Origin of the sequence: Verrucomicrobium sp. BvORR034 (assembly GCF_000739635.1) — a bacterium.
Taxonomy (GTDB): domain Bacteria; phylum Verrucomicrobiota; class Verrucomicrobiia; order Verrucomicrobiales; family Verrucomicrobiaceae; genus Verrucomicrobium.
In genome coordinates this window covers 1-57,671 of record NZ_BATQ01000175.1, presented here as the reverse complement: position 1 = coordinate 57,671, position 57,671 = coordinate 1, and the positions used below count along the sequence as shown (strand labels likewise).

40 protein-coding genes (1 of these 40 running past the window's edge) are annotated in these 57,671 nt (G+C 60.8%); 24 read left to right on the top strand and 16 right to left on the bottom strand.

Annotated elements, in window-relative coordinates; genetic code table 11:
- Positions 1-2,218, top strand: the end of a protein-coding gene (locus BV034_RS30625) for a PVC-type heme-binding CxxCH protein (protein WP_050030747.1). 2,435 nt of this gene lie to the left of the window's left edge; 2,218 of the gene's 4,653 nt are visible here — the last part of the coding sequence; its start codon lies off the left edge, out of view; it ends in the stop codon at positions 2,216-2,218.
- A gap of 689 nt (positions 2,219-2,907) precedes the next feature.
- Here the strand turns inward: BV034_RS30625 and BV034_RS30620 are convergent.
- From BV034_RS30620 to BV034_RS30610, 3 genes are all read right to left on the bottom strand, one after another.
- Entirely contained in the window at positions 2,908-3,567 is a 660-nt protein-coding gene (locus BV034_RS30620) for a GTPase domain-containing protein (protein ID WP_050030746.1), read from the bottom strand.
- A gap of 34 nt (positions 3,568-3,601) precedes the next feature.
- On the bottom strand, positions 3,602-6,661 hold the full coding sequence (locus tag BV034_RS30615) for a hypothetical protein (protein WP_050030745.1): 3,060 nt from the start codon (positions 6,659-6,661) through the stop codon (positions 3,602-3,604).
- Positions 6,662-6,812: 151 nt separating this feature from the next.
- Positions 6,813-7,712 carry a prenyltransferase/squalene oxidase repeat-containing protein gene (locus BV034_RS30610; protein ID WP_265593653.1) on the bottom strand — a complete coding sequence of 300 codons (900 nt, stop codon included), beginning with the start codon at positions 7,710-7,712 and terminating at the stop codon, positions 6,813-6,815.
- A 118-nt stretch (positions 7,713-7,830) separates the two neighbouring features.
- Here BV034_RS30610 and BV034_RS30605 point away from each other — a divergent pair, with 118 nt between their 5' ends.
- The 3 genes from BV034_RS30605 (at position 7,831) to BV034_RS30595 (ending at position 14,570) form a co-directional block, all read left to right on the top strand.
- Positions 7,831-9,423, top strand: a complete 1,593-nt coding sequence (locus BV034_RS30605) for an arylsulfatase (protein WP_050030743.1) — start codon at positions 7,831-7,833, stop codon at positions 9,421-9,423.
- A gap of 240 nt (positions 9,424-9,663) precedes the next feature.
- Positions 9,664-10,413 (top strand): AraC family transcriptional regulator, encoded by a 750-nt coding sequence (locus tag BV034_RS30600; protein ID WP_050030742.1) that lies wholly within the window; start codon positions 9,664-9,666, stop codon positions 10,411-10,413.
- A 104-nt stretch (positions 10,414-10,517) separates the two neighbouring features.
- Positions 10,518-14,570, top strand: coding sequence for a DUF6797 domain-containing protein (locus BV034_RS30595; protein ID WP_050030741.1), 4,053 nt, complete (start codon positions 10,518-10,520; stop codon positions 14,568-14,570).
- A gap of 524 nt (positions 14,571-15,094) precedes the next feature.
- Here the strand turns inward: BV034_RS30595 and BV034_RS30590 are convergent.
- Positions 15,095-16,372, bottom strand: a complete 1,278-nt coding sequence (locus BV034_RS30590) for an MFS transporter (protein WP_050030740.1) — start codon at positions 16,370-16,372, stop codon at positions 15,095-15,097.
- Positions 16,373-16,533: 161 nt separating this feature from the next.
- Here BV034_RS30590 and BV034_RS30585 point away from each other — a divergent pair, with 161 nt between their 5' ends.
- Both BV034_RS30585 and BV034_RS30580 read left to right on the top strand, forming a co-directional pair.
- Positions 16,534-17,559: a Gfo/Idh/MocA family oxidoreductase gene (locus BV034_RS30585; protein ID WP_050030739.1), complete on the top strand. Its 1,026-nt coding sequence runs from the start codon at positions 16,534-16,536 to the stop codon at positions 17,557-17,559.
- A gap of 90 nt (positions 17,560-17,649) precedes the next feature.
- On the top strand, positions 17,650-19,035 hold the full coding sequence (locus BV034_RS30580) for an amino acid permease (RefSeq protein ID WP_050030738.1): 1,386 nt from the start codon (positions 17,650-17,652) through the stop codon (positions 19,033-19,035).
- 577 nt (positions 19,036-19,612) lie between these two features.
- Here BV034_RS30580 and BV034_RS30575 read toward each other — a convergent pair.
- From BV034_RS30575 to BV034_RS30565, 3 genes are all read right to left on the bottom strand, one after another.
- Positions 19,613-20,932 (bottom strand): GTP-binding protein, encoded by a 1,320-nt coding sequence (locus tag BV034_RS30575; RefSeq protein ID WP_050030737.1) that lies wholly within the window; start codon positions 20,930-20,932, stop codon positions 19,613-19,615.
- 67 nt (positions 20,933-20,999) lie between these two features.
- Positions 21,000-21,944, bottom strand: a complete 945-nt coding sequence (cysD, locus tag BV034_RS30570) for a sulfate adenylyltransferase subunit CysD (protein WP_081888241.1) — start codon at positions 21,942-21,944, stop codon at positions 21,000-21,002.
- A 31-nt stretch (positions 21,945-21,975) separates the two neighbouring features.
- Positions 21,976-22,638 carry a phosphoadenosine phosphosulfate reductase family protein gene (locus tag BV034_RS30565; protein WP_050030735.1) on the bottom strand — a complete coding sequence of 221 codons (663 nt, stop codon included), beginning with the start codon at positions 22,636-22,638 and terminating at the stop codon, positions 21,976-21,978.
- Between the two features lie 174 nt (positions 22,639-22,812).
- Here BV034_RS30565 and clpS point away from each other — a divergent pair, with 174 nt between their 5' ends.
- The 6 genes from clpS to BV034_RS30535 all read left to right on the top strand — a co-directional run bounded on the left by clpS (position 22,813) and on the right by BV034_RS30535 (position 29,630).
- Positions 22,813-23,109 (top strand): ATP-dependent Clp protease adapter ClpS, encoded by a 297-nt coding sequence (gene clpS / locus BV034_RS30560; RefSeq protein ID WP_050030734.1) that lies wholly within the window; start codon positions 22,813-22,815, stop codon positions 23,107-23,109.
- A gap of 15 nt (positions 23,110-23,124) precedes the next feature.
- A complete protein-coding gene (locus tag BV034_RS30555; RefSeq protein ID WP_265593652.1) occupies positions 23,125-23,667 on the top strand; it encodes a DUF2017 family protein in 543 nt (180 codons plus the stop codon).
- A gap of 78 nt (positions 23,668-23,745) precedes the next feature.
- Entirely contained in the window at positions 23,746-24,477 is a 732-nt protein-coding gene (locus tag BV034_RS30550; RefSeq protein WP_050030732.1) for a polyphosphate polymerase domain-containing protein, read from the top strand.
- The gene (locus tag BV034_RS30545) at positions 24,474-25,190 is read left to right on the top strand and encodes a DUF4956 domain-containing protein (RefSeq protein ID WP_050030731.1); all 717 of its coding nucleotides are present in this window, start codon (positions 24,474-24,476) and stop codon (positions 25,188-25,190) included. Before BV034_RS30550 ends, BV034_RS30545 begins: the two co-directional genes overlap by 4 nt.
- Positions 25,183-26,709, top strand: a complete 1,527-nt coding sequence (locus BV034_RS30540; RefSeq protein ID WP_050030730.1) for a CotH kinase family protein — start codon at positions 25,183-25,185, stop codon at positions 26,707-26,709. Before BV034_RS30545 ends, BV034_RS30540 begins: the two co-directional genes overlap by 8 nt.
- Before the next feature lie 44 nt (positions 26,710-26,753).
- Positions 26,754-29,630, top strand: coding sequence for a PVC-type heme-binding CxxCH protein (locus BV034_RS30535; protein WP_081888238.1), 2,877 nt, complete (start codon positions 26,754-26,756; stop codon positions 29,628-29,630).
- 12 nt (positions 29,631-29,642) lie between these two features.
- Here the strand turns inward: BV034_RS30535 and BV034_RS30530 are convergent, their stop codons facing one another.
- Positions 29,643-30,398 carry a hypothetical protein gene (locus BV034_RS30530; protein ID WP_050030728.1) on the bottom strand — a complete coding sequence of 252 codons (756 nt, stop codon included), beginning with the start codon at positions 30,396-30,398 and terminating at the stop codon, positions 29,643-29,645.
- A gap of 374 nt (positions 30,399-30,772) precedes the next feature.
- Here BV034_RS30530 and BV034_RS30525 point away from each other — a divergent pair, with 374 nt between their 5' ends.
- Positions 30,773-31,195: a hypothetical protein gene (locus BV034_RS30525; protein ID WP_265593651.1), complete on the top strand. Its 423-nt coding sequence runs from the start codon at positions 30,773-30,775 to the stop codon at positions 31,193-31,195.
- On the opposite strand, the gene folP is transcribed toward BV034_RS30525, so the two are convergent.
- Positions 31,179-32,075, bottom strand: a complete 897-nt coding sequence (folP, locus tag BV034_RS30520) for a dihydropteroate synthase (protein WP_265593650.1) — start codon at positions 32,073-32,075, stop codon at positions 31,179-31,181. The two genes, BV034_RS30525 and folP, sit on opposite strands and share 17 nt — an antisense overlap.
- Positions 32,076-32,093: 18 nt before the next feature.
- The gene (locus tag BV034_RS30515) at positions 32,094-32,885 is read right to left on the bottom strand and encodes a histidinol-phosphatase HisJ family protein (RefSeq protein ID WP_050030725.1); all 792 of its coding nucleotides are present in this window, start codon (positions 32,883-32,885) and stop codon (positions 32,094-32,096) included.
- 82 nt (positions 32,886-32,967) lie between these two features.
- On the opposite strand from BV034_RS30515, the gene BV034_RS30510 reads away from it, so the two are divergent.
- The 5 genes from BV034_RS30510 (at position 32,968) to tsf (ending at position 38,077) form a co-directional block, all read left to right on the top strand.
- Positions 32,968-33,786 (top strand): hypothetical protein, encoded by an 819-nt coding sequence (locus BV034_RS30510; protein WP_050030724.1) that lies wholly within the window; start codon positions 32,968-32,970, stop codon positions 33,784-33,786.
- 82 nt (positions 33,787-33,868) lie between these two features.
- On the top strand, positions 33,869-34,396 hold the full coding sequence (locus BV034_RS30505) for a type II secretion system protein (protein ID WP_050030723.1): 528 nt from the start codon (positions 33,869-33,871) through the stop codon (positions 34,394-34,396).
- A 210-nt stretch (positions 34,397-34,606) separates the two neighbouring features.
- A complete protein-coding gene (proS, locus tag BV034_RS30500) occupies positions 34,607-36,139 on the top strand; it encodes a proline--tRNA ligase (protein WP_050030722.1) in 1,533 nt (510 codons plus the stop codon).
- A 561-nt stretch (positions 36,140-36,700) separates the two neighbouring features.
- Positions 36,701-37,393 carry a 30S ribosomal protein S2 gene (gene rpsB, locus BV034_RS30495; protein WP_029190155.1) on the top strand — a complete coding sequence of 231 codons (693 nt, stop codon included), beginning with the start codon at positions 36,701-36,703 and terminating at the stop codon, positions 37,391-37,393.
- A 93-nt stretch (positions 37,394-37,486) separates the two neighbouring features.
- Positions 37,487-38,077: a translation elongation factor Ts gene (tsf, locus tag BV034_RS30490; protein WP_050030721.1), complete on the top strand. Its 591-nt coding sequence runs from the start codon at positions 37,487-37,489 to the stop codon at positions 38,075-38,077.
- 114 nt (positions 38,078-38,191) lie between these two features.
- Here tsf and BV034_RS30485 read toward each other — a convergent pair whose 3' ends face one another.
- Positions 38,192-39,067, bottom strand: coding sequence for a DUF6263 family protein (locus tag BV034_RS30485; protein ID WP_050030720.1), 876 nt, complete (start codon positions 39,065-39,067; stop codon positions 38,192-38,194).
- A gap of 230 nt (positions 39,068-39,297) precedes the next feature.
- Between BV034_RS30485 and BV034_RS30480 the strand changes: the two genes are divergently transcribed.
- The gene (locus BV034_RS30480; RefSeq protein WP_009958904.1) at positions 39,298-39,645 is read left to right on the top strand and encodes a P-II family nitrogen regulator; all 348 of its coding nucleotides are present in this window, start codon (positions 39,298-39,300) and stop codon (positions 39,643-39,645) included.
- A 317-nt stretch (positions 39,646-39,962) separates the two neighbouring features.
- On the opposite strand, the gene BV034_RS30475 is transcribed toward BV034_RS30480, so the two are convergent.
- The 3 genes from BV034_RS30475 to BV034_RS30465 all read right to left on the bottom strand — a co-directional run bounded on the left by BV034_RS30475 (position 39,963) and on the right by BV034_RS30465 (position 42,506).
- Positions 39,963-40,424 (bottom strand): bifunctional nuclease family protein, encoded by a 462-nt coding sequence (locus tag BV034_RS30475; protein ID WP_050030719.1) that lies wholly within the window; start codon positions 40,422-40,424, stop codon positions 39,963-39,965.
- Positions 40,425-40,586: 162 nt separating this feature from the next.
- Positions 40,587-42,140, bottom strand: a complete 1,554-nt coding sequence (gpmI, locus tag BV034_RS30470) for a 2,3-bisphosphoglycerate-independent phosphoglycerate mutase (RefSeq protein ID WP_050030718.1) — start codon at positions 42,138-42,140, stop codon at positions 40,587-40,589.
- A 120-nt stretch (positions 42,141-42,260) separates the two neighbouring features.
- A complete protein-coding gene (locus BV034_RS30465) occupies positions 42,261-42,506 on the bottom strand; it encodes a hypothetical protein (protein ID WP_050030717.1) in 246 nt (81 codons plus the stop codon).
- Between the two features lie 159 nt (positions 42,507-42,665).
- Between BV034_RS30465 and BV034_RS30460 the strand changes: the two genes are divergently transcribed.
- Together BV034_RS30460 and BV034_RS30455 are read left to right on the top strand one after the other, a co-directional pair.
- The gene (locus tag BV034_RS30460; RefSeq protein ID WP_081888232.1) at positions 42,666-43,985 is read left to right on the top strand and encodes a homoserine dehydrogenase; all 1,320 of its coding nucleotides are present in this window, start codon (positions 42,666-42,668) and stop codon (positions 43,983-43,985) included.
- 75 nt (positions 43,986-44,060) lie between these two features.
- A complete protein-coding gene (locus tag BV034_RS30455; protein ID WP_265593649.1) occupies positions 44,061-46,217 on the top strand; it encodes a hypothetical protein in 2,157 nt (718 codons plus the stop codon).
- 46 nt (positions 46,218-46,263) lie between these two features.
- On the opposite strand, the gene BV034_RS30450 is transcribed toward BV034_RS30455, so the two are convergent.
- Together BV034_RS30450 and ilvD are read right to left on the bottom strand one after the other, a co-directional pair.
- Complete coding sequence (locus tag BV034_RS30450) at positions 46,264-46,719, bottom strand: hypothetical protein (protein ID WP_265593648.1); 456 nt, start codon at positions 46,717-46,719, stop codon at positions 46,264-46,266.
- Between the two features lie 132 nt (positions 46,720-46,851).
- Positions 46,852-48,594: a dihydroxy-acid dehydratase gene (ilvD, locus tag BV034_RS30445; RefSeq protein WP_050030714.1), complete on the bottom strand. Its 1,743-nt coding sequence runs from the start codon at positions 48,592-48,594 to the stop codon at positions 46,852-46,854.
- Between the two features lie 184 nt (positions 48,595-48,778).
- Between ilvD and BV034_RS30440 the strand changes: the two genes are divergently transcribed.
- The 3 genes from BV034_RS30440 to BV034_RS30435 all read left to right on the top strand — a co-directional run.
- Positions 48,779-49,609 carry an alpha/beta fold hydrolase gene (locus BV034_RS30440; RefSeq protein WP_050030713.1) on the top strand — a complete coding sequence of 277 codons (831 nt, stop codon included), beginning with the start codon at positions 48,779-48,781 and terminating at the stop codon, positions 49,607-49,609.
- A gap of 2,775 nt (positions 49,610-52,384) precedes the next feature.
- Positions 52,385-52,576 carry a hypothetical protein gene (locus BV034_RS36580; protein WP_265593647.1) on the top strand — a complete coding sequence of 64 codons (192 nt, stop codon included), beginning with the start codon at positions 52,385-52,387 and terminating at the stop codon, positions 52,574-52,576.
- 305 nt (positions 52,577-52,881) lie between these two features.
- Positions 52,882-57,671: sugar-binding protein (locus BV034_RS30435; RefSeq protein ID WP_265593646.1), on the top strand; the 4,790-nt coding region annotated here is incomplete at its 3' end.

Sequence of the window (57,671 nt, the reverse complement as noted above, 5' to 3'; positions counted from 1 at the left end):
GGTGTATGACCAGCTCAATACAGCATGGACGAAGGACCTGCCAGCGGGCAAAAGCGACACGGCGCTGGTCGGAATGCTCCTGGACTCCTCGAACTCCTGGCAGGTCCGCATGGCGCAGCGCCTGTTGATGGAGAAGGCGGCAGACGGGCGGGTGGATGACTCGGCCAAGGACGCGCTGCGGTCGGCCCTGAAAGGACCTGGTCCGGTGGAGCGCCAGTTGAAGGCCTTGTGGGGGCTCGTGGTCATCAAATCCGTTGACCAAACCCTGTTGACCAGCCTGCTGGACCGGCCCGAGCCGGAGTTGCGTGCCTGGGCGGTGCGCCTGATGGGCCAGGGGCCCATCACGTACCGGCCGGCCCTTCCCGACGCCTTGGAGCGCCTCGCGCAGCAGGAGAAGTCGCCCTTGGTGCGTCGTGAGCTGGCTTCGTTGCTGCAGCGTCTGCCGTTGGAAGATCGATCCAAGATCGCTCTTGGTTTGATCGCCCGTGAGGAAGACAAGCAGGATCCGAACATCCCGCTCCTCCTCTGGTATGGCATCGAGCCTCTTGTCGGGGCGGATGGCGAAGCCGGGCTGAACCTTGCGGCCTCCAGCAAGCTCGAACAGGTGACCGGATACATCTACCGCCGCATGGCGGGCAGTGATGAAGGACGGCAGGCCATTCTGGCGGCCATCGCGGTGAAGGATGATGCTGGCGAAAGGGAAAAGCTGCTCAACCTGCTGGTGGCCTCCGCCCGGGGTTCAGGGAAACTTGCGGCGCCCAGAGAGTGGGCGGGCATCTCCGGGAAACTCCGGGCCGGAGCCTCGGAGCCGGTGAAGGCGCTGGTGGATGAACTGGCTGCGTACTTTGGTGATCAGTCCGCGGTGCAGAAGCACCGTGAGCTGTTGATGGACAAGTCTGCCGCCGGTCCACGTCGGGACCGTGCTCTTCAAGTGTTGTTGCAGGTGCGGGATGAGCAAAGTGCGCCACTCATGCAACAGCTGGTGGCGGCCAGAGATGCCGCGCTCACCAGCAGTGCGGTGCAGGCGCTGGCCTCCCTTTCACATCCAGAGACGCCGGTCGTTCTGACCAAGGTGTATGCCTCGCTTGCACCGGCCGAGAAGGCGGATGCCGTGGCCACGCTGGCGTCTTCTGCTGCGGGGGCCCAGGCCCTTCTCAGAGGGGTGGAAGACAAGTCCATTTCGCGGGATGCCTTGTCGCCCTTCCTCGTACGGCAGTTGCAGGCGCTCAAGAATCCCGAGGTGGACGGCCTGATTGAAAAGGTCTGGGGCACGGTGAACGCCAGCAAGGCCGACCTCCCGCAGCGCAAGGCGAAGTACAAGGCCTTGTTGACTCCTGAACGCCTCAAGAAGGCGGATCTGGTCCAGGGTAAGCTTATGTACGGAGGCACCTGCGGCGCCTGCCACCGCATGCTGGGTGAAGGTGCCAACGTGGGACCAGATCTGACCGGCTCGAACCGGGGCAATCTGGACTATCTTCTGGAGAACGTGCTGGATCCCAATGCGGTTATTGGCAAGGCGTATCAACTGAACCTCTTCTCCATGAATGATGGGCGCGTGCTCAGCGGCATCGTGAAGGAGGAGTCAGACAGCGGCTACAAGGTGGTGATGCCTGGCGGGGTGGAATTCAGCCTGACCAAGGCAGAGGTGAAGAGCCGCGAGATCTCCAAGTTCTCCACCATGCCCGAAGGCCAGTTCGATGCGCTGCCGCCAGAGCAGGTGGTGAATCTGGTGGCGTACCTTCAGCAGCAGGCAGCCGGAGGTGGAGCCACTGCGGCGGCCAAAGTGGAAGGGGCAATCGAAGGGGAAACATTGCAGGGAGTGACGGTGAGCAAGGGGCAGGTGAAGGCCCAGAACATGGGCGGATTTGGCGGCCAATGGAGCCAGGCGCGCCAGCTCTGGTGGACCGGCGGGAAGCCCGGCGACACGATGAGGGTCATGCTTCCGGTGACCAAAGCCGGCAAGTATGCGCTCAAAGCTGCGCTTACAAAAGCGCGTGATTACGCATCCATCGAGGTGAGCCTGGATGGCGAAGTCATCCCAGCGGCCGGGCTGGATCTCTACAGCGTCTCGGTAATCTCCACCGGAGAGCTGGACTGGGGCACGCATGTGTTGCAACCGGGTGATCACAAGCTGGTGGTGAAGATTACCGGTGCGAATCCCGCTGCGGCCCAGGCCTTCATGGTGGGGCTGGATTACCTGAAGCTGGAAGCGAAGTGAGTTGAGGTGAGGTGAACCAGTGCGTCAGTAGTCAAGGTGTTGGGGCTGGCGTGGTACGGGTACGGGCGTCAGCTTGCGGAAGTGTTGTGGTTGGTGAGGAGAAGCTGAGCGCACGCATCCTGCGTGTTGTTCCCGGCATTTTGCCGGGAACGTCAGGGTGGCGGGAGTGCCCCTGCCAGGTGCGAATGTCGCGAAGCGTCTTGGAGTGCTGCGGCTTGATGCCGCTTTCGCAGATCTTGTAATTTCCTGAAAGCCGGAGGCTGGAGCAGCGTAGAGAGTCGAGGGAGAGTCGGAGACATGGCGGCCGCTCCGGCGTCCTTTCAGGACGCGATGCTTGAATTGAATCCCTTTCCGGTGGTTGTCACCGCCGGCTAATTTCCGTGGTCCCTCCGGGACCGGCGGGCATGGCACGATAGGGCGACATCTTGGGTTCGCGGAATCTATGGTGGCCGCTCCGGAAGAATTGTTCGGGGTGCAGACTTCAGTCTGCTCAGGGCGTCTGGGGCATACTGAAGCAAGCTAAAGTTTGAACTACAAATAAAACGTCAGCGTCGCGGCAGTTGGAAGCGGTTTGTAGTTCAAACTTTAGTTTGCTGCATGGATTCAAGCGCGGACTGAGCAGGCTGAAGTCTGTACTCCGTGCAGCTTCTCGTTTCGCATGTGACGGTCTGCGCCCCTGATCGTTCCCCTCACACTCCCGCCATGGCGGCGGCACTGGAAGATCGACTGGCCATGGACTGGGGCACCTGGCCCTGCTGCATCTTGGCCATGAAGCGGCCGAGCACCTCGTGGGAGATGGCGTTGAGCGTGGTCAGGACATTATGTCCTCGTGCCGCGCTGGCCTCGAAGCTCTGGCAACGGTGTGTGCCCTGGTTGATGAGGTACTCCAGATACTCCACTGGCGCTGCGTTGGGCAGGTCGCGCTTGTTGTACTGGATGACCAGGGGCAGTTCGTCGAGGGACTGCCCGTTGAGGCGCAGGTTGTTCCGGAAGTTGTCCCAGGCCTGGACGTTCTCCCGCATGCGGTCCATCTGGGAGTCTGCCACAAACACCAACCCGTCGGCCTGCTGGAGCACCAGCTGGTAGGTGGCATTGTACACCGCCTGGCCGGGCACCGTGTAGAGCTGGAACTTGGCGGTGTAGCCGTTCAGAATGGGGGCTTCCACTGCGAGGAAGTCAAAGAACAGGGTGCGGTCCGCGGTGGTGGAAAGACTCACGAGTTCCCCGCGTGATTTCGGGTCCAGGCACGCGTGGATGTGTTGCAGGTTGGTGGTCTTGCCGCCGATGGGGGTGCCGCAATAGACGATCTTGAAGTTGACCGTCCTGCGGTCGGCGTGAATCACAGCCATGGGAAGGGATGGATGAAGACGGGTTTGAGGAAATTCAGGAGGCGGCACCCACGACAGCCTTGAGCTCGCGGGCGATGAGGGTGATGCGCTCGCGGAGGGTCGGCTCGTTTTTGCCCGGGTCGTGGAGCACGCCCAGCACGAGTTCACCCTGCAGGGAGAAGGAGGCCATGAGCTGGTCGCTTTTCATGCTCAGCGTCTCTGTGTCCATGATGCCGGTCAGCTGGATCAAGGGCTGCAGGTGCCCGTAGATCTGGGTGGCTTGACGGATGAAGTTCTCCGCCTCGCTGGTACCGTTGCTGGCATACCCCATGATCGTGCCTTCCTGCAGGCAGACGGCGGCAGACACACCTGGGAGCGCGCCGGTAAGACGGATGACGTCTTCCAGTTCCAGATCGTCCTCGGTGCTCAGCAGCACGCGAAGCAAGAGCTGTTTGTTGCGGTCGCGGCTGGCGCGGAGGTGAGCGGGTGGATTGGCGGTAAACTCCGCCTTGACCCCGGGTCCGAAGGAGATGGCCTCAGAGCGGATGGAACGGCTGCTGGCCGGGGGATCCACGGGCAGACCCAGCAGGGAACTCGTGGCCTGGAAAAGGGGGGCAGGCGGTTCAGGAGCCAAAACGGGCTCTGCCTTGGGCTGCTGGTGGTAGGACGGCGGAACGGCGGGCGGATCCTCCGTCGCGATCGGATTCCCAAAAAACAAGGCCTGAGACGCGGCGGCGGGAGCATCAGTCTCCGGCAGGGAGGGGGCGGCCTCGAACGGCCAGGGTACGCCGGAGGGCAGTTGAGAAGTGGTCTCCTTTTCCTCTGGCTTGACCGAATTGAAGAGGGAGGGCAGGGCGGCCTGGCTTTCAGGTGAATCAGCAGCTGAGGCGGGCTTGAAAGCGGCCATCGCCGCCAGTGCCTCGCTGCCCAGCACGTCTGCGGACTTGGTGATCGGCGGGGCGGATGCCTCGGCCGGAATGACCGGCATCGACTCGGGCGACGTCTGGGCAAGCGGCAGACCTGCAGGCGTCGCCGTCGAGGGCAGGGCATGGAAGACGTCATTGATGGGCAGTTCCACCACGATGTCTGGCCGGGAGGGGGTGATGATGCTGCGGAACTCGGGTTCGAGACCACGCATGATTTCCGCCAGCTTCACGGTGACTCTCCCGCTGGCAAGCTGGTCCACCAACGTCGTGATGGGAAAGCCCACGGTGATCCAGGAGGGGATCTGCTCGGGCTTCACGCCGATCTCCTGCTCCGAGCATCGGGACAGCACTGTCGCCAGACTGAAGATCGCCTTCTCCTTAGCCGGAGCTGGCGAAGGAATCGAGGCGGGAGTTGCCTCAGCAAGGGGACTGGGAACCCCTGGGAAAACAGGAGGGGGTGTCGGAGGAACCGGTGCGGTGGGCTGGGGATTGGCGGGGACAGGAGCTGGAGCGGGGCCAAACAACCCTTGAGGCGCAGCAGGCATCGCATTCGCGGACGGGTCCGGCAGCGAGCTCAGGGCCTTGATGCGATCAAAAGGATTGGCACTGACTGGGGCCGGAGGGGCCTCAGGAAAAGCACTCGGGCTTGGGCTGAAGGCGTTGCCGAAGGGGGCAGACGGCACTTCTGGCGCGGAAGGTGGTGCCGGTGAGGGGGTAGGAGAAAATGCCTGCCAGGGGGCCATCCCGTTGGGCGGAGCGGATTCCGCTGCCATCGGCTGAACCGGGGGTGCAGGCACTGGTTCCGGCGGGAGACCGAAAGAGGCAAAAGGATTCATGGTCGGCCCGGGAGCGGAAGCTGGGGACGGTGTCAGAGCCGGAGCAACCCCGGCGCTGTCGCTCGTGGACGAGGGCGGCTGGAAGAAGGGATTGGGTGCCGCTGGTGGAAACTGGGGTTGGGCCTGCGACTGGGGAGCGCTCGCCGGAGGCGAAAGGAAGGCGTCTTGGGCGACGGGCGGATTTCCTGGGAGGAAATTGCCAAATGGGCTCGCAGAAGTGGGAGCGGGCTGAGGCGCGGCGGCTGGGGAAGTCGGCGCAGAATGGCTGAAGGTGAACAGCGGGGAAACTGGCGGCGAGATCGTCGCTGGTGGGGCCTGTTCTGGTTGATCCGGCGGGGTGCCGAAAAACGCCGGTACGGGAGGCATGGGCTCCGGGTTCGAGGTACCAAAAGGAGAGGTGGCGGGTGCCGGCTGTCCGAACGGTGCAAAAGGCTGGCCTGCTCCTCCCGGCATCGGTGGGAAGGGGCTGGTGGAGCTGGAACTGGTGACTGCGGGAGACGGAGCGAACGGGTTCCCGGCCACAGCGTTCGGCAGAGGCGCGCCACTCCTCTCACCTGCGTCCTGTGGGGAGGCGGGGGCTTCGGCAGGTGCCGGGGCACCAAACTGACTGAAAGCATTAAAGGGCGTCTGCACCGTGGACGGCGGCATCGGCTGCGCTGTCTGCGGGGGCACCAGAGGTGGCTGCGCCGGTCCGTTCACGCCCTCCACATGAAACGGGGACGGATGAAACAAGGTGGTTTCTCCGGAGGCTCCGCCAGCAGGAGGCTCTGCCGCCTGCTGAAAGGGGTTGCCACCCATGAAGAGCGGCTGTCCAGCATGCGGCGTCGGGGCAGGGGCCTGCGGGGGCAGTTGCTTGTGCATGAGCGCCGCCAGACCGCCCAGCTTGTGAGGAGGTAGGGACACAAAACGGGCATCTTGCGGGGCAATCGGCGTACGGAACAGTGCCGGACACACGCGATAGATCTCGAACAACGGCAGGGCCGCCTGGCCGCTGCGCAGAGCCCGCTCCAGCAGCTCATTGGGAATCTGCAGCGGCTGGCCCGGAGACACGCCACCGGGCTTCACCACATCTGGCGGCAGGGAGGGCAGGATGTCTTCCACCGTCAGACCCGTGCTAGGCACGGAGGTGGCGGGCGAAAACGGGCTGGACCCGTGGTAGTTGGCCCCGTTGCCATTCGCTGGGGTGGATGCGCCCAGGAAGACGTCCTTGGTGGAGTAGGTGCCAGTCTGGTTCCCCTTCTGAAAGGGATAACCACCCTGATGCGACTGCGGGGAGGATGTCATCGCGGAGCTTCCTGCCGAACCGTCGTCGGGTTTGTCTTTGCCGAAGAAGCTGCGGAAGGAGAACGCCATGACGCTGGGAGTGACCGCACACAACGTGCACGGGTGAAGGAACGCGAACTGACAGGGACCGAGGTTGAGGTGAGCGACTATGAAGCCAAGTGCGACTTCTAATGTACCTTAAATTTCGCGCGAAAGGAAGGCAAGATAAAAGTCCGCCCGTCTAGCTGCTCAGGTGACCCAGGGCCAGGAGGCCGTAGGAGGTGTATTCCACATCCAGGTCGTCGTCTGCCCAGTGGCCGTGGAATCCACCTTCGGCATTCCACAGGCTGTCCACAAAATCCAGGCTGGGTTCACGGAGGATTTGCCAGTTGGTTTGCAGGCTCTCCAGTGCGTGGAGCGCCGTGGCCGTGCTCAGCAGATCCGGCAGGGGCGCTCCAGGCACCGCCAGGAAGCCGCCCCCGGCATGCGCCTGCTTCATGAGCCACTCTCCGGTGAGGGGACTTAGCTTGTAGCCCAGGTGGCTGCACAGGATGACGGCGGCTGCGGTCGTAGGCGTGGTGCCTTGGGGCATGTCCGGTTCGTTGGCAAAGGAGCCATCGGGGAGCTGCAGCGTCAGCAGGGATTGCAGCAGGCAATGTTCCTCCGGCATGGGCAGGGCGAGATCCGAGTACGCACCCCACGCCAGGAGGTCGCCGTAGGCTGAGCCATCGCTCTTGCCGGGAGAGCCATGGTACCCGCCATCCGGAGTGCGGTAGGCTTCAATGCGGGAGGCCAGGCCTGTCTTCACATCGTCCTTCAGCACGTTCCGACCCAGATTGGCTGCGCAGCGGGCCAGGGAGCACAGGTGCACAAAGTCGAGGCCTGCGCCATCGCCAAAAGACTGCACATAGGCCCGTGTGGCCTCCAGCGGTGCTTCCTTGCGCAGTGCCAGCAGCGACTCCAGACCAAAGACGGTGTAGTACAAATCTGGACGTCCGGCCCGGTCGGCAAAGCCGCCCTCGGGTGTGAGCTGGCGCTGCAGGAACTCTGCCACCAGCTCCGCCGAGTCCCCCAGCACCTTGGGAGCAAGGCGGGCGACTTGGAGCATTTCGAGGCGGAAGCTGCGGGTGCTGGTGATCACGCGGTTCCAGTAACCCACAGGCGGATAAGCCGTCAATCCTGGGCGAATGGATTGAGGCCAGAAAGAAGCCAGGTCTCTGGTCGTTCTCCCACGCAGCTTTCCGCTCCCTGCTCCGCTCATGAGACTGCGCGCCCTCATCCTGTTTCCCCTCCTGGCTGCCGTTGGCAGCATGGCCGCCCATGCTGCGGCGCGGCCCAATGTGGTCTTTATTCTCTGCGATGATCTCGGCTATGGCGATGTGAAGTGCTTCAACCCCGAGGGCAAGATCGCCACACCGCAGATGGACGCCATCGCCGCGCGCGGAATGAAGTTCACCGATGCCCACACCAGCTCATCCGTCTGCACGCCGACGCGCTACGGCGTGATGACGGGACGCTACAACTGGCGGTCGCGATTGCAGAACGGAGTGCTGGGCGGATTGAGTCCCCGGTTGATTGAGCCCGGCCGCCTGACGGTCGCGTCGTTTCTCAAGTCCGAGGGCTATGCTACGGCCTGCATCGGTAAATGGCACCTCGGCATGGACTGGGTGAAGCTCCCGGGCAAGGAAGTCACTACGCTGGGCATTGAGTCACCGGACCAGGTGGGGAATGTGGACTATGACCAGCCCATCACCAACGGGCCCAACAGTGTGGGCTTCGACTACTACTACGGCATCAGTGCGTCGCTCGACATGGTGCCGTATTGTTTCATCGAGAACGACCGCGTCACCCAGTCGCCCTCCGCCATGATCAAGCTGCCCATGAATAAAGGCGGCAAGGAAAGCTGGACGCGCGAAGGTCCGGGCGCACCGGGCTTTGATGGTGCCGGAGTGCTGCCCGAACTGACGCGCCGCGCCGTGCAGTATGTGGAGACCCAGGCGGAGTCGAAGAAGCCGTTTTTCCTCTATCTCCCGCTGGCTTCGCCTCACACCCCGATCATGCCCTCCAAGGAATGGCAGGGCCGCAGCGGGCTCAACCTGTACGCCGACTTCGTCATGGAGACGGACGACGCCATCGGCCGGGTGGTGGCGGCGCTGAAGGAGAAGGGGATCGAGGAAAACACCCTGCTCATTGTCACCAGTGACAATGGCTGCTCCCCCAGCGCGGACTACCCCACCCTCACGGCGAAGGGTCACAATCCCAGCGCGGCATGGCGTGGCACCAAGGCAGACATCTATGAAGGCGGGCACCGCGTGCCCTTCCTGGTCCAGTGGCCGACGGTGGTGAAGCCCGGCACGAGCTATGCCCACCCGGTGTGTCTGGTGGATCTCACCGCCACCTGTGCGGATGCCCTGGGGGTGAAGCTGCCGGCGGATGCCGCGGAGGACAGCGTCAGCCTGCTGCCCGCTCTGAAGGGGCAGGACAGCGCCGTGCGCGAGGCGGTGGTGCACCACTCCATCACGGGTGCCTTCTCCATCCGGCAGGGTTCGTGGAAACTGGAACTCTGCCCCGGCTCCGGCGGGTGGAGTGACCCGAGGCCGGGCAAGGAGGACAAGTCAGCTCCGCGGCAGCAACTCTTCGATCTGGCGGCAGATCCCGCGGAGACAAAGAATGTGCAGGCAGAGCATCCGGAGGTGGTGGAGCGGCTTTCGATCTTGTTGCAGAAGTATGTGTCAGAGGGGCGCAGTACGCCGGGGGTGAAGCAGCCCAACACCGTGGAGCCAGACATCCTGAGGGGGACGAAGGCGTTGTCGGCGGCGAGCAAGAAGCAGCAAAGGAATGCCGGGGCTTGATGCTTGGATGCACCTCGTGGCCTCCGCTCCTGGGCTGGGCTCTTCAGGCTCATGGCGCGGGTGTGTTGAGACGAAGTGTGCGTCTGGCGCACTGCTGGGTTTTGAAGTTAACAGGGCGGAGCATCGCCGAGCTTTTAAGAAGGTTCGTGCCGTGGTTGGAGTACCGACTTTAGGCGGGTCAGAAGTATTTCTTCAAAAATTCCCACTCTTGCTTTCCACACACGGGTAATAGAGCTTGCCATGCCATCACCTCCCTCCACCTCTTTCTCCAGCCTCCCCGCCACGGGCGTGCTGAGTCTGTTGGAGATGCTTGGGTCCACCACGCAGGCCTGGATCAAGGACCGACAGGGGCGGTACCAGTGGGTGAATCGTGCCTTCCTGCTGAACTACTCCCTGGAGCAGTTGGATGAGGTGGTGGGGAAGACGGATGCGGATCTCTCCCCGGCGCATCTTGCCGACCAGTTCCGTACCGATGATGAGCTGGTGCTGGCCGGAGAGCGGATCGTCAACCGGGTGGAATTGGTGGGGCGTTTTGATCACACCGCCACCTGGTCCATCACCAACAAGGTGCCGCTGCATGATGCGCGGGGGCGGCTCTATGGTACGGCCGGGACCACGCGCGCCGTGGGGGAGTCCGAAGCCGTCCTGGCAGTGGAAGACGCTCGCTTGTCTGTCGTGGTGTCCGGCATCCGGGCGCATGTGGCGCAACCGCTGGAGACGGCCGCCCTGGCGCGCATGGCGGGGCTCTCCGTCCGGGCCTTCGAGCGCCGCTTTCGCCAGCTCTTTCATGTGGCACCTCAACAGTATGTCCGCAGACTGCGGGTCCGGCTGGCCTGCCATGCGCTTGTCTTTGGGCATCGCACCCTGGCCGAGGTGGCGGACGATCACGGGTTCTGCGATCAGAGCCACTTCACCCGCGAATTTCGCAAGGAAACCGGGATGACGCCGCGGGAGTATCAGCAGCGCTATGGCACCACGGCGGGAGCCTGACGCCGCTTTTGTACCAAGACAGGACGCTGCCCTTCTATCATTTGGGCAAAGAGCGGCCCATCTTGGGAACGTTCTGTCCCACGTCTTTCGCATCCCTTCCTGCCATGAGATGGTTTGTCCTCCCCGCCCTGCTCTGCCTTGCTGCCTCGCCAGTGAACGCTGCCCCGCCTGCGGCTCCCGCTCCCGCTGTGAAGCCGGCACCAGATCGCAACGCAGTCTTTGCGCCGCCCAATCTGGCGGCTTGGTGCATCGTTCCGTTCGATGCCAAAAAGCGTGGCTCTGAGGAGCGCGCCGCCATGCTGGTGAAGCTGGGGATCACGCGCTTCGTCTATGATTATCGGGCGGAACACGTGCCCACTTTTGAGGCGGAGATCGAAGCACTGGCCCGGCATCAGATCCGGCTCACGGGGTGGTGGTTTCCCACTTCCCTCACGCCGGAGGGAAAGCTCATCCTCGATCTGATCAAGCGGCATGGATTGAAGGAGTGCGACCTCTGGATCACCGGTGGTGGACCGACCCCCGCCAATGCTGCGGAGGAGGAGGCGCGGCTCACCCAGGAGGTGGCGCGCATCAAGCCACTGGCCGCAGCGGCAGCAGAGGCGGGCGTGAAGGTGGGGTTGTACAATCACGGAGGTTGGTTCGGCGAACCCGAGACGCAGCTCAAGATCATCGAGAAGCTCCAGCAGCAGGGCGTTTCCAATGTGGGCATGGTGTACAACCTGCACCACGGGCATAGCCAAGTGGATCGTCTGGCGCAGGTGCTGCCCCGGATGATCCCGCATCTGCTCTGCCTGAATCTCAACGGCATGGTGCCCGATGGCGAGGCCAAGGGGCAGAAGATCGTGCCCATTGCCCAGGGGGAGCTGGATCTGCAACTTCTGCGCGTGATCCGTGACAGCGGTTACCAAGGACCCATGGGCATCCTCAATCACACCAACGAGGACGCCGAAGCCCGCCTGCAGGACAACCTCGATGGCCTGCGCTGGCTGGTGAAACAACTCGACGGTGGTGACGCGGGACCCCGGCCTGTGCCGCGCTCATGGAAGGCTCCTGCTCCCGGCGGAGACAAGGGCACCTCAGCCTCCACGGCGGTTCAGACGCAGGGGCCGCAACTGGTGCCGTCCCGCAGTGAGGTGCTGGGAAAGGCACTCAAGGGCGGGCTGGTGCTGGCGGGGAAAGATGATTTCCATGAACTCCCCATCACGGTGGAGTGTCTGGCCCGGCTGGACAGCGCCAGGGGGTTCAACATCCTTGTGGCCTGTGAATCCAAATCCTCCCCTCTGCATTGGGAACTCTACTCCTATGCCGGCAGCGGCGTGCTCAGCCTCTACATGCCCGGTCGCGGTGGTGAGTACAAATCACAGGCCAACATCTGCGACGGCCAGTGGCACCGACTGAGCGCCATCATCGAATCCGACCGCGTGCGGCTGAAGGTGGACAACAAGCAGGTGCTGGATGCTCCGGTGGCACCCGCGACGCCCAAGGCCCATCCCACCCAGGGCATTGCCTTTGGCCGTCTGGTGGAGAAGGGGCTGTCCTGTGACGGGATCATTGATGAGGTGCGCATCGCCCGCGGTAACTCCAATCCCGTGGGCCGCGGAGAGCCGCTGCTGCCTACGGATGCGACCATCGGGCTCTGGAACTTCGACGACCTTGAGGCGCTGAAGAAGGAGGTGGCGGGTTCATCCCTCGAACCGGAGCCGTTCTCCTATGTGCGAGCCCCGCTGCACCCCGACCGCTGGCCCAACCGGCAGGACCCAGTCAACCGGGACCGGATCTACGACTACTACCCCAAGCAGGCGGTGGCATTCAAAGGCCGTCAGGCGGAGCGGCTGCTGCTGCCGCCGTATCCGGGGCTGGATGGTGGTACGCAGGGGCATTGGGGGAACCAGAGCGATGACACCTGGCGGGACGGTCGCTGGAAGGGTTCCGATCTGGGAAACCTCTTCAGCGGCGTGTTCAAGGGGGACGGCCTCGTGGTGCCCAAAGGGGTCAGCGTGCGCCTGGGGGGCGAAGGAGAACTCGCAGCCTGCTTTGACCCGGTGACGGCTTCGTTTCCCCTGGTGTGGAAAGGTGGTTTCATCAAACTCTCGGAAGTGCGGCATGGTTTCATGGAGGCGGCAAAACCCGGCGGAGCGACCGTGCAGAAGACGGCCCTGCCGCCCGCACCTGCTTCACTCAAGTATCACGGTTTCTACCGGCACGGGAGTCGCGTGTTGTTCACCTATGAACTGGATGGGGTGGAGATGCTGGACGCGATGGACCTGGAAAATGGCACGCCTCGGCGTCTGCGGGCCAGGGCGGAGGAGCATCCCTGGAAGGAGCTGCGCAATGGCGGCCCCGCCCAGTGGCCGCAGATGCTGGAGACGAAGGGGACGCTTGGGGAGGGCAAGCCCTATGCGCTCGACACGCTGACCCTTCCCTATGACAACCCGTACGGCGCTCTCTTCTTTGTGAGTGACCATGGCTTTCTGCCCGACGGCACGCTGGCCCTTTGCACCATGACGGGAGAGGTGTGGTTGGTTCGAGGAGTGAATGAATCCCTGGCCCGGCTTACGTGGAAGCGGTTCGCCACTGGCCTCCATCAGCCCCAGGGGCTGGTGGTGACGGATGGCAAGATCTGCGTGCTGGGGCGCGACCAGATCACCCGGCTTCACGACCTGAACCACGACGACGAGGCGGACTTCTACGAGTGCATCACGAACGCCATGGTCACCTCACCCTCCGGCCATGACTACCTCTGTGGTCTGCAGCGGGATGGAGAGGGCCGGTTCTATTTCTCCTCTGGGAATCAGGGGGTGTGTCGGGTGAAGCCGGGTGGTTCGGTGGAGGTGCTGGCCACGGGCTTTCGTAACCCCAATGGTCTGGGGCTCTCTGCCGAAGGGCGCATCACGACCTCGTGCCAGGAGGGGGACTGGACGCCAGCCTCGATGGTGTGCGAGGTGAAGGCTGGCGGGTTCTATGGTCTGGGCGGGCCGAGTCCGGGCAAGACCATTGAACCGCCGCTGCTCTATCTTCCGCGTGGGGTGGACAACTCAGCCGGCGGCCAGTGTTATGTGGAGAGTGATGCGTGGGGCGTGCCTCGCGGCACCTTGCTCACCTTTTCCTGTGGGGCCTGCACGGGTCTGGTGGTGCTGCGGGATGCAACCTCGGGGCAGCCTCAGGGGGCGGCATGGGAACTGCCGGCGGATTTCCTTTCTGGCGCGCAACGCGGCCGCTTTCACGCGCAGGACGGTCAGCTCTATGTCAGCGGCATGTATGGCTGGGGTTGTTATGGACCCAAGGACGGCTGCCTGCAGCGGGTGCGTTTTACGGGCGGGACGGAGCCTCTGCCGGTGGGCTGGGAGGTGAGGCAGAACGGAGTGATGATTTCCTTTAACCAACCGGTGGATGCCGCGGTCGCGCGGGAGGCCCGCCAGCACTTTGTCCAGGTCTGGAACTACATCACCTCCAGCGCCTATGGTTCCCAGGAGTGGTCGGTGAAACATCCGAAAACGGCCGGACACGATGCCCTGGAGGTGACCTCGGTGCAGGTGCTGGAGGGTGGGCGCAAGCTCTTCCTGGAAGTGCCGGAGGTGGGGCCAGCGAGTCAGATCCATCTGCACGTCACGACGGGTCCTGGGAAATCTACGGACCTGTATGGCACGGTGCATCAGCTCGGGCAGCCGTTCACGGATTTCCCCGGGGCGAGGGAGCTGGTGGTGAAGGCGCGGAGTGTGCCCGCAGGAAATATCGCCGTGACCACTGAGCCCACTGGAGTGAATCCTTGGGCGAAAGGTGAGAGTGGTCGTCCCGTCAAACTGGAGGCCGCCTTGGGGCTGCAGTTCGCGCAGAAGCAACTGGTGGCCAAAAGCGGAGAGCGGCTCTCGCTGGAGTTCAGCAATCCGGATGCCGTGCCGCACAATGTGTTGTTCATCAAACCCGGGGCCTTGCAGCGCGTGGGCGATCTGGCAAACAAGATGATTACCGATCCCGCCGGCCCCGCCCGGCACTATGTGCCGGAGTCACCGGAGGTCCTGGTGTACACCGACATGGTGCAGCCGGGCCAGAAGTTCACCATCCACTTCAATGCCCCGCAGGAGAAGGGGGAGTATCCTTATCTCTGCACCTTCCCGGGGCATTGGTTGGTGATGAACGGGGTGTTGAAGGTGGAGTAGGAGCCGGTGCGTCAGTGCGTCAGTGCGTCAGTGCGTCAGTGCGTCAGTGCGTCAGTGCGTCAGTGCGTCAGTGCGTCAGTGCGTCAGTGCGTCAGTGCGTCAGTGCGTCAGTGCGTCAGTGCGTCAGTGCGTCAGTATTGCGAGTTATGTCATGAACCCGGAGGGTTCGCCATGCGTAGCCATGGGTCGGCCGATCCCGCAAGGCGGGAGAGGACTACCCATAGTTTGTTGTAAGGCGAATTCTACCGCAAAGCGGTAGGCCCATGGCGGACAACAGTTTGCGTGGGTGAGATCGCGGGATGACGTGTGGGGTGGCGCAAGACGAGTGGCCTACCGCTCCGCGGTAGAGGGAGGGGGCGACTTCCAGGGGGTTCACTCGCTACGCTCGTTTCACCCATGGCTACTCATGGTGAACCCTCCGGGTTCGATGACGAGCATGCGTTGATCGTGGCTGACGACACTGCTTGTTGCGCCCGATTTTTTCCAAAATGTCTGCACTCTCCATTTGGGCCCGGAACACGGCCTCACACCGGTTGCTTCTCTGCATCCTGTGCCGCCGCCCGCTCCACATCCTGCGGCAGCCAGCGCATGCCGATGAACCAGAGCACTGCCGCCACGAGCATGGCGCCGGACACGAGCATGAAGCCCAAGTTCATGTTGGACCGGTCGGCCACGGCTCCGATGAGCGCTGGGGAGATGGCATCGCCCAGGGCATGGATGGTGAGAATGTTCAGGGCAAAGGCGCTGGAACGCACCGCTGCCGGGGCCACGTTGGCCAGGGCGGTGTTGGCAGGGCCGATGTTGAAGAACAGGAAGAACACCGCGCCAAACACAAACACCCAGGCGTAAGGGAAAGGGACAAACAGCATCGCCAGCGTGCAGGGGAAGGCCAGGGCCATGCCCCCGCCGGAGACGAGGAAATAAGAGGCGGCGAAGCGGCTGCGCAAACGATCCGCCAGCCAGCCGCCAAAGAGAGTGGCGCCCAGTCCTGAAACAGCGGTGATGGCCCCCACCATCGTGGAGACCTGCCCCAGCGTTCCATATTGTCGGTACTCGGTGATGTAGGCAGGCAGCCAGAAAGAAAGGCCCCCGATGGCAAAGGTCATGGCCGTCTGCGCGGCCACGTTGATGACATAGGAAGGGATGCGAAGCAGGCGCTTGTAGTCGGCAAACCCCGGGGCGTGGTGAGCCTGTCCTGTGGCGGCGGCCTGGCTGCGCCGTGTGTCCTTCAAGAAGAAGCAGACCATGGCGAGGAAGATGCCCGGTACCCCTGCCAGCCAGAAACCCCAGCGCCAGTTCAGGTAACTGTTGGCCAGCCCGCCCAGAGCATAGCCCAGAGCGCTCCCCACGGGGATGGCCATGAAGAACCAGGACATGACGATGCCGCGTCGATGGACAGGATACATCTCCGCGATCAACGCTGGGGCCGCAGGACCGTAGGCGGCCTCACCGACGCCGATCATGGCCCGTGTGAGCAGGAGCATGGTGAATCCTGTCGCGATCCCGGACCCGATGCTCGCGGCACTCCACAGCAAGAGGCCCAGCCCGATCAACAGCCAGCGGGAGGTTCGGTCGGCCAGCCAGCCAAAGAGCGGGGCCATCAGCATGTAGGAGATCATGAAGGCTGTCTGCCAGAGGCCCGACTTGGTCTTGGCCATGGCATCTCCGGCCAGAAACGTCGCGCGCAGCTCGGGCTCCACCGCCACCAACACGTAGCGGTCGATGTAGCTGAAGAGATTGATGACGATGAGCAGAGCCAGAATCCTGCCGGGGGTCCACCAGCTCTGGGTAGGGAGGGTCATGGGCGCTCTTTAGCATCAACTTCCACCCCTGCACAGAGAAAGAGGTGAATCCCCTTGTGAGGGGATTGTCACAATCCTACCAAAATTGGGCACCGGACACTCAGAGTTCGAGGGGGTGGTTTTGCAAGACGGTGCCACGGCTGCTGCGTTGGTTTCAGGGTATGCAACGCCGTTTGTTTTTCCTGTTAGCCGCCACCACCAGTGTCTGTCTGCCTGCGATCTCGCATGCCGATGAGCCCAAGCCCCTGCGGGTGGGGATCATCGGTCTGGACACTTCTCACGCCACGTCCTTCACGCAGGCCCTGAACAAGGGGGCCAAGAATCCTGAAGATGCCGCTAAGCTGGCTGGCGCGAAAATGGTGGCGGCCTATCCCAAAGGCAGCCCGGACATTGAGAGCAGCACCAAGCGCGTGCCGGAGTACACAGAGAAGGTGAAGGGCCTGGGCGGCGAGATTGTGGGCTCCATTGAGGAGTTGTTGGGCAAAACCGATGCAATTCTGCTCGAAACGAATGATGGCCGTCCGCACTTGGAACAGATCCGCCCCGTGCTGAAGGCCAAGCAGCCGGTGTTTATCGACAAGCCCATGGCCGCCTCTTTGGCAGATGTCCTGCGTATTTTTGATGAAGCCAAGAAGGCCGGTGTACCTATTTTCTCCTCTTCCTCCCTTCGCTTTGGCAAAGGCACGCTCGCGGTGCGGGGCGGGTCCATTGGCAAGGTCCTGGAAGCAGAAACGGTCAGCCCGGTGAGCCTGGAGCCAACCCATCCTGACCTCTTCTGGTATGGCATTCATGGGGTGGAATCCCTCTTCACCGTCATGGGCACAGGGTGTGTCTCCGTGAAACGCGGCACCACGGCGGATGGCCGGATTGAAGTCATCGGCACCTGGGAAGGCGGGCGCAAGGGCACCTTCCGCCAGAGCACGGACAAATCCAAAGCGTATGGCGGTACGGCCAAGGGCGAGAAGGGGGAGGCGGCGATTGGCACCTACGATGGATATGACCCGCTGCTGGTGGCGGCCATCGAAATGTTCCGCACGGGCAAGCCTCCGGTGAGCATGGAGGAAACGGTCGAGATCTACGCCTTCATGGAGGCTGCCGATGAGAGCAAGCGCCGCGGCGGAGCGGAGGTCACCTTGAAGGAAGTGCTCGACAAGGCCAAGGCTGAAGTCGCGGCGAAACCTCAGTAATCGCATCGGCAGGTCGGAGAGCGCGTGCCGAAAATGGCGGCATTTGATCGTGGACGTTGGCCGTTCGTTTGCTCAGAATGAACGGCCCCCATGAACCTGCCCGACTCTCACATCCCTCCCCAACAGCCGGCGCTTCAGAAGACGCTGGGTCCCTGGCAGATCCTGTTTTATGGCCTGGGCTCGATGCTTGGAGCGGGCATCTACGCGCTGGTGGGGAGGGCGGCTGACAGTCTGGGCAATGCCATCTGGCTCGCCTTTCTGGCGGCGATGGTGGCGGCGTTGTTAACCGGGCTCTCCTATGCTTGTGCAGGTAGCCGTTATCCCAAGGCCGGTGGAGCGGCCTATGTCACCCATCGTTCGTTCAAGTACTCCTGGCTGAGCTACGTGGTGGGCATTGCGGTGATGATGAGCGGGCTCACCAGCATGGCCACGGGGTCGCAAGCTATTGCGGAGAATCTGGAGAAGGCCCTGGGCATGCAGCTCCCCATTAAGCTGGTGGCGATTGTGCTGGTCGCCATGGTTGGGGGAATTATCTACCGCGGCATTCGCGAGAGCATGTGGGCCAACATCGTGTGCACGGTCATCGAGGCGACCGGTTTGATCTTCATCATCGCGGTGGGCATAAAATTCTGGGGCAGCGTGAACTACTTGGAGACACCGGGCGACACGGTGGAGGGCGGACTGGGCTCGGGTATCACTCTGGCTCTGGTGCTGCAAGGGGCCGTATTGATGTTCTTCTCCTTCATCGGGTTTGAGGACATTCTCAATGTGTCTGAGGAAGTGAAGAATCCGCGCCGTGACATTCCCTTTGGCCTCATTGGCGCAATGATCCTGGCCACCGTGATCTACATGGCAGTGGCCATCACGGCGGTGTCGGTGGTGCCGTGGAAAGAGCTGGCTGCCAGCAAAACTCCTTTGATGGAAGTGGCCCATAGGGCGGCGCCTTGGTTCAAGGGTATCGACAAGATTTATGTAGGCATCTCCATCTTCGCGATCGGCAATACCGCGCTGCTCAACTACATCATGGGCTCACGTTTGCTCTATGGGATGAGCCGCCAGGGCTTGCTGCCCCAGGTGCTCGGCAGTGTGCACCCGCGTCGTCACACGCCCCACATCGCCATTGCGGTGTTGTTTGTGATCGTGACCGGCCTGATCTTGAGCGGGGGCGTGAAAGCGCTCGCCGAGTCCACCGTGCTGTTGTTGCTCACTGTCTTCACGGTGGTGAATATCGGTCTTGTGATCCTGAAGCGCCGGAAGGACGAGCCCAAAGGAGGGTTCGAAGTGCCGGTGGTTGTGCCTGTGCTGGGTGCCTTGGTCTGCGCTTCGCTGGTGGTGGTGCGAGTGATGAGCGCGATCCAGAGCAGCGATTCCGCCAATCGTACGGCCCCGTTGATTGCGGCCGCCGTGCTAGTGGTGGCGCTGGGGCTTTATTTCATCATCAAGCCCAAGCATGACATGGGTGAGGTGGAGATGTGAGAGAGGGCATCGAAACTCGTCCAAAATAAGAGACGGCCCCTATTAGACGCCATGGGAAGCTGTTTGTAAGTTCAAACTTTAGATGCTCAGTTTACTCCAGACAACCTGAGGCAAACTAAAGTTTGAACTACAAGCAGTGCTCTGCTGGAGGAAATTTTGGGGATGCGAGTTCGCTGTCTGCCATACGCTTGGAGGATCGAAGCGAGGGCGGTGTTGCAGAAGCTTCAGTTAGTGCCTCCTCACGCTAACAACTTCAGAGTGCTGAGTGGCTGGAGATCCAACACCAGAGGGTGGCCGCGAATGAACATGCGCAACCTTCTGCTCAGTCGGAGCTTTTCCTCGAAGAGGATTCGGCAACAAGCCCAACGTTGACGAGCTTCCAGCGAGTCTACGTTGGGTGAAACAGCGAGAGTCACCACTCCGAAGGAGTTGCGGCGGTCTCACGCTGCCCAGAGCGAATGAGCCCCCCCTCCGACATCGTCCTGCCTCCAAAACAAAACACCCGGGGAACTCTCGTTCACCGGGTGTTGAAGCAGAAGTAGAAGCAGAAACAATCAGAGTCGCTCCTCGAACTGGCCTAGATGGCAAATTCGTCGGTGCTCTTTGTCGTATCGTCGCCCACCGCACGGAGGATCATGCCTGCGGCCACCGTGTTGTTGGTCTGCTCATCCACAAGAATGAAGCTGCCCGTGGTGCGGTTCGTGGCGTAGGAATCAAAGAACAACGGGGTGGCGCAACGCAGGCGGATGCAGCCGATATCGTTCAAGCCAAACTCGGTCGGACCGGGAACGCGCTCCATGGTACTGATGTTCACCTTGTAGAGCAGGTCCGGAACGGACGCCCGCACCGTGCGGGTGGTGTGGCGCAGGTAGAATTTGCTGCGAGGTTTGAGCGGTTTCTCCGTGAACCAGCAGATCATCGCATCGATGTGCTGGCTGTGCTGGGGTGGTTCGTCCGCCTTGGCAATGAGGTCGCCGCGGCTGATGTCGATCTCATGGGCCAGCGTGATGGAATAGCTCAGCATCGGGATCGCCTCTTCCTTCGCCCCTTCGAGGGTGTGGATGCCGGTGATCTGCGTGCTCATGCCTGCGGGATAGGCGGTGATTTCATCGCCCACCTTGAAAGTTCCGCTGGCCATACGGCCGGCGAAGCCGCGGAAGTCATGATATTCGTCCGACTGTGGGCGGATGACCCACTGCACGGGGAATCGGGCGCTGCCTTCCGACTCGCCCACGTGCACCTGCACGCTCTCCAGATGCTCCAGCAGCGGTTTGCCGGTGAACCAGGGCATGTTGGTGGACTTGTCCACCACGTTGTCCCCGTTGAGGGCGCTCATGGGGATGACGGTCACATTGACCTTGTTTTCCAGGCCGGCGCGGAACTGTTCAAAGTCAGCCAGGATCTCGTTGTAACGCTCCTCGCTGAAGTCCACGAGGTCCATCTTGTTGATGGCCAGGACGATCTGTTCAATGCGCAGGAGGGAGGCCAGGAAGGTGTGGCGGCGGGTCTGCTCGACCACTCCATGACGGGCATCCACCAGGATGATGGCCAGATCTGCCGTCGAGGCACCAGTCACCATGTTGCGGGTGTACTGGATGTGGCCGGGGGTGTCTGCGATGATGAACTTGCGCTTGGGCGTCGCGAAGTAACGGTAGGCCACATCGATGGTGATGCCCTGCTCGCGCTCGGCCCGCAGACCGTCGGTGAGCAGTGCCAGATTCACGTGTTCATCGCCGCGGCGCTTGGACGATTCTTCGACCGCCAGAAGCTGGTCTTCGAAGATGGACTTGGAATCGTAGAGCAGGCGGCCGATCAACGTGCTTTTGCCGTCATCCACGCTGCCGGCGGTGGTGAAGCGGAGGAGGCTGGATTCGGTGGGATTGATGAGAAGATCCATACAAACTATTTTTTCCTAGAAGCGGAGGGAAAGGAGGGGGGCGGAACGGGGCCGGGTGAATCTCAACTCAGAAGTAACCTTCCTTCTTGCGGTCCTCCATGGCCGTCTCAGAGCGGCGGTCGTCTGCGCGGGTCCCGCGCTCCGTCTGCCGCGCGGCAGCCACCTCGGCCACCACATCGTCAATGCTGCTGGCATCGGAAAGAACGGCACCTGTGCAGGTGGCGTCGCCAACCGTGCGGAAGCGCACCGTCATTTCCTTGATCCGGGGCTTTTCCTCATCCAGGAGCTGGACGAAGCCAGTCTCGGCATCCAGAAGCTGGCCGTGGCGCTCGATGACCCGGCGCTGGTGGGAGAAGTAGAGATTGGGCAGGGGGATGTTTTCCTGGCGGATGTACTGCCAGACGTCCATCTCCGTCCAGTTGCTCAGCGGGAACACGCGGAAGTGTTCGCCGTAGTTCTTGCGGCCGTTGAAGATGTTCCAGAGCTCAGGGCGCTGGTTCTTGGGGTCCCACTGGCCAAATTCATCGCGATGGGAGAAGAAGCGCTCCTTGGCGCGGGCCTTCTCTTCATCACGGCGTCCACCGCCAAGGCAGGCGTCATATTCATGCGCTTCGATCGTGTCGAGCAGCGTCACCGTCTGCAGCTTGTTGCGGCTGGCGTTGTGGCCCTTTTCCTCGACGGCGCGTCCTTCATCAATGCTCTTCTGCACGGAGCCCACCACGAGAGTGGCTTTGATCTCATTCACGAACCAGTCGCGGTATTCAATCGCCTCGGGGAAATTGTGCCCCGTGTCGATATGGACCAGCGGGAAGGGGAGATGCGCAGGGTGGAACGCCTTGCGGGCGAGCCAGGCCATGACGATCGAATCTTTGCCGCCGGAGAACAGCATGGCGGGCTTGCCAAACTGGGCCGCCGTCTCGCGCAAAATGTAGATCGCCTCGCTTTCGAGGTACTGGAGGTGCGTGATGGAGGATGACATGGAAGAAGTCTGAGACTGGAGGCGGGATGACATGGGCGGGCGGGCTGGCAGGTCAGGCTGGGAGTTAGCCCTTGGCGACATCAGTCACGAGCTTCGCGTGCAGGCCGCACTCGTGTTTTTCGTCACCTTTGGCAGGATCGTAGTAGGTGCGCTCGTTGGGCAATTCGAACTCAGCGAGGTAGGCCTCCATTTCCACCGGGGTCCATTCGAGGATGGGGTTCACCTTCAGCGTCTGAAACTTCTCATCCCACATCACGGGCTTGAGGGTGGCGGCGCGCTGCGGGTTTTGCTCCTTGCGCAAGGCGGTGATCCACACGGAGGGGGCGAGTTCTCTCATCCCGCGCTCGAACGGCTCGAGCTTCATGATGCGGCTGAAACTCTCTACGCGCTCCACCTCATCCGGCATCGGAATGCTTCCCCCATTCAGCGCCAGCCAGTGGGCGGCGGTCATGAGTGGCAGGTAAGGGCGAAGATTCAGGGAGAGCTGCGTGCGGCTCTTTTCCGCGAAACGGTAGGTCTCGGGCAAATTGGTGCCGTGATCGACCCAGAGCACGGGGATATCTGCTTGGGCTTGGGTCGCGAGGTGCAGGATGACCGCCTCATAGGGACGAAAATTCGTCGTCACAATGGCCTTTCCCGCTGCTTGCTCGATAGCCCAGCGGGTGAGTTCCAAGGGGGAGAAGCCCTTTACAGTGTCATTGAGAGCGGCAACCTGGTCAAAAGTCATGGGGTGGCGAAATTAATTCCCATTTCCCGATATGACAAGTAGGAAATAGAAACTTCCTCGGCGGTTTAGGGCAACTTTCTCCGTCTTTTGGCCTTGGATATGCAGTGGTACACAAGGCGTGAAATGCCGTCCCCTCGATTTGCTCCAGCATCGTATTTTGTATAAGATCAGACTATGCCCTCCATCGCCACCCCCGATAAACAGACCTTGGTCGAGACCGACCCGAGCGTGGCTCTGGATTCACCCTGGCATGTGATCATTCACAACGACCCGGTGAATTTGATGAGCTACGTTGCCCACGTGATTCGAAAGATCTTTGGTTACACGGACAAGGAGGCGCAGCGTCTCATGCTCCAGGTGCATCAGGAGGGGCGCAGCCAGGTATGGACGGGGCGCAGGGAGAAAGCGGAGCACTACGTCCGGGAACTACATGGGCACCAGTTGCTCGCCACCTTGGAGAAGTCAGACTAGAGGAGTGTTGTGCCCATGCGATTGAGCGTTCAAAAGACCACGGGAACGTGGCAGTTGGGGGACATGGAGGACATCCATGTCACATTGCTGCGTCAGGCAGCAGAGGATGCGAGCATGACCGATTGTCCCGAGGGGCGGGCCCGGATGGTGCCCAGCCCTGTGGCGGCCAAGGATGAGCTGCGGGAGGGCGAGTTCCTGGAGGATTGGTCCGAGTTCGTCACCGAAGATCTGGAGAACCAGTTTGCGGAGGATGTCGGCACTTTGCTCGCGGATCTCGATGGGTTGGAGACCTTTACCCTGGAGGAAGAGCCCGATGAGGAGCGTTATCGTGTTTCCATCCCGCTTGACCATGCGATGGCCTGGTTCAGCGCACTCAATCAGGCCCGGTTGATGCTCGACCAGCGGTTCGTCCTGCACCCTGCGGGGCAGGAGTTCGAACCTCACCCTGATCCAGATACCGTCAAGGGTCTCGACTTCTCTGAGCGCTTTACTGCTTACATGCGTTATGAGTTTTATGCTGTTGTCCAGGAGTGGCTGGTAAAAGAGGTTCTGGAATGACCATCGAAGTCGGGGGCTGAACAAATCTTCATTTGAGGAGCGGGAAAGTGGCCCTTAGCGCAGGCGTTCCCCCAAAGAATGAAGTTTCCCACCCCGCGTTTCCTTTCCCCACTTCCGCCAGCCGGGGAGCAGGAGATCAAGTTTCTCATACCCCGACAGCAGTCCCCCGCGTTCCGTTCCTGGTTGCAGTCACAGTTTGTGGCCCATCCGACGCATGGGCTATGCACGGTGTGCTCCATCTATTTTGACACGCCGGATCAGGCCTCATTCCGTGAGAAGGAGGCCAGCGACTACTTCAAGTCCAAGTATCGCATCCGTTGGTACGCCTCCCCATCAGGAGAGATCCTGCCGGTGCCTGCCCATCTGGAGGTCAAGCTCAAGGAGGGAGTCGCGCGGACGAAGCACCGCGTGGCGTTGCCCATCCCGGCGTCGACCCTGGCCAGCTGGTCTCTGGATGATCCGCGACTAGCTGACCTGTACCGATCGAACCTTCCTGCAAATCTACAGCTTCCCGCCGGGGGACTGAGGCCGGTCGTGGAGATTCGCTATCTGAGGCAGCGGTGGCAGCATGCGGTCTTCCCCGAGACCTTCTGCCTGGACTCTGACATCCGCGCCGTGCGCACCCGCAGTGGGGTGATGCCGCCCGCGCATGGTGGGGTATTGCCCTTTGATGTCTTTGAGCAAAAGGGGCGCAGCATCCACCCGCTGCCTGCGCTGCGAGCCCTTCCGCGTTTTGGGGCCCGGCGTGCGGCGGTGTCCAAGTACTTTCTGACGGTGCGCAATCTTCAACCCCACGGTGAGCAGGCATGACCATTGAGGAACTTAAGCGCGCCGCTGGCGTGGTGATGTTTGGCGGAGACGTGCGGGAGGTGGCGGATCTGGGTTTGGCCACGCTTTCCCTGAGCCTGGCCGCGTCTCTGGCATCATCGATTCTGCTGTCCTGGGCTTACAGTGCGTTCTTTGGCTCCCGGGCCACCGGCAGCAATGTGCACCGGGCCTTCCCGCTGATCAGCCTCGCGGTCACCGCCATTTTCATCTGTGTGCAGTTCTCACTTCCCTTGTCGTTGGGATTGCTGGGATCACTGTCCGTCGTCCGTTTCCGCACCCCCATCAAGGAGCCAGAGGAGATTGGCTTCATCATGCTGGTGATTGCCTCGGCCCTGTGTTGCGCCTCGTTTAACGTGGCCTTCCTCATCGCCATCCTCGTAGCCGCTGGCGTCGCCATGGCGATTTTGCGCTGGAGCCCGGCTTTTCTAAGTCGTCGCTCCGGTTCAGGCACCCTCGTCATCCGCTGCAGTGTGGATCAATACCGCAATGCCTTGCCGGCACTGGTGCCGATCATCGAGGCCCACCTGAGGCGCCCTTCCTTCGACAGCCTCTCCACGGCAGACAGCGAGTGCGTGCTCACCTGGTCCTTCCAAAAGGTCTCGCTGGTAAAGTCGGCCGAGCTGGAGCGGAAGCTGCAGGAACAACTCCCGGATGCCAAGTTGGGGCTCTACTACCACGGCCACGCCAATGCTTGAGAACCCCTCTGAGCCGGTGCCTCAACCCGTTGCCTTCCCACGCAGTCGCAGACGCTCCCTGCTGGTGGTGCCGTGCGCCATGCTGCTGGTCGGAATGGCCGTCCTTGTGGAGTTCTTCCCGCTGGAAGGTCTGGAAGCTTATCAGGACCGGTCGGCACCTGAGCTCGTGCTGGGGCGCGATGCGGTGACCAGCCGCAACGCTGCGCTCATCCGCATGGGCTTGTTGCAGATGAGCCACAAGTACTGCGAACCAGAGGATCTGGCAGCCTTTTCAAAAGAGGCGGTGGCCCTCTTCAAACAGCCGTGCCCGGCCCCGGCGGCCGCCTTGCTGGAGCAGGGGAGTCCACCCTCCACGGCCCTGCTCGCGTCCCGTGTGGCGGCGTTGCCAGCGGATACGGTCGTCATCTCCCTCGTTTGCCGCAGCAGTGAACTCTTCGATCCCGATCACGGCATCGTCACGCATCCACTGGAGCACAACCGGGAGGCGGAGCGTCCTGCATGGTTTTCTGCCTGGCAAAAATCGCGGTTGCTCATTGAGTCTCCCATTGGGCTCCGGATTCACGGTGGCCATAGCCGCACGCTTCCCGCGAAGAGCTTCGGCTTGCGCTTCCGCGAAGAATATGGGGGGTATGAGACGGGGCCCGCAGGATTGTTTTTTGGCGAGGATGCACCGCCGCTCCGGGAACTGGTGTTGAGCAATGCCGATCATCCCAGCCGGTTCAATGCCGCGCTCGCCACGGAAATCGCCGCCCTCGCAGGGTGCAAAGTGTCCCGGTGCGTTCCCGCCATCGTTTTCCTCAATGGGACCGAGATTCGCTCTCCCTTCTTCCTCTATGAGCATCAGTCCCCGGACTTCGTCGAGGGGCGGTTCGGTATGGCAGATGTGGAGTGGGTCCGTCTGAAGTCTCGTGAACCCGTCGAAAACGAAGCCTACATCGAGTGGCGTCGTTGGGTCCGTCGTCCTCGCAACCCGATCCTCATGGAGGAAGAGGCGGCCAAGTTCAATCTGCAGGATCTGAATGCCTGGGTGCTGGCCATGAGCTTCACCGCCACGGGTGACAACAATCAGGGGGCTTATTTCCGCGACCGGCGGAATCCCCAGGCGGTCTGGCAATCGCTGGTCTGGGACATGGACTGGGCTTTTGATGAAGGCGTGCATCAAACTGCCCAGGGGCCTTTGCGCCCCTCCACGGATTCTTTCGAGGTTCTTCTGGGAGATCGCGCTCGTCTTTTCAACCGGCTCTTCGACAACAACGCCGAGTATCGGCAGACCTACCAGCAGTTCGTCCGTGAGCGACTGAGCACGGAGTTAAGCCGGGAGACCGTCTTGAAACTGATGGATCGCTACGAGAGTCTGGCCAGCCGCCATCCTTCCTCCAGCCCCAAGCTCATGGCAGTGATGAAGACCACCCGCGCCTTTCTGGAGCGGCGCCATGCGGAATACGAAGTCCTGCTCGAGGATCGGGTGCGCGAGGCGCTCTCTGCCGCCAGAGAACCGCGCCCATTGGCGGAAAGGTGATTCGGCTGACAAAAGGCACGCTTTTATGACGTAGTTCTCCGGCCATGAGTCGGAAATCTATCGTTTTGGCAGCACTATTGTATCACTTTGGGTCACAACCGGGATCGGCCGCGCCTCCGCGGTACACCTTGCCGGAAGGCCTGGAGCTGGTTGCCGCCGTCGCGCCGCCGTTGGTGCGTCACCCGATCATGGGCTGTGTGGATCCGCAGGGGGCGCTCTACCTGGGAGATGCGGCGGGCCTCAACCTGAACAAAGTGGAATTGGAAACCCAGCTACCCAATCGGGTCCTCAAGCTGGTGGATGACAATGCGGACGGAGTCTATGACCGTGCGACTGTCTTTGCGGACAAGATGACCTTTCCCCAGGGGGCCTGCTGGCATCAGGGTGCTCTCTACGTTGCCTCTCCTCCCGGCATCTGGCGGTTGCGGGACGCCGATGGCGATGGGGTGGCGGAGGATCGGACGATGATCGTGGGCGGCTTCGACTACACAGGCAACGCGGCCGACATCCATGGCCCGTTTCTTCATCCCAATGGCAGGCTTTACTGGTGCCATGGCCGCAAGGGGCACCGCGTGGTGCAGGGTGCTGACGGAGCGCTCGTCCATGAAGGCCTGGCTTCGGGGATCTGGTCGTGCCAGCCGGACGGCTCCGATGTGCGGTGGCACTCACTCGGATGCGCGGACAATCCCACTGAAATCGATTTCACTCCCGAAGGCGACATCATCGGGACCTGCAATCTCTATCACTCCCAGCCTCGCGGTGACACCCTCATGCACTGGCTGGAGGGCGGAGTGTACGAGCGGGCGGACATGATGAAGGCCATCACCGGCCTGCCCAGAACGCTGGAACACATGCCGGTGATCCACAACTTCGGTCATGTGGCCGTCTCAGGCTGCACGTTTGACCGGACCGGTGCGTTGTTTCCTTCATCACCTGGGAGGCACACCCTGTTCGTCACCCACTTCAACACGCAGCGGGTGGTGAGGATGGAACTGGAGCCTTTTGGGTCGACCTACAAAGCGGTCGAACGTGAGTTTCTGAAGATCCACGACCCCGAGGCGCACCTGACGGATGTGATTGAAGACCGCGATGGTTCGTTGCTGGTGCTCGACACGGGAGGGTGGTTTCGCATTGGTTGTCCGAGCAGTCTCATGGCCAAACCGGATGTGACAGGGGCGGTTTACCGCATCCGGAAGAGCGGGTCTGGGGCTCAATCGACCCGCCTGGTTCAGGAAGCTCCCCCGCCATCTCCTGGCACTCCCTGGATATGGCAGAAGGAAGAGGAGGTTCGCGCTGCGTTGACGTCCGGCGTTCCGTCCCGGCAAAGGATGGCTTGCGATGCCCTGGCGCGCCGGGCTGACCTCAAAACCCTGCTTGAACCACTGAAAAAGCTTCTCGCATCCGAGGTGGATCCTGCATTGGAGCACGCGGGCATCCGGGCTCTGGCTGCCTTGACGTCGGCGCAGGACCTTCTCAGTAGCGGAGGATCTCCAGCGAACGACCGCCTGCGGAGTCGGGAGGTTCGAGCGGCCAACTTTTCCCGGATCGACGGCAGCGGACCTGCGGCGGACCGCGCCGCGTACAGCGTGCGGCTGGTCAGCCTCGCCAGTGGTCTCGGCAATGATCAGCCCTTGACGAAGGAGGCGGCCCTGTTTGGCCTCGATTTGATCCCCGAGGCGGTCGATGCCAATGTCGCGACGTTTCAAGAATGGTTGCAGGGCAGTCAGCTTGCGCCGGGCCAATCGGCCGTGGTAGAGAGGGTCTTGAAGAACCGGCTGGGCAATCCGGCGGCGGCGCAGGTTCTGGCCCGCATGCTGGCCCATGCGGACGCGGGCACCCGGCGTCTGGCGTTGCAGATCGCCGCCCAGTCGACTGCCGTCCCTTCGGTGGAAGGCATCATCGCTCCGCTTTTGGCGGACCTGACCCGTCTGGCCGAGCCGGGGGCAGCCGGGAAGGATACCTTGCCCGTGCTGCTTGGCGTCGTGCAGCGATTGAAGTCTCCCCAGTTCGATCCTGTCCTGGAACGCATCGCGGCCGAGGATGCTCAGCCATCGTCGCTGCGTTTGAAAGCCCTGGCGGCACTTTCGTCTTCGGGTGGGGCGGTGCGCAGCGCCTCCTTTGACCTCCTCTCCAAGGCGGCAGCGGACCCGGTCAATATCGCAGCCCGCATCGAGGCTGTGCGGATGCTTGCGGCGGCCCGGCTGACGGACACCCAACTGGCTGCGGTACTGGCTGAGTTGCCCCTGTGTGGACCGTTGGAGCTGGCCGAATGGCTCAAGGGATTGCGGAAATACGGCAAGCCAGAGCAGGGGCGGCTGATCGCTCGGGCCCTGGCGGCGTCCCCAGCATTGGGTAGCATCGAGGAAAGCACTGTCCGGACGCTCTGCAGTGACTGGCCGGCGGACGTCTTTGCCGGGTTGCGTCCGTCATTGGAGAAGGCGCATGACGCCATCGAACTCAAGAAGCGGCGGCTGGAAGCGCTGGCCACGCTCGTCAAAGAGAAGGGCCGTCCTCAGGAAGGGGGCAAACTGTTTGAAACTGGACGGGGCACTTGCGTGGCCTGCCATCAGGTGGCGGGCTTGGGGCGGGCCATTGGACCTGACCTCAGTCACATCGGAGCCATCCGCCGGGAACGCGATCTGTTGGAGAGCATCCTGTTTCCCAGTGCCACCCTGGCTCGTGACTATGAAACCCATGCGATTGAGACGTCAGATGGACAGAGCCACATGGGGCTGATCCGCAGTCACACCGCGGAGGGGCTTTTGCTGGTGGATCTGGCCGGGCAGGAGAAGAGCCTCGCGCATGACCGCATCTCTGCGCAAACCGCCCTCACGACGAGTCTCATGCCCATGGGGTTGGACATGACGATGAGTGAACAGGAGCTCTGTGACCTGGTGGCCTGGCTGTGTTCCCGAAAGTGATGCCAAGCAGGGCTACTTCTCGAAGCAGCGCCAGAGGTAGCTCAGTTCATCATCCAGTTCGGCCTCACTCACCATTGGCTTGATGACTTCCTCAAGCATCTGGCGGAATTTTCTGCCAAAGCGGGAGACGCGCTGGCGCATGGTCACCTCGGTGATGCCCAGGCGGCCGGCGGCCACTTCGTAGCTTTCACCTTCGCCTCTTTTTCTGAGGAGGAAGTCCTGGAGGGTCTCGAATTCCTCGCCCCGGCCTTCTGCCACGAACTTGGCGCGCAGTCGGTCCAGCGCTTCGCGGAAGGTGGCCAGCGTCCAGGCGCGGTCGAATTCCTTGTCCGGAGTGTTGTCATCCCGTGGTTCCACCGCCGTGCGGTTGGTCTCACTGGGGAACTCCGCCGGCACGTGGATGGCGTGGCCGCCCCGCTTCTGGGCGTGTTGTTTGCGGCGGTGATTGGCCACAAAATTGTCCAGATAGCTCAGCAGAAAGGAACGGAAACGACCTTTTTCAGGATCGGCGCGCTTCAGATAGTCCCCGTGGATCAGCCAGGTGATGAAGGTTTGGGCCAGATCCTCGGAGTCATGATGCTCGTACCCGTGCTTGAACCGGAGCGCGATGTAAATCGGGTGGCGGTAAATCCGGCAAAGTTCCTCCAGCGCATTGGCCGAGTCGCGGTCCATCCCGCCTCCTTTGGCGCGGTTGACCACATCCCACTTGGTCACAAACGTGGAGTCATGCGAAGTGGAGAATCGGGCAGTGGAGAACTTGTCGTTCATAGTGGCTCACGGTGTTGCGAGTCGAACTGGGCCGCAGTAGCAGGGATGATAGGAGCTTACCAAAGCACAAAGTGCACCGGAAGCGAGCACTACCCTGTATGGAATTCTACGGACGGCGGGGAAAATGTTTTACTTTTCCTGTCACAATCACCCGGATTTGCAAATGCATGCTCTTGAAGGCCCCACACGGTTCGCCCCCCTTCGAGCCCGGGGTCTTCACAAAACCCCACCGGCGCGCCCCTTTGCAGGGGTGCGCCGGACACCCCGTTTAGACCGATATCATGAATCCTGCCGTTCCCCCCTTGCGGTCAGAAGAAATTGAGCGGTTGCCTGAACTGCGATTCGCTCCTAAATCGTTGTCATCCGCCAAAGTCATGCCCTTTCCTCGTTTCGTGCTCTCCCTCGTTGGGGCGTCCCTCATTCTCTGGGGTGCCAAAGGCGAGGTGTTGAACATGCCGATGATCGGGGTGGTGAGCCTCTTTGAGATGAACCGGGCCGCGGCGTGGACCTTGGTATCTGCCGCAGTGATCGTGATGGCACTGGCCTGGCTGAGATCGGCCAAATTTGCCTGGATCGCCTGGGTCATCGCCGTCGGTGCGTTGAGCTTTCTGATCAAAGATCTGTGGAGCAAAGTGGATCTTCTTGCCGCTGGCTTTGAGGAGTTGAAGGCGGCCGGTCTCCCGGCGATGGACCTCAACTCCATCATCGCGAAAACCCAAATCAAACCCGGGGCTGTTTCCCTGGCCGTGGGCCTGGTGATCCAGATGGTGGGCTTGCTTCTTACCCGACGGAAGTAGCGATTGGCCCCGGCTGAGTGGTCTGCCAGAGGACTTTCACCGCTTGAGCTGCTGCTTCTACATGGTGCACACGAAAGATCTGCGCTCCACGGCGTAGGCCAGCGGCGATGCAGGCGACCGTGCCAGCATCCCGGTCCTGCGGGTTCGGCAGCTCCAAGACCTGGCCGATCACGGTCTTCCGGGAGACTGGCAACAGGAGGGGGCGGCCAAAGCGGTGCAACCGATCCAGTTCCCGGTAGATCGCCAGGTTGTCATCGCGTTGTTTGGCAAAATCGATACCAGGATCGAGGAGCACCCGTTCTTCAGAAAGGCCGGCAGTCTTGGCCAACGAGAGCTTTTCTTCAAAAAAGCGGTCCAGCGTTTCCATCACGTCCGGATAACTGACGTGGGTGTGGGGAATTTTGGGTTCGCCCACGCTGTGCATGATGAGCAGAGCGGCGTCGTGCTGGGCGCACAGTTCGGCATTGCGTGCGTCTGGCAGTCCCGAGATGTCATTGATCAAATCTCCGCCCAGGGGAAGCACCCGCTCGATCACCCCGCTGCGCCAGGTGTTGATCGACAAGATCGGCGGCCAGAGCTGGTCGGAATCCCAGGGTGGGTTGGCAAATCCCGCTATCAGGGCAGGCCAGGCTTGTAGAAAGGGGAGGAGCCGGGTGACTTCCTCGTCCTCGGTGATGGCGGCACGATTAGTGCGGGCGCTCTCTGCGCCGATATCGATGATGTCGGCTCCTGCTTCCAGAAACTGCCTCGCCTGGGCCAGGGCGACCCCGGCATCGAGTGATCCGTCACCTGAAAACGAGTCGTCGTTGATGTTCACGATGCCCATGACCAGCGGGCGTCGCGGGAAGCGGACTTGAAGGCCACGGGCTTTGAGTAACATGGGCGTCGCGGACTGGGTTCAGAGGGGGATGGGGGTGGCGGTCCGGCCCACAAACTTGAGCGTGTGGGTGTAGCCCACCTCCCGGGCCAGAGCCACGGCCTTGTCGAAATCTGCACCAACCTCCCCCGGTGCATGCGCGTCGGAGTTGATGAGCAGCGGCACCCCTGCGGAGAACGCCATCTCCAGAAACTCCCGGCTGGGGTACATCTCGCGGACATCCTTCCGCAGCCCTGCCGTGTTGATTTCGATGGCTGTGCCGGTATCCGCCAGAGCCTGGATCGTGGGGGCATAGTAAGGCCGCAGATCCCCCGACGGGCGGTGACCAAATTTCTTGGGGAGGTCTGGGTGTCCCATGAAATCAAAAAGCCGGGAGCGAATCGCTTTTTCGAACAACTTCCAGTAGGTGGCCCAGATCTCGCCCACGCCGTGTTCCGCAAAGCGCGAGAGGTGCTTGGGGTTGTCCACGTCCCAGCCGGGGGCGATGTAGTGCACGCTGCCAATCAGGTAGTCGAATGGAGCCTTGGTGGCGAGTTCCTCCACCCAGGCCTCTCCTCCTTCCAGATAGTCCACCTCCAGTCCCAGTCGAATAGGCAGGGAGGGGTACTGAGCCCTTGCTTCATCCACCATCTCCAAATAGCGGGGGAACTCCTCCCATTCCATCCGCCAGTCGTCGAAGTGCGACTTCATCGGGCTGTGGTCGGACATGCCGATCTCTGGCAGTCCAAGTGCCACAGCGGCAGCGGCATACTCACGAGGATGGCCTTCCGCATGTTTGCAAAGAGGGGTGTGCAAATGGTAGTCCGGGGGCATGGGGTAATGCAGTCGAAGCGAAACGAATGAATTTCAAAAAAAATCTTGAAGGGATGCGTACGAGTCCGCTAGTTTCAGGCCCATGACTAAGAAAAAGCTATTTTCAGTTCTTGCTGGTCTTGCGCTCCTGTCGGGCTCACAGGCTTTTGCCTGGGTGGGCGGTCCTTTCGACAACGGCGACTACAGCGCCACGTTGGATAACGAAGGCGTTTTTCAGGCCTCCCTGCGCTACAAAAACGGTTCCGGCTACGCTCAGTGGGCGAACAACGTGGACCTTGGTCCCTCCGTGGCCTCAGGTGCAACGGGCGGCGGTGGCAGCACGACCACTTCCAACTCGACGGTGGGCAGCTACCTGAACCGTAGCGTCCTTTACTACAAGGGCATCGCATTCTTCGGCACCGCTTCCGGCATGGTGGACATGGACCGTCGCGAAGTGACCTGCGTCACCAACTCCCAGTCCGAAGTGACTCTGAGCGACCAGGCTTCCACGAACACCCAGGGCAGCTTCTTCCTGTTCGGTTCCAGCAACACCGTCAACTCCTCCACCAGCGTGGTGAACAACGGTGGCCGCGGTTTCGTCGCCAACACCAACTTCGTTGCCAAAATCACGAAGACCTATCCTGAGCTTCGTTTCGCTGGCACCGGCAAGATCACCTTGATCTCCCCGGACGCACAGCCGATCATCTCGGGTCTTGCCCAGCAGATCGCTGAAGGTCTGACGGACATTCAGATTGAGGACGGAGGCCAGGCGCCAGATCTGGGTGCCATCTTTGACTTCCTGAGCGATCCGGAATTCCTTGCCGCGATCACGCCGAAGGACATCAATGAAGTGCAGAAAAACGCCGAGACGCAGAAATTGACCGTATACGGCAACCGTCGCTTCTTCTTGGGTTCCCGCTAATTTGGTCAGCCTGTTTCCAGCTTGATCTGAAGTCCCTTTGTGCCGCGCGATTCGTCGCGCGGCATTTTCCTTTTAGTGAGAGATGAGAAAACGCCCCGCCCCCCACGGATACACCCTCATTGAGATGTTGATCGTCATCGCCATTGTGGCGTTGCTGGCGACCATCTCGTTCCCTGTGTTCGGCCAATTTCGGAACATGGCAGGCTACGCCGCCTGCATTTCCAACATGAGAATCATGCATGTGGGGTTCAACACCTACATGCAGGACCATGAAATGGTCTGGCCCCAGCTTCCTGAGGAAGGCTATGATGATGAAGAGAGGGAGTGGAAATGGTGGTACGAGAAACTGAAGGACTATGGCGTGGCCAAGACCAACTGGGTCTGCCCATCGGATGACACCCATCGTGGTGAGGCCAATGACGACAGCGGAGAGGAAATCTACACAAGCTCCTATGTGCCTACGACGTTTGATGACTCCCCAAGCACGGCTTTCCGCTGGAATCAGCCTTGGGTCCTGGAACGTGGCGGATTTCACAAAAAGAGGCAAGGGCCGAACATGTTGATGCCTGACGGCACCATTCAACAGGGCCCCTCGATGATGGCACCCTAGCGGCAGCAGTTCGTTTCCAAGGGCGTGCCTTCATTTTGACGGTGCCCGCTGAAGGGAGGATCTGGCCAGACGGCGAGCGGCGGCAAGGGAGCATTTGGATCGGTGTCGCCCTGTTTGGGGTGGGACCCCCGGTGCCTCCCCTTCACAGCTTCCTCCCCAGTTGGTGCTTGCAAGTGGGCGCGGGTTCCTGCATTGCTTGGGTTTTCCGACATGAGCACTGCCTCCGCCATTACCCCCACCCGCGCCGACAACTTTCCTGAGTGGTATCAGCAAGTCGTCCGCGCTGCCGATCTCGCTGAAAACTCTGAGGTGCGAGGCTGCATGGTCATCAAACCATGGGGCTACGGGATATGGGAGCTCATCCAGAAACACCTCGATGCCAAGTTCAAGGAAACGGGGCACCAGAATGCCTATTTCCCCCTGCTGATCCCGCTGAGCTACCTGGAAAAGGAAGCCCAGCACGCTGAAGGATTCGCCACCGAATGTGCGGTGGTGACCCATCACCGTCTCGAAGCGGTGAAACAGCCCGACGGCACCGTGAAAATGGAGCCCTCCGGCAAGCTCGAAGAGCCCTTCGTCATTCGTCCGACCTCTGAGACGATCATTGGGGCCGCTTTCGCCCGCTGGGTGGAAAGCTACCGCGACCTGCCCCTGCTCATCAACCAATGGGCCAATGTGATGCGCTGGGAGATGCGCCCCCGTCTTTTCCTCCGCACGGCGGAGTTCCTCTGGCAGGAAGGGCATACCGCCCATGAGACCTCCGAGGAAGCCATGAAAGAGGCCAAGCTGATGCATGGCGTCTATGAAGAGTTCCTGCGCAACTACCTCGCCATTCCCGCCATTCCGGGGGAAAAGACTGAGCGCGAGCGTTTCCCTGGTGCGCTGAACACCTTCACGGTTGAGGCCATGGTGCAGGACCGCAAGGCCATCCAGGCAGGCACATCGCATTTCCTGGGTCAAAACTTTGCCAAGGCGGCCAACATCGCGTTCCTGGGCCGCGACAACCTTCGTCATCACGCGTGGACGACGAGCTGGGGCGTGAGCACCCGGCTGATCGGCACGCTGCTGATGGCCCATGCAGACGATGACGGTGCGGTGTTGCCTCCCCGGATCGCTCCCACGCAAATCGTGATCCTTCCGGTCACTCCCAAGCCCGATACCAAGGATGCGGTGATCGATGCGTGCGAAGCCCTGGCCAAAACCTTACGTGCCCACGCCTTCCATGGCGAACCGCTGCGCGTCCATGTGGACAAGCGGGACATTGCCGGCGGCCAGCGCAATTGGGAGTGGATCAAGAAAGGGGTGCCCCTTCGCGTCGAGATCGGTCCACGTGACATCACCAGCCGCAGTGTGGCGGTGGCGCGCCGCGACCGCGGCCCCAAAGAGAAGGAGTTCATCCCCAAGGAGCAGTTCATTCAAGATGTGGGCGACATCCTCGCCGACATCCAGAAGCAGCTGCTGGCTCGCGCCACCGCGCTTCGTGACGAGCACATGCGCAAGCTCGACACCGAGGCAGAGTTCCGTGCCTTCTTCACGCCCCAGAACGAAGACAAGCCTGAAATCCACGGCGGTTTTGCCCTCATGCATTGGGCTGGCAGCAGTGCGGATGAAGAGCGGCTTCAGAAGGAGCTCAAGGTCACCGTCCGCTGCATTCCCAATGGCGACGAGTTCGCCGAGGAAGGGACCTGCTTCCTGACAGGGAAGCCAAGTTCCCGCCGCGTGGTGTTTGCGAAGAGCTATTGATCAGCGCTGAATCAAGATTTCGGGATTTTTTCCCGGGAGGGGAGGGGCAAAGAGCCGCGAGGTCTTTGCCCCTTGCCATTGGGCCAAAGGCCGTGGAAAGCGGCGAGCGGTGCAGTCAGACCGCCGGCAACTCCTTCGGAGTAAGCACTCTTCGCCTCCACCCAACATAGACTCGCTGAAAGCTCGCCAACGTTGGGCATGTGGCCAGATCCACTCCGAGGAAGAGCTTCTGACAGGTTGATCAATCGAAAGATCGGACTCACGAAGCCTTTGGAAGCTGTACGGAGTCCAGTCCCGCATGCGGGACTGCCTCAGTGAGCCCACCGAAAACTGCTCCCCCACGTTTGACTTTTCACTCTCAACTTTTCACTTTTCCCACCCCGGCAATTCTCCTTGCGCATTCAACAATTGCCTTTATCCTGCCTGCCCCTTTCCGCCGGGCGGGGAGGGTTTCAGTATTAGTTCAACGTTTATCCGCCTGCCGACCGGATCATTCCCCAAAGAATGAGCTGGCCTGTCCTTCCAGGATGGGAAAGTGCGGTCTCAGGCTCCGTCAGCATCATGTCCTATCAACAACTCGCAGAACTCGTCGAGGCCGGAGTACACTTCGGTCACCAAACCCGCCGTTGGAACCCGAAGATGAAGGGGTTCCTTCTGGAGGCCCGCAACGGCATCCACATCATCAACATCGAGAAGACGCTCGAGCAGGCTGAAGTTGCTGCAAACTTCCTTGCTGACCTGACCCGCAAGGGCAAGCGCATCCTTTTCGTGGGTTGCAAGCGCCAGGCTCAGGAAGCTGTGCAGGAAGCGGCTACCGCCGTCGGCCAGTTCTATGTGAATCACCGCTGGCTCGGTGGTACGCTCACCAACCAGGCGACCATCCGCAAGAGCGTGGCCCGCTGGCAGTACCTTGAAGATCTCCCGAAGCTCCCCGAGTTCAAGGCGATGTCCAAGAAGGAAATCGCGGCCCTCAACCGTGAGAAGGCCAAGCTTGAGCGCAACCTCAAGGGCATTCGTTACATGGACGGCCTTCCGGACGCCATGGTGATCGTGGACAGCGCCCGTGAGCACATCGCGGTGCATGAGGCCACCCGCCTTCGCATCCCGATCGTGGCCCTCGTGGACAGCAACGCTGACCCGAACGCAGTGGACTACCCGATCGCCGCCAACGACGACGCCATCCGCTCCATCCGCATCATCCTGCAGAAGCTGATCGACCCGATCCTCATGGCCCAGGCCGAGGTGAAGAAGTAAGTCGGTTTCGTTGCTTGCTGCTTCGTTTCCCGGCGCGCAGCCTTTGCTGCGCGCCCTTTAGTTTCCCTCTAATCTTTCATTCTGTTATCACCCATGGCTGAAATCACCGCTGAACTCGTCAACAACCTCCGCAAGAAGACCAATGCGGGCATGATGGACTGCAAAAAGGCCCTCACCGAAGCCCAAGGCAACATCGAGGAGGCCGAAACGATCCTGCGCAAGAAGGGCATCGCCAAGGCGGCGGGCAAGGCGGATCGTGAAGCCAAGGAAGGCATTATCTCCAGCTACATTCACATGGCTGGTCGCGTGGGCGTGCTGATCGAAGTCAATTGCGAAACCGACTTCGTGGCCAAGAACGAGAACTTCCAGACCTTTGTGAAGGACCTCACCCTCCACATCGCTGCTGCCAACCCGAGCTATCTCCAGCGCGAAGACGTGCCGGAAACCCTGCTTGAGAAAGAGCGCGAAATCGCGGCTGACCAGGTCAAGGGCAAGCCCGCCAACGTGGTGGACAAGATCGTTGAAGGCAAAATCAACAAGTACTTTGCTGACAACTGCCTGCTTGAGCAGCCCTTCATCAAGGACGACAAGATCGTCATTCGCGACCTTGTGAAGAGCAAGATCGCTGAGCTCGGCGAGAACATCGTCGTGCGTCGCTTTACCCGCTACGCGGTGGGCGGTTGATTGATCGGTTTCTCTGAGATCCCTTTCCGGCCTTTGTGGTCGAAATCAAAAAGCGGATGATGCTTTGCATCATCCGCTTTTTTTGATCTTGCGAAGAGTAAGGCGAGTTCCGCCTTATTTGAGGTCTTCGATGCCAGTCAGGGCGGTGGTCACCTTCTGGGTCATGGGAGCTTCTTTGCCGCCCACATTCAGTTTCAGAGTGGTGTTGGTCACGTTGTTGACGACCACCTTGCGGTCCAGGTCGAAGAGCACTTCGGCGTCGAACTTGGAACCTTCGCCGAGCTTCACCATCTGGTTGTCGCCTTCGGTGGAAAACTCGCCTGTGATGAGCAGCTTTGCGGTATTGGCTCCTTTGACCGTGGCCAGGGAGTCAAACTTACCGGTGGCTTTGATGACGAGTTTGCCAATGGGGGGCAGGTCCATCTTTTCTTCCACCTTCCAGGTGTCGCCCACGGCCACAGGGTCTTTGGGCAGCCCCATCTCGCTGGATTTGCGGAAGGCTTCGGCAAGTTGTTTGCCATCCATCGCCTGGGTCTTGCCCAGCGGTGTCGGAGCCAGGTTTTCGATGCCCTTTACGGAGACGAACTTGTCATCCTTGTCGTAAACGATGGTGAAGGACTTGCCGACCATCGCTCCAAAGGCCTGTTGCAGGAAGGGCTGGGACTTGGCGGGATCTGCGGAGTCATAGGTCATCACCTGGCCCATCATGGTCATGGAACCTTTGATGGCGGCAAACTTGACTTCAGCGGACTTATTATCGGAACCAGGATCTTTGGTGACGCCGACGGTAAGGCTCTGGATGATGTTCGTCTTTTGTTCGCCTGCGGCTCCCAAGCCGGGCATGACCATGGACATGTCTGTGACATTTTCCTGTTTATACAGCTTTCCGGGCTCCCAGTGCTGCCGGAGCGTAATTTTGTCTGCCCCGTTGGCGCTGAGGGTGAAAGCTGCGAGGAGGGCGGGGAAGAGAACTACAAATGGTGTTTGCATGAGGTGGGTTTTGATTGGATAGACTGATAGAAACATGCCGAGTGAGGCTTGCCAAGCTTCGCGACGGGGGTTTGCAAAAATTCATTGTGCCGAAAGTGGTCTTAACCATCTTTTTCAAAATTCGTCGTGAGTTGGCACGGTGCCCGCTAATGTGTTGATCAGGAATCAGGCAATCCAGCCGGACAACCGCAACAACCTCTCACCCCATCCCCTCCACCAAACCAAACTCTATGAAAAAAGTCGAAGCCATTATCAAGCCCTTCAAGCTGGAAGACGTCAAAGAAGCCCTCGCCGAAGTTGGTGTTCAGGGGATGACGGTCGTCGAGGTCAAGGGCTTTGGTCGCCAGAAAGGACATACTGAAATCTACCGCGGGAGTGAATATACGGTGGACTTCCTTCCCAAAGTGAAACTTGAAGTAGTGGTTGAGTCTGATCGCTGTGACACGGTGGTGGAGGCGATCGTGAAAGCCGCCAATACGGGCAAGATTGGTGACGGCAAAGTTTTCGTCAGTGAAGTTGCGGAGGCCATCCGGATCCGCACAGGGGAGCGCGGCCGTGATGCGGTGTCTGGCAGCTAGTGCCCCATGACAAGGATTTCCGACTAACCATCGGAGTGAGGAAGCGTGCGAAAAAGGCAGGTCGGACCGGGTGGTCCGGCCTGTCTTTTTTTTCGCCGCGAAGCGGCAGACACCAGACTGGAAGACACCAGACCTGAGCTGACGCTCTGACGGGAAACCTTGAAGAATAGGCGGGTCATGGGACGCTTGTGGCGGACCGGGACAAGGACGTTCCCTCGCACCTTTTACTGACCAGCTTCGCTGGGCACCTCCTCCCATGCGTCAGCTCAAGTCTGATGTCTGGTGTCTTCCAGTCTTCTGTCTCCACCCCGAAGGGGTCACTCGTCTTCCTTGCGGCGGCCGCGTTTTTGCACCTGATCGAGGGTCTCGCTGACGTCATCCACGGACTGCCAGACTTCATTGGCCACGAGGATGGGGGCGTTCTGCGCGACGGCGAGGGCAATGCTGTCGCTGGGGCGGGCGTCCAGCTCCACCACCTTGCGTTGCTGTACTTCGTTCTGGGCGCTGATGATGAGGCGGGCGTAGAAGACGCCGTTGTCCAGAGCGTTGATGATCATGCGCTCCACCTTCGCTCCAAAGGCCCGGAGCAGGTGACTCATGAGGTCATGGGTGAGGGGGCGGTCTTTGACAATGCCACGCATCGACATGGTGATGGCGGTGCCGACGGGCTCGTCCACGAAGATGACAAACGTCTTCTCCGCGTTGCCCAGGAACACCGCATGGCCGTTGTCCATGGGAAGCACATTGCGCAACTCCACCGCCACCACATCATTGTTCATATAAAAAGGATACGCTTTCGGCTGGGGGAGGCAAGCAAGACTGGTGGAACCGGGACATAACGCCCTATCAGGGTGGACCGGGCCGCAAAAAAGCTGCTCCCCCGCAGAGACGAGGAAGCAGCTTTTCAACCAGATCGGGGACGATTATCAGGACAGGCCGGATCAGGCCTTGGGCTCAAGGAGCGACTTGCCGGTCATCTCGAGCGGCTGTGCGACGCCCAGCATGTGCAGCAGGGTGGGGGCAATGTCCGCCAGCTTGCCATTGCGCACATTGTGTTCCGCGGCATCGGCGGCCACGTAGATGCCGTGAACCAGATTCGTCGTGTGAGCCGTGTGGGGTGTGCCGTCGGCATTGCGCATTTGCTCGCAGTTGCCGTGGTCTGCCGTGATGAAGAGCTTGCCGCCCAGGGAGAGCACCTTTTCCACCACCAGACGCACGCCCAGATCGATCGTCTCCACCGCATGCACGCCGGCCTCTACGATGCCGGTGTGGCCCACCATGTCCGGGTTGGCGAAGTTGATGATGACGAGGTCGTAGTTCCCAATGCGACGCACCAGCTCGAAGGCGAGGTCCGGAGCGCTCATCTGGGGCTTTTGATCATAGGTCGCCACTTCCTTGGGGCTGATGGCGAGGTAGCGCTCTTCGCCTTCAAACGGGGTTTCCACCCCGCCGTTGAAGAAGAAGGTGACGTGGGGGTACTTCTCGGTCTCCGCAGCGCGCAACTGCTTGAGGCCGGCGGCAGACACCACCTCGCCGAGAATGTTCTTCATGCTCTCCGGCCCAAAGATGACCTGGCAGCCGAGGTCGTAGTAGGTCTGGTCATACTCCGTGAGGGTGTAGTAGGCCACCTTGGGGGTGACTTCGCGGTCGAATCCGTTGAAATCAGACAGCAGGAATGCCTCGCTCAACTGGCGGGCGCGGTCGGCGCGGAAGTTGAACCACAGCACCACATCGCCGTCGTGGATGCGCTGCTGATTGGCGTCAGCAAAGATCATGGGCAGCAGGAACTCATCGCCACGGGGTTCTGCGGCGTAGGCGGCGGCCACTGCGGCGCTCGGGGCGTCGGTGTGAACTTCGCCCCGGCCGAGCACAATGGCGTCCCAGGCGAGCTTGTTGCGCTCCCAGCGCTTGTCGCGGTCCATTGCGTAGTAGCGGCCGATGACGGTGGCGATCTTGGCTCCGCTGGGGACGAGGTCCTTTTCCAGCTTGGCCACATAGGCGGCACCGCCCTTGGGGGAGGTGTCGCGACCGTCCGTGATGGCATGGACGAAGATGTCATCCACTCCGGCGGCCTTGGCGGCGTCGCACAGGGCGGCCAGGTGGTTCTGATGGGAGTGCACCCCACCATCGCTCACCAGACCGAGGAAATGCAGACGCTTTCCTTTGGCCTTGGCAAAGGCGTCCACCAGCACGGGCTGCTGGGCGAGTTCACCTTCCCGAATGCACTTGTTGATGCGGGTCAGGTCCTGATAGACCACGCGGCCGGCACCGAGATTGAGGTGGCCCACTTCACTGTTGCCCATCTGGCCTTCCGGGAGGCCCACGTCTTCACCGCTGCCACTGACCGTGCTCCAGGGGTACTTGGCATAGAGCTCGTCGTGAAAGGGGGTGTGAGCCAGCAGGGTGGCGTCGCCGTTATCGGCCGCCGCCGCTTTGCCGCCGGGATTGATCCCCCAGCCGTCGCGAATGATGAGTACAACAGGTTTCCTGGACATGGTGATAGATTGGGAGCTGCTTCCATGCCCGCAAAGGGGGCGGGAATCAAGCAAAGGAAATGGCCCTTGCCCGTCGAAGCCCAATCAGGTGCTGGCTCTCGCACGAATGCGGAGCGTGTCTCAGGCGCTTTTCCTGGGGGCAGTCAGAGCCCGCTGGAAGGTCACCAGGACGGCAGCCACCCCAATGACGAGCACAATGGCCCGCGAGTTGTGCGGCAACGCGGAGGAGGGCAGCACGGCACTGGCGGTGCCACTGGCTCCTACGGCCGCTGCGCTGGTCACCACAGGTACCCCGCCCGCATCGTCAGCGTGGACGACGGAACCGCTCAAGAAGAGCATGGCTACCAGGGTACTGAAAATGCGCATGGAGGTATCCCAACAGACCGCAAAGGCGGTGACAAGGTTGAATTTTTTTCAAATCGATAGTTTGTTTCTCAGATTTATAGAAATCTTTCAAGCTGAAGACTGGGTTGCGTGAGGGAGGTATCCCATGCATGATGCGCGCCTCATTTTCCCGCTAAAATCATGTCCAGCAACGTGCCCAGCCCCCGTCTCGTTCGTATCGGTCTCGCAGGTTTGGGAAATGTGGGGATGGGAGTTTTCAAAAATCTCCGGCAGAACGGGGGTCTGCTGAAAGAGCGCACTGGTTGTGTACTGCGAGTGGAAAGAATCGCGGTACGCGATGTCACCAAGCCGCGCGGTGCTGAAATCCCGGCCGACATGATCACGGGCGACTGGCGGGAGCTCGTCGCGGATCCGAATCTGGATGTGATGGTGGAGCTGGTGGGTGGCACGACAGAGGCCTTTGATCTGGTGTGCGCCTCGCTGCGGGCGAAGAAGCCGGTGGTGACGGGCAATAAGGCGCTCCTCGCTGAGCGTGGGCAGGAACTCTTTGCCCTGGCGGAGCAGTGCCACGTACCGATTTACTTTGAGGCAGCCGTGGCGGGTGGCATCCCTATCATCCAGACGGTGCAGGAAGGCTTCGTGGGCAACCACATCAAGAGCATCCACGGGATCATCAACGGCACCTGCAACTACATCCTCTCCCGCATGAAAGAGGCGGGGATCAGCTACGAGCAGGCGCTGGACGAGGCCCAGGCGCACGGTTTTGCCGAGGCGGATCCCACGCTGGACGTGAGCGGCTGGGACGCGGCGCACAAGGCGATCATTCTAGCCTCCCTGAGCTACGGCTTCTGGATCAAGCCCCAGGACGTGCATGTGGAGGGGATCGAGCGCGTTACGCCCACGGACATGGCCTTTGCCGAAAAGCTGGGCTACACGATCAAGCTGCTGAGCGTGATTCGCGCCGATGCCAAGGGGCGTGTGGAGGTGAGCACCCGTCCGAGCCTGTTGCCCAGCAGCCACATCCTGGCCAGCGTGAGCGGCGCATACAATGCGGTGCTCGTGAATGGCGACATCGTGGGGGAGACCCTCTTCTACGGCAAAGGGGCCGGACAGGACCCCACTTCCTCCAGTGTGATTTCCGATTTGGCCGAGGCGGCTGCCACCCTGGTGTATGGCCAGCGCCACAGCGGGTTCGTGCCTCACGGTCTCTATGGAAAGAGCAAGCCGGCGGCCGAGACCATCTCGCACTACTACGTGCGGCTGAAGGTGGACGACAAGCCGGGCGTTCTGGCCCAGGTGGCCGCCCTGCTGGGTGACCGCGGGATCGGCATCTCCAGCGTCATGCAGCCAGAGGAGCTGGGCTCGGAGTTCACCTCCCTGATCCTGATGCTCGATGACGCGACACTGGCGACCGTGAAGGAAGCGATCGGCAGCATCGCGGCGCTGGAGTGTGTGCGGGAAACGCCGGTATGGATGCGGGTGGAGACGATGGAGGGGTGAGCAGCCCTGAGGGGCCGGCCAGATAACGAGGTTTTTGCATCGACTGACGCAATCTCGTCATGCCACCTTGGCGGCGTGGTAAAAATAGTGTTTCTGTTTCTCTGGAGCTTTTGCCTCCTGCAAACCTCACTTGCGGCAGGGGCACCGGAGAAGTTTCGCTTCACCCTGAATGGCGAACCTATCGAGCCACCAATTTGGCATGTGGAGGGCGGCGACGGGCCAGAGCCAGGCGACAAAGTGATGGTGAACCGTCTCGCGCTGACCCTGGATGAACCGGGGAGCTACGACTTTGAGGGGCAGCAGCAGGACCATCTGCTCTATCGCATGATGCCAGGAGGTAGGAAAGTGCTGGTGGCTTGTCGAGTCGATGCTCGGGCTGACACAGGGCTGGAGCATCGCCTTGTGAACATGAGCGAGGCAGACCTGCGGCGGCTCAGGGGCGTGACTCTGGAGAAATGGTCTCCTGCTCTGGAAGCCCTGCTTCACAAACTGGATCTGGCTCGGGTGATGGTGGTCCTGGAGAAGGGGGCGATGCCGGATGGTGGAAACCGGCTCCCGACGCTGCCTGCCACTCTGCGTCACCTGGAGCTGGCCTCCTCCTCCAGCGGAGGGTTTGAAGACATGAGCCAGTTGCGACATCTCCGAGAGCTGAGGTTCCTTGCGTTGCGGTCCATCAGTCCGGAACGCTTTGACTTTGCCACTGTGGAAGGGTTGCCGCTGGAGTACCTCAGCCTCCCCAGATGCCGTGAGGCGCAGCAGGTGCAGGCACTGGGCAGTCTCACCTCCCTGAAAACCCTCATCGCTGACTCCTGTGACTATCTTGGGAGGGCAGACTGGCTCAGCGGGTTGGTGGAGCTCCGCCAGCTCCGAGTGGGGCACATCCGCACGTTCGATAAGAGGCTGCTTGTGCCGTTGAATCTCAAGTCGCTGGAAACTCTCCCGAAGCTGAGAACCCTCGATGCCGCCGTCTCTCCGGTGGGGAACCTGCCGCAAATCACCCTGCCTGCCCTGAAATCAGCCAACCTGCTGCTGGCAATAGTGACTGAAGGCAAGGTGGACCGGTTCGCGGAAATGAATCCTCAATGTGAGGTGCGCCGCAGCATGAATGCGGTGCTGGCACCAGTCTTGAAGTCCGCAGACCGTCTGAAGGTCCGCACGGGTGGAGCCCCTCTTTATGAGAGGGAAGTGGCGGTGACGTTTCATGACACGCGGGATCCCCGTATCATCGCAGAGCTGGCCACGCATCTGGAAGTGTCGGACAGCCAGGATGGATTTTTCTGCATGTGTCGCGGTGAACCGACGTTCGAGTTCTATGATGGGGATGTGCTTGTGGCAGCCATTAGCCATCATCACGGAAAATCCATCCGGTGGCGTGGGGGAGAGTGGCCGTCAGACGGGGTGCTGACAGATCGGGCCGCCGCGTATCTCCAAGACTGGCTGGCCCGACATGGGCACGCCCGGGCCAAGGAGGAGATGGACATGCTGGAGCGACAGGCCAGCACAGAGGAACGCAGACGGGAGAGCTACCGCAGGTGCCTGCCGTGGACCGTGACGGATGCCACCCTTGCTGGAGAGGAGCCGGAGGCGTTTCTCAAGATGTTGAAGAGGGAGCTTCCGTCCGCAGAGGATCAGGCGACGTTATTCCTGAAACTCCTCGGTGGTGACCACAACAACTGGTCAATGGTGCCGCGGTTTGAGCAGCTGATCCTGACAGAATGGATCGTGGCCCTGCCGCAGGAGGCGGTGGTCGCGGCGATCCGAAAGGCGCGGCCTTCTACAGCCGAATGGGAAGGGGCGGCGCGCTGGATCTTTGGGCTCGGGAACTTCAAACCGTGGCTTGGCGAATGGCCGCTGCTGGAGCCCCTTGCCAGATTTTCATTGTCCCATCCGCGTCAGGCCAATAGGTGGCGTACGATGGCCACCCTGCGCGATATGGGAGATGCGCCGTCGCTGGATCTGCTGCGGTTCATGTTGGAGGGAGGCTACTTTCTTCGATCCCTCCCCTACGATGGTGTGGATGAGCCCAAAGGCGAGCTGAGCGTGAGACCCCATGGCATTGACCTTCCTGAGGGTGCTCCGGATGCACTTGCTGCCGCGTTGTGCCTGGCGGCGCTGAATGACCAGCCCAGCAAGGCGGACGTGGAAAAACTGCTGGCCCAACAGCCCCCGGACATTCAGAAGGCCTTCACGCAGAGCTTGCGAAAGTATCGTGAGCGGAGCCGCAAACGATGACGGAGCTGCGGCAGAGTTTCTCCGATGGTTGTTCCAATTAGGCTGGTCAGGACGGCTTCTTCACCGGGTACTCCTTCTTCAACTCACTGCCGCGCTCGTTGCGGAGTTTCTTCATCTGCGCCATCTGTTCCGGGGTGAGGATCTGGGTGAGGCGGGTGTCGGTGTCTTCCTTGATGCTTTTAAGCTCCTGCTTGGATTGCTCCAGGGCGGCGGCTTTCTGTTCACTGCTCTTGTTGCCGCTCAGGTTCTTGAGCGCAGACTGCAGCAAGGCGTTGCTGCGCACCAGGGCGTCCTCGAAAACAGGCCGTACCTGGGTTTTCTGCACGTCGCTGAGCTTCAGCTTGTCCATCATGACCTCCAGCTCCTGGCGGGCTTTGGTTGCGAGGGTGTTGGTCGAGGGGAGGGCGGGAGTCTTGCCGGGGTCCGCCGCAGGAGCGGGGATCGAGGAAAGTATCACAGCGGCGACGGTGCCGGCCATCAGACGGGAAAGGGCAGATCTCACGGTGGGGAAAGGGATTTTGGGGTTAGGATCAGATACGGCTGGCAGGCCTAACATGTGCTGAAATCTCGCCGGATGCAAAAAGCGGCTCCTGGGGGCACCAGGAACCGCTTGTAAGGGGTGGAAGAGGCTGGATTACACCACGTCCTTGTCCGTGACCGCGCCTTCGCTGGCGCTGGTGACGGTGGCGGCGTACTTGGCCAGCACGCCCCGGGTGTAGCGGGGCTTGGGCTGCTTCCAGGCCTTGAGGCGGGCCTGCAGTTCCTTGGCGGGAATGCCGAGGGTGATGGCGCGCTTCTCGGCGTCGATGGTGATGGGGTCGCCGTTCTTGATGACGGCAATCGGACCGCCCACGAAGGCCTCGGGCGTGACGTGACCCACCACGAAGCCGTGGCTGCCGCCGCTGAACCGTCCGTCGGTGATGAGGGCGACGTCCTTGCCAAGGCCCTTGCCCATGATGGCGCTGGTAGGGCTGAGCATCTCGCGCATGCCGGGGCCGCCTTTGGGCCCTTCCATGCGGATGACGATGACATGGCCTTTTTTCACCTTGTCGTTGAGGATGGCGTCGAGCGCCTTCTCCTCGGATTCGAACACGATGGCTTTGCCGTTGAAGACGAGGCCTTCCTTGCCGCTGATCTTACCGACGGCGCCCTCGGGGCAGAGGTTCCCTTTGAAGATGACCAGGTGGCTGTCCTTTTTGATCGGGTTGCTCAGCGGGTGGATGATGTTCTGGCTCTTGGGGTAGCTCAGTTTGATCTTGCTGAGGTTCTCCTTCATCGTGCGGCCGGTGACGGTGAGGCAGTCGCCGTGCATGAGGCCTTCTTCCACGAGGATCTTCATGAGCGGCACGGTGCCGCCGATCTTGACGAGGTCGTTCATGAAGTACTTGCCGCTGGGCTTGAGGTCGGCCAGGACCGGCGTCTTTTTGCCAATGCGGACGAAGTCCTCGATGGTGAGCTTCACGCCGGCGGAGTGGGCCATGGCGATGAGGTGCAGCACGGCATTCGTGGAGCCGCCCAGGGTGATGATGAGGGTGATGGCGTTTTCAAACGACTCCTTGGTGATGATGTCGCGCGGGGTGATGCCCAGCTTGATCATGTTCAGCACGGCGGCGCCGGCGTCGAAACAGTCGCGCAGCTTGTCGTCGGACACGGCGGATTGTGCGCCGCTGTTGGGCAGGCTCAGGCCCATGGCCTCGATGGCGCTGGCCATGGTGTTCGCCGTGTACATCCCGCCGCAGGAGCCTTCACCAGGGATGGCGTGCTCTTCGATGTCCTGCAACTCCTTGTCGCCGATGAGGCAGTTGGCGTGCTTGCCCACGGCTTCGAACACGGTGACGATGTCGCTTTCCCTTTTCTCTGGGCCCACACAGCCGGGGAGGATGGTGCCGCCGTAAACGAAGACGCTGGGGCGGTTGAGCCGGGCCATGGCGATCACGCAGCCGGGCATGTTCTTGTCGCAGCCGCCGATGGCGACGAAGCCGTCCATGCCTTCGCAGCCTACGACGGTCTCGATGGAGTCGGCGATGACCTCGCGGCTCACGAGGGAGTATTTCATCCCCTCCGTGCCCATGGAGATGCCGTCGGAGATGGTGATGGTGTTGAAAATGATGCTCTTGCCCCCGGCGGCGTCAGCGCCCTTCGCGGCCTCCTTGGCCAGGCGGTCGATGTGCATGTTGCACGGGGTGACCATGCTCCAGGTGGAGGCGATGCCGATGACCGACTTCTTAAAGTCGTCCCGCTTGAAGCCCACGGCGTGCAGCATGGCGCGGCTGGCGGCGCGTTCCACGCCGTCCACGACGATGGCGGAGTGCTTGCGATGCAGTTCGGAGGGGGCGGCGGACTTCGCTTTCGATTTCGCGGACGATTTGGGAGGCATGGCGGTTCGGTCGGATTGCGGAATACGGGGAAATCAGTGTGGAAACCCCCAGCATGCCCAGCTTGGCGGGGGATTCAAGCGCGGTTGCTTTGTGTTTGCGTTGTCCGGGGCTGGCCCGCGGTTGACGATTTTACGGTTCTGGAGAGACTTTCCAGTCGCCCAAGTCGCGGTAGACTGGCCGGGTATGTGGAAAAAGACCGGTAAAACCCTCCTCGTCTCCGCCGCCCGAATCCTCGCTGTCATGGTGTTGTTCCTCGCCTGCTGCCAGCACAAGATGATCTACATGCCCCGTGCCTATGATGCGGCCACGGTGCAGCATGTGGATGCCCGACCTCTGGTTTATGAGACCGGGCAGGGGAAACAGACGGCATGGATCCATCCCAAGGCCGCCACCGGCAGTCAGGGCATCGTCTGGCTCGTCTTCGGCGGAAACGGCACCGTGGCCCTGGACTGGGTCGGCTTCTTTGACTCGCCCACGCTGAAGCAAGACACCTATGTGCTGGTGGACTATCCCGGATATGGCAGCAGCGAAGGCAGCCCCACCCCCGGTCGGATTAAGGAGTCCGTGAAGAAGCTGGTGCCGGCCCTCGCTGCGGAGCTCAAGACCACCGAAGCCGAGTTACATCCCCGCCTGCGGGTCTTTGGTCACTCCCTGGGCTGCTCCGCCGCCCTCATGGCGATGGAGGAGCATCACATCAAGAAAGGCGTGATCCTGGCCCCCTACACCAGCATGAAAGACATGGCCCGCCACGTCCTCGGCTGGCCTTTGTGCGAGATCCTGCATCACCGCTTCGACAACGTGGCCACCTTGAAGCGCCTGCAAAAAGAAGGCGGCTACCAAGTGGTCGCCAGACACGGCACCGAAGATGAGGTCATCCCCGTGGCCATGGGGCGGAAGCTGGGTGAGTTATTTCCTGATGTTGTGAAGTATGAGGATATTACAGGGGCGCGGCACAATGATGTGTTGAACACGGATACGGACAAGGTGCATGCGGCGCTGGAGGGGGTGAGGTGAGGGAGGAATGGTGTTCAAAATGTAAGTTGACGTTTTGGCTGTGTTAACGTTAATTGTTTGGCATCGGCAGTGATTGACTGCTGACGCGAAACACCCCCCCCACTCGCCTCATGAGAAGTTACAATGCGCCAGTTGGAAGAGAAAGTTATTCGATGAACGTGATGTGCAGAATTGCGTCTCGACTCTCAGTCTTTGTTTTGATGTTCTTCGCAGTGCTGAGCGTTGCTCACGCTAGTGCTTCGCCTCTGCCCGCAAAACGAGTGGTGTCGGGATATGGCCATACAGTGGTCATGCGAGCGGACGGAACCGTGTGGACGTGGGGAAAAAATGACCGAGGTCAGTTGGGCATCAATAGTCGGACAGACAGTGCCGTGCCTGTGCAGGTACCCGGATTGAGTGGTGTGGTATCTGTGGCGGCAGGATCCGCCAGTACGCTGGCGGTCAAGTCTGATGGGACGGTTTGGGCGTGGGGGGCTGGACAGGCTTTATTCACTGGCGCTGGCACCAATGATGACAATCTTGTTCCGGTTCAGGTTGCCAGCATCACTGGAGTTACCAGGGTGACGGCAGGAACTTCAACGGCATCCAGTGGAGACTACTTCTTCGCGATTGTCCTCAAAGCAGATGGAACCGTATGGAGTTGGGGGAGAAACGATTTTGGACAACTAGGAAATGGAAGTTGGACTTCGTCCATGGTTTTCCCACCTGTGCAAGTAGGGGGTGCCTTGGACATGGTGGCCGTTGAGGCGGGATACAGCAATGCTGCCGCGATCAAGAGTGATGGAACTCTTTGGGAATGGGGACAATCGACACGTGGTAGTTACAGCAAGAATCTAAGCGCTACCCAAATTGGCGAGCTGAGTGGCATCGTTAAGGTTTCCCTGGGTTGGACACATGCCATGGCGCTCGACGAAACCGGCCAAACCTATGTATGGGGGAACGGCTTTCAATACCAACTGGGATTGGGGACCACCCTAGTTTCCAGCGTGCCTGTCGCGCTCTCAATTGGTGCCGGACCGGTTGTAGACATCTTTGCCGGAATAGAGCATTCTCTTGCGGCCACAGGGGATGGGAAGCTGTACAGCTGGGGCACGGGAACTCACGGCCAACTGGGTGATGGGAAGCGTGGCAACAACTCATCCACACCGTCCCTGGTGCCCAGCTCCTTTCTCGCGATCGAGGTCTCTGGAGAATATCAGAACTCAGTGGTCTTGGACACAGGCGGCACAGTATGGACTTGGGGGGAGAACACTGAAAACCGACTTGGGCTAACTGACGTTGACTTATCTCAACTGGGCGCGAAGCCGGTGTTGAACACATCTCCTGTTGCGCAGGTGGCGGCGGGCGGGCGACATTCATTTGCAGTCCAGCCAGATGGTAAGTTGCTTGCATGGGGGGAGAATCGAGATGCTCAGTTCAACCTCGGCGGAAAGTATGCCGTGGCTGCACCAACGGTCCTGAACAGCAGTCTGGGTGCCTGGGGTGTTGCGACAACAACCAGCTATTCCTTGGTATCTGCTGGAACAAATTCAACCGTGTGGGCTTGGGGTGACAACCCTTCTGGATTGAGTGGGCGTACCACCAATCGAGCGCTCAATCCCGAGCAGGTGGTTTATGCTGCACCGCTCCCGACACCTCTCGGAGGTGCCATCGATTTGAAGCTCGGAGACAATCACTCACTTGTCCTCACCTCCGCTGGAGCCGTTTGGACTTGGGGTAAGAGTTCGGAAGGGCAATTGGGAAGGACGATTTCTTCGCCCGCAGTTGCAACTAGGCCGACCGCAATACCTGGATTGGCTGGTGTCGCAAAGGTTGCTGCCACTGCCAATTCTTCCGCAGCGCTGAAGGCCGATGGCTCCGTGTGGATGTGGGGAGACAATAGTCTGGGACAACTGGGAAATGGAACCTATACAAACGCGACCAGTCCTCTTCAGGTTGATCCTACGGAAATTCATGATGTCGTCGGAATCGCGGCAGGAAAGCTCCATGTCCTTGCTCTGAGGAATGATGGTACCGTTTGGGCTTGGGGTGGGAACAACTATCAGCAAGCTGGTGGTAGTGTGGCCGTCAGCGTTGCGACGCCCGTCAAAGTTGAAGGCCTGCCACCCATTGTGGCCATCGGTACAGGGGACTATCATTCGTTCGCCATTGATCAGCAGAAAAGGGTGTGGAGTTGGGGGCGCAATCATGCTGCCCAACTGGGGCGAGCGGCTGTAGATCCAGGTGTGCCCGGCTTGGTTGAGCAGTTGATGGGCGCGACATCCGTCGTAGGTGGCGCAGACCATAGCATGGCAGTTAGAGAAGATGGAAGTCTCGTATCATGGGGCGCAAATCCTGGTGATCCGGAATTCACATCGACGCAGCTCGGATTAGGGGTGCATAATGGAAGGTTGAGAACCGCTCCGACCAGGGTGTTGGGATTCAACGCCCTGAGTGACTGGCCCCTCGCAACCCTGGGCGGAGGGAGCACTTCTTTTGTTGTCCCACTGGGGCAAAGCTTGAACATTCCTGTGCAAAATCTGGCTTCTGGGCAGGATGTGTATTCGTGCGAGATCCATCACTACGGGACCCTGTTGAAGCAGGTCGCGCAGCCGACAGTTGCGTTGGGGTTTGAGCCACCCACCTGGGGGAGATTCAGTGTTAGTACAGTGATGCTGAATAGCCAGGGGGCCATCTCAGCAAGAACTGCGCCCGTCATAGTGGATGTCCCGTACGACAGCGATTCAGATTCTTTGCCAGACTGGTGGGAACTGAAATACTTTGGATCGCTTAGCCATGGATTTCAAGAAGACCCTGACAAGGATGGATCTGTCAATGGCCAAGAATATGCCGACAAAACCCATCCCCTGGAAAAACTACCCATCTCGGTCATTGATGGAGAATCTCCGGCAATTTCTTGGATTGGAAATTCAGCCGGATCCAATGCGGGTGCCGCCGGTGCGCTTCCTGCAACCCCATCGTTTCTGAATGCAGGCACTCCGGTGGACGAGTCGTTCTTTGACGAAGTTTATCCAGGCGGTGACTATTCGGGGGAGATGATCAATCTTGAGGCATCCTCTGGGTCATTGAGGTACAACTTTAGATGGTACGATTTCATTGATCCTGAAATGCCCTCTCAAGTTTACGAGGACTGGGATCTGTTCAGGTCCAACGCTGAGCCAATCTGGAATTCTTGGGAACCCTTGTCGCTTAGCTTCGGAGTGCCCGCGTCGCTCTTAGATTGGGAGCCGACGGCAGTATCTTCTCGAGCTCACATCGAAACGGTGGATGTCATGGATACGAGTTCACCTCCGGTCAAATTTGCGGAGAAAACGACGTTCGAAGACACACGCCACGATGGTATGATCGTGGAGGTGGCGTTGGCGGAACCTGCCACCCGTTGGTGGCGCTATTACTACAACAAATACAAAACAATCAAGCTGGACGGCCTGGTGCAGTCGCGAGAACTGCTGGAGAAGGTTTGTTTTGTTGTGCCCCAGGGTGAGAGGTACAGCAGCGAGCAGGTGGAAATGTACCCCATTGCCCCCCATCTCCTGTCCAGAGGAGAAAGTGAAGAAATCAGCCTTGAGCAGGTGGATCTTAGTGGCGACCCCATGCCAGGGCACAGGATCTCAGCGTCAGATGCCGCTGGTCCGTCTTACCGCAAGATCGCTCTGCACGGGCTCCCTCTGTCAGACAGCAAGCCGCAGAGCAAGGACGAGAGCGGAGAGTTATCCGAGGAGACATACGTGGATGCGTTCACGCGGCAAATCAACCATGTCGTCAGTGATGTCTACTCTTCGGTGGACAGCAGTCTGCTTCCGATCGTGGTCAGGCGCAGCGCGAGGGAGCAAGCCTGGAGTCTGAGGCAGGGTCTCCGGCCGAAGGAGCTTCCGGATGCCCCATTTGGCCCAGGGTGGTCGTCCAATCTCTGTGCGAACATCCGATTTGAAGACAGTTTTCGCAAGGCAATTGTCACAGACGAACAGGGGGCCAGTGTCATCTTCTATCGATCAATTCCAGTCCTGCCTGAAGATCCCAATCAACCCCACGTGTGGATTCACTCCCGCGAAGAGAAGCAAAATGCAAGGACTGCATTTGACTCACTGGAAACGATCCGGGATGCAGGCAATGCAGTGGTTGGATTCAAGTACACGAAGAAATACGGGGCAGTATGCACCTATCAGATTACTCCCATCTATCAGTTGCACACCAGTGATCGCGTGGATGGCAGTTTCAAATATGTCGAGCTTCGCTATGCCCGGCTCACTCACGTGGGTGATCGGTGGAGCAATCAACTGGTCTACACCTACCCTTCGGATACCACGCTCATTCCGAACAAAATCCACGACCCTGCCAGGGCGAACCAACTCGTCACAATCACCCAAGCCGATGGTGTTGTAACTGCCGTTCGCGGGCCCTCCGGAGAGACGGTGTCGTACTCATACTCCCTTCAAGGAACCGGGGACGATCAGGTAAGAAGCTTGACGACGGTGCAGCGAGGAGGGAGTCAGGTGAATTATCAGTACGAAACCGTCACGGAGGCGGCTCCTGCTGCGGATCTGGATCCCAATGGCCCTCTGGAACCTGACCATCGGCATTTCAATCTCACCCGAATTGAAGATGAGCGGGGGGCGGACTATGATTTCACCTACGAGTTCAACCACGGGAACAAATACTACGAAACCTCGGGTCCTGCATTTCGGCTGCGATGTCAGTTGGGCCTGCCGCGGTTGGTGAAAAAAGTCACTCTGCCCGACGCATCGGTCGTGAACTTTGGTGGCACTCGCTCGATTCAGGCTCAGTCAGACGCCACGATCAGTTCGGGCAGCGTGCAAACAGTGGTGAGCGGGCCTGGTGGAACCTATACTTACACGTTCACCCAGCCGGATGTCTTTGTGCCGCTCCGCAACGATCCTGGCAAAGAAGATGATCCCTTCAGCAAGCAGTTGACCGTGTTCTTCAGCCGCATGGAGATCGACACCCCTGAGGGGGATGAGATCTACAACTTCGACTTCGATCACGGTATGGCGCTCACTTCGGCCACCGATCTGAGCGGGAACACCACCACTTTCCATTATGGCACGGTGGGCGCCAACGGCCTTGGGTGGGATGATCCCATCCAGCAGGTCAATGCCTTGGGCAAGAGCCGGTACTTCACCTATGACAACGACACCCGCGTCATGAAGTCCATGACCGATGAGCGGGGGACGCTGACCAGCTACACCATTCAATCCGGCACCGGACTGCGCACCAAGGAAACCATCAGCAAGGGTGGCACGACCTTGCGAGTCACCGACTTCGACTACGGTGCCGGCGGCTTTGCCGGGTTCCTGGCCAAGACCACGGTGCAGAGCACCACGGCCACCGGGGGCGACCTGGTCACCGAGTACACCCCCGATGCCAATGGCCGGGTCCAGAAGGAGGCCGTTACGGCCGGAGGTGGCATCGAGCTGGTCACCAGCTACACCTACACGGGCAACGGCAGCAAGAAGACCGTCACCAATCCGCGGGGGCACACCACCACCTTCACCTACGACGCCCAGAGCCTGCGGCTCGCCGGTGTGGAAAACCCCGACAGCACCACGCGCACCCTGGGCTATGACGCCCATGGCAACCTCACCAGCGAAGTCAATGAACGCGGGGTCACGACCACGCATGAGTATGACTCCTTGAACCGACGCAAGAAGACCACCGTGGACATGGACGACGGGGCCGACCTGGTGAGCGAAACCACCTACACGGCGCTGAACCTGCCGCACACGGAGACCAACCCACGCGGCACGGTCACCACCCACACCTATGACGGCATTGGCCGGCGCCTCACCACCACGGTGGGCAGCGGCGGGGACGCCCAGACCACGACCTTCACCTACGGGGCCAACAGCGGGGGCAGCGTCTTTGATGTGAGCGGGTTCAAGCCCACCACCATCACCGATCCGCGTGGCAAGGTGACCACCATCACCTATGACGATCTCTACCGGCCCACGGTCAAACAGGCGCCGGAGGGCAACACCGTCACCACCACCTATGACGACGTGGGCAACCCCGAGGAGGTCAAGGATGCGCTCAATCGCATCACCAAGACCACCTTTGACGGCCTGAACCGCCCCACCAAGGTGGAGTACCCCGATGCCACCACCCGGCATTCCTCCTACACGCCCTCCGGCCTGGTCTGGAAGGTGGTGGACGAGCTGGGCCGTGAAACCCTCACCCAGTACGACCGGGCCGGTCGCGCTTTGGAGGTGACGCTGCCTGAGGTTAACGGAGTCAGTCCGGTGACCAAGACCGCCTATGACGCCAATGGCAATGTCATCGCCGCGCAGGATCCCCTGGGGAACATCGTCACCACGGTCTATGACAATCGCAACCGTCCCACCAAGGTGACCTCTCCGTATGTCTGGGATGCCCTGGAGGGCCAGTGGTCCCGGCCGGAGGTGAACACCACCTATGACGCCGGGGGCAATGTGCTCACGGTCACTGACCCGCTGGGCAAGGTCACCACCAAGACCTACAACAACGCCGGCTGGGGGCTCACTGTGACCAATGCCCTGGGGCAGGTGACCAGTTCCACCTATGACCGCAACGGCAACGTCAAGACGGTGACCGATGCGCTCAACCGGGTGGTGACCAACACTTATGACATCCACAACCGCCTCATCGAGACGGAGGACGCCGAGGAACAGATCACCACGTTTGGTTACGACAAGAACGGCAACCGGACCTCAGTGACCGATCCGCGGGGCAAGGTGACCACGTTCACCTATGACGACCTCAATCGGCTCCTCAAAGAAACGTTCCAGGAGGGCGTGTGGACCGAGCGTCATTACGATGCCGTACGTGAAACCTCCCGGGAGGACAGTGCCGGGCGTGAGTTCACCTTTGGGTATGATCTGCGGGACCGGCTCACCACCACGACCTGGACAGTGGGCGGCAGCCCGGTGGTGCGCACCCGGGTCTATGATACTGCGGGCCGTCTCACCGATGTGACCGAGACGGGACGTCCCGAGGCCACGGTGGGCTACACGTATGATGCCCTTGACCGGGTGGCCACGGAAACCTCCCAGGGCCTCACGCACACCTACACCTATGACCTGGGCGGACGCCGGACCGGGAGTGCGCTGGGCACGGGCAAGACCATTGCCACCACCTACGACAGCCAGGGCAAACCGCTCACAGTGACTGAGGGCGGGCGCACCACCGTCTATCACTATGACCTGGCCAGCCGGGCCGTGGCCCAGACTCAGCCCAACGGGTTGTGGCAGTACAACGCCTACGACAACTTGGGAAGGCTGGAATCCCGTCAGACCTACACCAGCGCCGATGCCCTGCAGGCCCAGTTCCTGTGGACCTATGATGCGGTGGGCAATGTCACGGTGCAGTCAGAGCGCTGGCCCGGAGAGGGCACCCGGGGCGCAGGTTGGCGCAGCACCGTCATGGTGTATGACGCCACCAACCGGCTCACGGGTGAGGCCATGGCTCAGCCCGGCTCTCCGGTGATCACCACGGGTTATGCCTACGACACCGGCAGCAATCGCAGCGTGAAGCTGGTGAGCACGGACGGCACCCTTACCACCAAGACGCTTTACACCTACAACGACTTCAACCAGCTCACGGACTGGTCGGAGGAGGACGGACTGGGCGCGGTGACTCGCACGGCGGACTTGACCTATGACCTGGCGGGCAATCGCGCAACCCAGACGCTCACGGTCACCGGGCAGTCCGCCCAGACCACCACCTATCACTGGGATGCGGAGAACCGCCTGGAAGGCGTGACCCTGCCCAATGCCGACGAACATGAGTATGGCTACGATTACCGGACCCGGCGCATCAGCCGGGTGGAGAACGGAATCGGCACCGCGATCGTGTACAGCGGTGGTCTGAGCGTGGCCGAGTACGAGTCCCCGGGCATCACCCCCACCGTGGAATACCTGCGTGGCCCGGACATGGGCGGCGGGGTGGGTGGGATGATGTACAGCCTGCGCAACGGCGGGACCGAGGCGAAGTATGCGATGAGCAACGGTCGAGGAGACGTCGTGGCCCAGAGCAACGACGCCGGAGCCCTGACCTGGACGGCCAGCTA

Bases quoted from the DNA above. Each gene is read 5' to 3' on its own strand.
- BV034_RS30620 (WP_050030746.1), bottom strand. From the start codon at position 3,567: ATGGCTGTGATTCACGCCGACCGCAGGACGGTCAACTTCAAGATCGTC.
- BV034_RS30615 (WP_050030745.1), bottom strand. From the start codon at position 6,661: ATGGCGTTCTCCTTCCGCAGCTTCTTCGGCAAAGACAAACCCGACGAC.
- BV034_RS30605 (WP_050030743.1), top strand. From the start codon at position 7,831: ATGAGACTGCGCGCCCTCATCCTGTTTCCCCTCCTGGCTGCCGTTGGC.
- BV034_RS30600 (WP_050030742.1), top strand. From the start codon at position 9,664: ATGCCATCACCTCCCTCCACCTCTTTCTCCAGCCTCCCCGCCACGGGC.
- BV034_RS30595 (WP_050030741.1), top strand. From the start codon at position 10,518: ATGAGATGGTTTGTCCTCCCCGCCCTGCTCTGCCTTGCTGCCTCGCCA.
- BV034_RS30590 (WP_050030740.1), bottom strand. From the start codon at position 16,372: ATGACCCTCCCTACCCAGAGCTGGTGGACCCCCGGCAGGATTCTGGCT.
- BV034_RS30585 (WP_050030739.1), top strand. From the start codon at position 16,534: ATGCAACGCCGTTTGTTTTTCCTGTTAGCCGCCACCACCAGTGTCTGT.
- BV034_RS30580 (WP_050030738.1), top strand. From the start codon at position 17,650: ATGAACCTGCCCGACTCTCACATCCCTCCCCAACAGCCGGCGCTTCAG.
- BV034_RS30575 (WP_050030737.1), bottom strand. From the start codon at position 20,932: ATGGATCTTCTCATCAATCCCACCGAATCCAGCCTCCTCCGCTTCACC.
- cysD (WP_081888241.1), bottom strand. From the start codon at position 21,944: ATGTCATCCCGCCTCCAGTCTCAGACTTCTTCCATGTCATCCTCCATC.
- BV034_RS30565 (WP_050030735.1), bottom strand. From the start codon at position 22,638: ATGACTTTTGACCAGGTTGCCGCTCTCAATGACACTGTAAAGGGCTTC.
- clpS (WP_050030734.1), top strand. From the start codon at position 22,813: ATGCCCTCCATCGCCACCCCCGATAAACAGACCTTGGTCGAGACCGAC.
- BV034_RS30555 (WP_265593652.1), top strand. From the start codon at position 23,125: ATGCGATTGAGCGTTCAAAAGACCACGGGAACGTGGCAGTTGGGGGAC.
- BV034_RS30550 (WP_050030732.1), top strand. From the start codon at position 23,746: ATGAAGTTTCCCACCCCGCGTTTCCTTTCCCCACTTCCGCCAGCCGGG.
- BV034_RS30545 (WP_050030731.1), top strand. From the start codon at position 24,474: ATGACCATTGAGGAACTTAAGCGCGCCGCTGGCGTGGTGATGTTTGGC.
- BV034_RS30540 (WP_050030730.1), top strand. From the start codon at position 25,183: ATGCTTGAGAACCCCTCTGAGCCGGTGCCTCAACCCGTTGCCTTCCCA.
- BV034_RS30535 (WP_081888238.1), top strand. From the start codon at position 26,754: ATGAGTCGGAAATCTATCGTTTTGGCAGCACTATTGTATCACTTTGGG.
- BV034_RS30530 (WP_050030728.1), bottom strand. From the start codon at position 30,398: ATGAACGACAAGTTCTCCACTGCCCGATTCTCCACTTCGCATGACTCC.
- BV034_RS30525 (WP_265593651.1), top strand. From the start codon at position 30,773: ATGCCCTTTCCTCGTTTCGTGCTCTCCCTCGTTGGGGCGTCCCTCATT.
- folP (WP_265593650.1), bottom strand. From the start codon at position 32,075: ATGTTACTCAAAGCCCGTGGCCTTCAAGTCCGCTTCCCGCGACGCCCG.
- BV034_RS30515 (WP_050030725.1), bottom strand. From the start codon at position 32,885: ATGCCCCCGGACTACCATTTGCACACCCCTCTTTGCAAACATGCGGAA.
- BV034_RS30510 (WP_050030724.1), top strand. From the start codon at position 32,968: ATGACTAAGAAAAAGCTATTTTCAGTTCTTGCTGGTCTTGCGCTCCTG.
- BV034_RS30505 (WP_050030723.1), top strand. From the start codon at position 33,869: ATGAGAAAACGCCCCGCCCCCCACGGATACACCCTCATTGAGATGTTG.
- proS (WP_050030722.1), top strand. From the start codon at position 34,607: ATGAGCACTGCCTCCGCCATTACCCCCACCCGCGCCGACAACTTTCCT.
- rpsB (WP_029190155.1), top strand. From the start codon at position 36,701: ATGTCCTATCAACAACTCGCAGAACTCGTCGAGGCCGGAGTACACTTC.
- tsf (WP_050030721.1), top strand. From the start codon at position 37,487: ATGGCTGAAATCACCGCTGAACTCGTCAACAACCTCCGCAAGAAGACC.
- BV034_RS30485 (WP_050030720.1), bottom strand. From the start codon at position 39,067: ATGCAAACACCATTTGTAGTTCTCTTCCCCGCCCTCCTCGCAGCTTTC.
- BV034_RS30480 (WP_009958904.1), top strand. From the start codon at position 39,298: ATGAAAAAAGTCGAAGCCATTATCAAGCCCTTCAAGCTGGAAGACGTC.
- BV034_RS30475 (WP_050030719.1), bottom strand. From the start codon at position 40,424: ATGAACAATGATGTGGTGGCGGTGGAGTTGCGCAATGTGCTTCCCATG.
- gpmI (WP_050030718.1), bottom strand. From the start codon at position 42,140: ATGTCCAGGAAACCTGTTGTACTCATCATTCGCGACGGCTGGGGGATC.
- BV034_RS30465 (WP_050030717.1), bottom strand. From the start codon at position 42,506: ATGCGCATTTTCAGTACCCTGGTAGCCATGCTCTTCTTGAGCGGTTCC.
- BV034_RS30460 (WP_081888232.1), top strand. From the start codon at position 42,666: ATGTCCAGCAACGTGCCCAGCCCCCGTCTCGTTCGTATCGGTCTCGCA.
- ilvD (WP_050030714.1), bottom strand. From the start codon at position 48,594: ATGCCTCCCAAATCGTCCGCGAAATCGAAAGCGAAGTCCGCCGCCCCC.
- BV034_RS30440 (WP_050030713.1), top strand. From the start codon at position 48,779: ATGTGGAAAAAGACCGGTAAAACCCTCCTCGTCTCCGCCGCCCGAATC.
- BV034_RS36580 (WP_265593647.1), top strand. From the start codon at position 52,385: ATGGATTTCAAGAAGACCCTGACAAGGATGGATCTGTCAATGGCCAAG.